Annotated in this window: 53 protein-coding genes (1 of these 53 running past the window's edge); 17 read left to right on the forward strand and 36 right to left on the reverse strand. The window is 39.1% G+C overall.

Annotated features, from left to right (window positions below; all coding sequences use genetic code 11):
- Positions 1 to 191 (forward strand): cold-shock protein (locus Q0V26_RS10095; RefSeq protein WP_297481455.1); only part of this gene is annotated, 191 nt, incomplete at its 5' end.
- 476 nt (positions 192 to 667) lie between these two features.
- Here the strand turns inward: Q0V26_RS10095 and Q0V26_RS10100 are convergent.
- Positions 668 to 841, reverse strand: a complete 174-nt coding sequence (locus tag Q0V26_RS10100; RefSeq protein ID WP_297481457.1) for a hypothetical protein — start codon at positions 839 to 841, stop codon at positions 668 to 670.
- A gap of 31 nt (positions 842 to 872) precedes the next feature.
- Here Q0V26_RS10100 and tal point away from each other — a divergent pair, with 31 nt between their 5' ends.
- The 3 genes from tal (at position 873) to Q0V26_RS10115 (ending at position 4,973) form a co-directional block, all read left to right on the forward strand.
- Entirely contained in the window at positions 873 to 1,823 is a 951-nt protein-coding gene (tal, locus tag Q0V26_RS10105) for a transaldolase (RefSeq protein WP_297481459.1), read from the forward strand.
- 81 nt (positions 1,824 to 1,904) lie between these two features.
- Positions 1,905 to 3,899, forward strand: coding sequence for a transketolase (gene tkt, locus Q0V26_RS10110; RefSeq protein ID WP_297481461.1), 1,995 nt, complete (start codon positions 1,905 to 1,907; stop codon positions 3,897 to 3,899).
- A gap of 762 nt (positions 3,900 to 4,661) precedes the next feature.
- On the forward strand, positions 4,662 to 4,973 hold the full coding sequence (locus Q0V26_RS10115; RefSeq protein ID WP_297481463.1) for a cation diffusion facilitator family transporter: 312 nt from the start codon (positions 4,662 to 4,664) through the stop codon (positions 4,971 to 4,973).
- Between the two features lie 119 nt (positions 4,974 to 5,092).
- On the opposite strand, the gene Q0V26_RS10120 is transcribed toward Q0V26_RS10115, so the two are convergent.
- Complete coding sequence (locus tag Q0V26_RS10120; protein ID WP_297481465.1) at positions 5,093 to 5,533, reverse strand: bifunctional diaminohydroxyphosphoribosylaminopyrimidine deaminase/5-amino-6-(5-phosphoribosylamino)uracil reductase RibD; 441 nt, start codon at positions 5,531 to 5,533, stop codon at positions 5,093 to 5,095.
- A gap of 155 nt (positions 5,534 to 5,688) precedes the next feature.
- On the opposite strand from Q0V26_RS10120, the gene Q0V26_RS10125 reads away from it, so the two are divergent.
- From Q0V26_RS10125 to Q0V26_RS10135, 3 genes are all read left to right on the forward strand, one after another.
- Entirely contained in the window at positions 5,689 to 5,985 is a 297-nt protein-coding gene (locus Q0V26_RS10125) for a hypothetical protein (RefSeq protein WP_297481466.1), read from the forward strand.
- Between the two features lie 301 nt (positions 5,986 to 6,286).
- A complete protein-coding gene (locus Q0V26_RS10130; protein ID WP_297481468.1) occupies positions 6,287 to 7,618 on the forward strand; it encodes a peptidoglycan DD-metalloendopeptidase family protein in 1,332 nt (443 codons plus the stop codon).
- A gap of 228 nt (positions 7,619 to 7,846) precedes the next feature.
- Positions 7,847 to 8,899, forward strand: coding sequence for a succinylglutamate desuccinylase/aspartoacylase family protein (locus tag Q0V26_RS10135; RefSeq protein ID WP_297481470.1), 1,053 nt, complete (start codon positions 7,847 to 7,849; stop codon positions 8,897 to 8,899).
- 100 nt (positions 8,900 to 8,999) lie between these two features.
- Here the strand turns inward: Q0V26_RS10135 and Q0V26_RS10140 are convergent, their stop codons facing one another.
- The 6 genes from Q0V26_RS10140 to Q0V26_RS10165 all read right to left on the reverse strand — a co-directional run bounded on the left by Q0V26_RS10140 (position 9,000) and on the right by Q0V26_RS10165 (position 16,281).
- Complete coding sequence (locus Q0V26_RS10140) at positions 9,000 to 9,590, reverse strand: NTP transferase domain-containing protein (protein ID WP_297481472.1); 591 nt, start codon at positions 9,588 to 9,590, stop codon at positions 9,000 to 9,002.
- Complete coding sequence (locus tag Q0V26_RS10145) at positions 9,562 to 10,542, reverse strand: XdhC family protein (RefSeq protein WP_297481474.1); 981 nt, start codon at positions 10,540 to 10,542, stop codon at positions 9,562 to 9,564. Before Q0V26_RS10145 ends, Q0V26_RS10140 begins: the two co-directional genes overlap by 29 nt.
- A 74-nt stretch (positions 10,543 to 10,616) precedes the next feature.
- Positions 10,617 to 11,888 (reverse strand): cytochrome c, encoded by a 1,272-nt coding sequence (locus tag Q0V26_RS10150; RefSeq protein WP_297481476.1) that lies wholly within the window; start codon positions 11,886 to 11,888, stop codon positions 10,617 to 10,619.
- The gene (locus Q0V26_RS10155; RefSeq protein WP_080156381.1) at positions 11,885 to 12,415 is read right to left on the reverse strand and encodes a 2Fe-2S iron-sulfur cluster-binding protein; all 531 of its coding nucleotides are present in this window, start codon (positions 12,413 to 12,415) and stop codon (positions 11,885 to 11,887) included. The genes Q0V26_RS10150 and Q0V26_RS10155 overlap by 4 nt, the downstream gene beginning before the upstream one ends.
- Positions 12,412 to 15,255, reverse strand: coding sequence for a molybdopterin cofactor-binding domain-containing protein (locus Q0V26_RS10160; RefSeq protein ID WP_297481478.1), 2,844 nt, complete (start codon positions 15,253 to 15,255; stop codon positions 12,412 to 12,414). Before Q0V26_RS10160 ends, Q0V26_RS10155 begins: the two co-directional genes overlap by 4 nt.
- 489 nt (positions 15,256 to 15,744) lie before the next feature.
- Positions 15,745 to 16,281 carry a DNA starvation/stationary phase protection protein gene (locus tag Q0V26_RS10165; RefSeq protein WP_297481480.1) on the reverse strand — a complete coding sequence of 179 codons (537 nt, stop codon included), beginning with the start codon at positions 16,279 to 16,281 and terminating at the stop codon, positions 15,745 to 15,747.
- Between the two features lie 253 nt (positions 16,282 to 16,534).
- On the opposite strand from Q0V26_RS10165, the gene Q0V26_RS10170 reads away from it, so the two are divergent.
- Together Q0V26_RS10170 and Q0V26_RS10175 are read left to right on the forward strand one after the other, a co-directional pair.
- Positions 16,535 to 17,458 carry a M14 family metallocarboxypeptidase gene (locus Q0V26_RS10170; protein WP_297481482.1) on the forward strand — a complete coding sequence of 308 codons (924 nt, stop codon included), beginning with the start codon at positions 16,535 to 16,537 and terminating at the stop codon, positions 17,456 to 17,458.
- A gap of 66 nt (positions 17,459 to 17,524) precedes the next feature.
- Positions 17,525 to 18,001, forward strand: coding sequence for a methylated-DNA--[protein]-cysteine S-methyltransferase (locus Q0V26_RS10175; protein ID WP_297481483.1), 477 nt, complete (start codon positions 17,525 to 17,527; stop codon positions 17,999 to 18,001).
- Here Q0V26_RS10175 and Q0V26_RS10180 read toward each other — a convergent pair.
- The 7 genes from Q0V26_RS10180 to Q0V26_RS10210 all read right to left on the reverse strand — a co-directional run bounded on the left by Q0V26_RS10180 (position 17,998) and on the right by Q0V26_RS10210 (position 23,846).
- On the reverse strand, positions 17,998 to 18,219 hold the full coding sequence (locus Q0V26_RS10180) for a TIGR02450 family Trp-rich protein (protein ID WP_235865806.1): 222 nt from the start codon (positions 18,217 to 18,219) through the stop codon (positions 17,998 to 18,000). The genes Q0V26_RS10175 and Q0V26_RS10180 overlap by 4 nt on opposite strands.
- Positions 18,219 to 18,878, reverse strand: a complete 660-nt coding sequence (locus Q0V26_RS10185) for an HAD family hydrolase (RefSeq protein ID WP_297481486.1) — start codon at positions 18,876 to 18,878, stop codon at positions 18,219 to 18,221. Before Q0V26_RS10185 ends, Q0V26_RS10180 begins: the two co-directional genes overlap by 1 nt.
- A gap of 174 nt (positions 18,879 to 19,052) precedes the next feature.
- Complete coding sequence (gene nanQ, locus Q0V26_RS10190) at positions 19,053 to 19,517, reverse strand: N-acetylneuraminate anomerase (RefSeq protein WP_297481488.1); 465 nt, start codon at positions 19,515 to 19,517, stop codon at positions 19,053 to 19,055.
- A 64-nt stretch (positions 19,518 to 19,581) separates the two neighbouring features.
- Positions 19,582 to 21,060: a sodium:solute symporter gene (locus Q0V26_RS10195; protein ID WP_297481490.1), complete on the reverse strand. Its 1,479-nt coding sequence runs from the start codon at positions 21,058 to 21,060 to the stop codon at positions 19,582 to 19,584.
- A 42-nt stretch (positions 21,061 to 21,102) separates the two neighbouring features.
- Positions 21,103 to 21,999: an N-acetylmannosamine kinase gene (locus Q0V26_RS10200; RefSeq protein WP_297481493.1), complete on the reverse strand. Its 897-nt coding sequence runs from the start codon at positions 21,997 to 21,999 to the stop codon at positions 21,103 to 21,105.
- Positions 21,996 to 22,712 carry a putative N-acetylmannosamine-6-phosphate 2-epimerase gene (locus Q0V26_RS10205; RefSeq protein ID WP_297481494.1) on the reverse strand — a complete coding sequence of 239 codons (717 nt, stop codon included), beginning with the start codon at positions 22,710 to 22,712 and terminating at the stop codon, positions 21,996 to 21,998. The genes Q0V26_RS10200 and Q0V26_RS10205 overlap by 4 nt, the downstream gene beginning before the upstream one ends.
- A gap of 264 nt (positions 22,713 to 22,976) precedes the next feature.
- Positions 22,977 to 23,846: a MurR/RpiR family transcriptional regulator gene (locus Q0V26_RS10210; protein ID WP_297481496.1), complete on the reverse strand. Its 870-nt coding sequence runs from the start codon at positions 23,844 to 23,846 to the stop codon at positions 22,977 to 22,979.
- A 284-nt stretch (positions 23,847 to 24,130) separates the two neighbouring features.
- Between Q0V26_RS10210 and Q0V26_RS10215 the strand changes: the two genes are divergently transcribed.
- Positions 24,131 to 25,024, forward strand: coding sequence for a dihydrodipicolinate synthase family protein (locus Q0V26_RS10215; protein WP_297481498.1), 894 nt, complete (start codon positions 24,131 to 24,133; stop codon positions 25,022 to 25,024).
- Between the two features lie 76 nt (positions 25,025 to 25,100).
- Here Q0V26_RS10215 and Q0V26_RS10220 read toward each other — a convergent pair whose 3' ends face one another.
- The 14 genes from Q0V26_RS10220 to agaR all read right to left on the reverse strand — a co-directional run bounded on the left by Q0V26_RS10220 (position 25,101) and on the right by agaR (position 38,268).
- Complete coding sequence (locus Q0V26_RS10220; RefSeq protein WP_297481500.1) at positions 25,101 to 25,778, reverse strand: YoaK family protein; 678 nt, start codon at positions 25,776 to 25,778, stop codon at positions 25,101 to 25,103.
- 444 nt (positions 25,779 to 26,222) lie between these two features.
- Positions 26,223 to 27,830, reverse strand: coding sequence for an NAD(P)/FAD-dependent oxidoreductase (locus Q0V26_RS10225; protein ID WP_297481504.1), 1,608 nt, complete (start codon positions 27,828 to 27,830; stop codon positions 26,223 to 26,225).
- Positions 27,831 to 28,092: 262 nt separating this feature from the next.
- Positions 28,093 to 28,272, reverse strand: a complete 180-nt coding sequence (locus Q0V26_RS10230) for a sugar-binding protein (RefSeq protein WP_297481506.1) — start codon at positions 28,270 to 28,272, stop codon at positions 28,093 to 28,095.
- Entirely contained in the window at positions 28,253 to 29,305 is a 1,053-nt protein-coding gene (locus Q0V26_RS10235) for a glycoside hydrolase family 88 protein (RefSeq protein WP_297481508.1), read from the reverse strand. The genes Q0V26_RS10230 and Q0V26_RS10235 overlap by 20 nt, the downstream gene beginning before the upstream one ends.
- A gap of 12 nt (positions 29,306 to 29,317) precedes the next feature.
- The gene (gene kduD, locus Q0V26_RS10240; protein ID WP_297481510.1) at positions 29,318 to 30,073 is read right to left on the reverse strand and encodes a 2-dehydro-3-deoxy-D-gluconate 5-dehydrogenase KduD; all 756 of its coding nucleotides are present in this window, start codon (positions 30,071 to 30,073) and stop codon (positions 29,318 to 29,320) included.
- An 85-nt stretch (positions 30,074 to 30,158) separates the two neighbouring features.
- Positions 30,159 to 30,989, reverse strand: a complete 831-nt coding sequence (gene kduI / locus Q0V26_RS10245; protein ID WP_107276654.1) for a 5-dehydro-4-deoxy-D-glucuronate isomerase — start codon at positions 30,987 to 30,989, stop codon at positions 30,159 to 30,161.
- Between the two features lie 75 nt (positions 30,990 to 31,064).
- Positions 31,065 to 32,219, reverse strand: a complete 1,155-nt coding sequence (gene nagA, locus Q0V26_RS10250; protein WP_297481513.1) for an N-acetylglucosamine-6-phosphate deacetylase — start codon at positions 32,217 to 32,219, stop codon at positions 31,065 to 31,067.
- A gap of 2 nt (positions 32,220 to 32,221) precedes the next feature.
- Positions 32,222 to 32,665: a PTS galactosamine/N-acetylgalactosamine transporter subunit IIA gene (agaF, locus tag Q0V26_RS10255; protein WP_080156402.1), complete on the reverse strand. Its 444-nt coding sequence runs from the start codon at positions 32,663 to 32,665 to the stop codon at positions 32,222 to 32,224.
- Between the two features lie 86 nt (positions 32,666 to 32,751).
- Entirely contained in the window at positions 32,752 to 33,645 is an 894-nt protein-coding gene (locus Q0V26_RS10260; protein WP_297481516.1) for a PTS system mannose/fructose/sorbose family transporter subunit IID, read from the reverse strand.
- Complete coding sequence (gene agaW / locus Q0V26_RS10265) at positions 33,635 to 34,405, reverse strand: PTS N-acetylgalactosamine transporter subunit IIC (protein WP_080156404.1); 771 nt, start codon at positions 34,403 to 34,405, stop codon at positions 33,635 to 33,637. The genes Q0V26_RS10260 and agaW overlap by 11 nt, the downstream gene beginning before the upstream one ends.
- 42 nt (positions 34,406 to 34,447) lie before the next feature.
- Complete coding sequence (gene agaV, locus Q0V26_RS10270) at positions 34,448 to 34,948, reverse strand: PTS N-acetylgalactosamine transporter subunit IIB (RefSeq protein ID WP_297481518.1); 501 nt, start codon at positions 34,946 to 34,948, stop codon at positions 34,448 to 34,450.
- 29 nt (positions 34,949 to 34,977) lie between these two features.
- Positions 34,978 to 36,141 carry an SIS domain-containing protein gene (locus tag Q0V26_RS10275; RefSeq protein ID WP_297481520.1) on the reverse strand — a complete coding sequence of 388 codons (1,164 nt, stop codon included), beginning with the start codon at positions 36,139 to 36,141 and terminating at the stop codon, positions 34,978 to 34,980.
- Between the two features lie 4 nt (positions 36,142 to 36,145).
- The gene (gene kbaZ, locus Q0V26_RS10280) at positions 36,146 to 37,441 is read right to left on the reverse strand and encodes a tagatose-bisphosphate aldolase subunit KbaZ (RefSeq protein ID WP_297481522.1); all 1,296 of its coding nucleotides are present in this window, start codon (positions 37,439 to 37,441) and stop codon (positions 36,146 to 36,148) included.
- Positions 37,442 to 37,491: 50 nt separating this feature from the next.
- Positions 37,492 to 38,268 carry a transcriptional repressor AgaR gene (gene agaR / locus Q0V26_RS10285; RefSeq protein WP_080156408.1) on the reverse strand — a complete coding sequence of 259 codons (777 nt, stop codon included), beginning with the start codon at positions 38,266 to 38,268 and terminating at the stop codon, positions 37,492 to 37,494.
- A 396-nt stretch (positions 38,269 to 38,664) separates the two neighbouring features.
- On the opposite strand from agaR, the gene Q0V26_RS10290 reads away from it, so the two are divergent.
- Complete coding sequence (locus tag Q0V26_RS10290) at positions 38,665 to 40,218, forward strand: sulfatase-like hydrolase/transferase (RefSeq protein WP_297481525.1); 1,554 nt, start codon at positions 38,665 to 38,667, stop codon at positions 40,216 to 40,218.
- Positions 40,219 to 40,320: 102 nt separating this feature from the next.
- Positions 40,321 to 41,049 (forward strand): oligogalacturonate-specific porin KdgM family protein, encoded by a 729-nt coding sequence (locus tag Q0V26_RS10295; protein ID WP_080156410.1) that lies wholly within the window; start codon positions 40,321 to 40,323, stop codon positions 41,047 to 41,049.
- A gap of 91 nt (positions 41,050 to 41,140) precedes the next feature.
- Here the strand turns inward: Q0V26_RS10295 and Q0V26_RS10300 are convergent, their stop codons facing one another.
- Complete coding sequence (locus Q0V26_RS10300) at positions 41,141 to 42,058, reverse strand: DUF808 domain-containing protein (protein WP_297481527.1); 918 nt, start codon at positions 42,056 to 42,058, stop codon at positions 41,141 to 41,143.
- Positions 42,059 to 42,829: 771 nt separating this feature from the next.
- Here Q0V26_RS10300 and speA point away from each other — a divergent pair.
- Both speA and speB read left to right on the forward strand, forming a co-directional pair.
- Positions 42,830 to 44,749: a biosynthetic arginine decarboxylase gene (gene speA / locus Q0V26_RS10305; RefSeq protein WP_297481530.1), complete on the forward strand. Its 1,920-nt coding sequence runs from the start codon at positions 42,830 to 42,832 to the stop codon at positions 44,747 to 44,749.
- 105 nt (positions 44,750 to 44,854) lie between these two features.
- Positions 44,855 to 45,772, forward strand: coding sequence for an agmatinase (gene speB / locus Q0V26_RS10310; RefSeq protein ID WP_297481532.1), 918 nt, complete (start codon positions 44,855 to 44,857; stop codon positions 45,770 to 45,772).
- 112 nt (positions 45,773 to 45,884) lie between these two features.
- Here speB and Q0V26_RS10315 read toward each other — a convergent pair whose 3' ends face one another.
- Together Q0V26_RS10315 and eptA are read right to left on the reverse strand one after the other, a co-directional pair.
- Positions 45,885 to 46,244 (reverse strand): diacylglycerol kinase, encoded by a 360-nt coding sequence (locus Q0V26_RS10315; RefSeq protein WP_080156414.1) that lies wholly within the window; start codon positions 46,242 to 46,244, stop codon positions 45,885 to 45,887.
- A 127-nt stretch (positions 46,245 to 46,371) separates the two neighbouring features.
- Positions 46,372 to 47,979 carry a phosphoethanolamine transferase EptA gene (gene eptA, locus Q0V26_RS10320; RefSeq protein ID WP_297481534.1) on the reverse strand — a complete coding sequence of 536 codons (1,608 nt, stop codon included), beginning with the start codon at positions 47,977 to 47,979 and terminating at the stop codon, positions 46,372 to 46,374.
- A 261-nt stretch (positions 47,980 to 48,240) separates the two neighbouring features.
- On the opposite strand from eptA, the gene Q0V26_RS10325 reads away from it, so the two are divergent.
- On the forward strand, positions 48,241 to 48,648 hold the full coding sequence (locus Q0V26_RS10325; RefSeq protein WP_235865809.1) for an NUDIX domain-containing protein: 408 nt from the start codon (positions 48,241 to 48,243) through the stop codon (positions 48,646 to 48,648).
- Positions 48,649 to 48,783: 135 nt separating this feature from the next.
- Here the strand turns inward: Q0V26_RS10325 and ygjK are convergent, their stop codons facing one another.
- The 3 genes from ygjK to dbpA all read right to left on the reverse strand — a co-directional run bounded on the left by ygjK (position 48,784) and on the right by dbpA (position 55,398).
- A complete protein-coding gene (gene ygjK, locus Q0V26_RS10330; protein ID WP_297481537.1) occupies positions 48,784 to 51,414 on the reverse strand; it encodes an alpha-glucosidase in 2,631 nt (876 codons plus the stop codon).
- A 558-nt stretch (positions 51,415 to 51,972) separates the two neighbouring features.
- On the reverse strand, positions 51,973 to 53,763 hold the full coding sequence (locus Q0V26_RS10335) for a sodium:proton antiporter (protein ID WP_297481539.1): 1,791 nt from the start codon (positions 53,761 to 53,763) through the stop codon (positions 51,973 to 51,975).
- Positions 53,764 to 54,012: 249 nt separating this feature from the next.
- On the reverse strand, positions 54,013 to 55,398 hold the full coding sequence (dbpA, locus tag Q0V26_RS10340) for an ATP-dependent RNA helicase DbpA (protein ID WP_297481541.1): 1,386 nt from the start codon (positions 55,396 to 55,398) through the stop codon (positions 54,013 to 54,015).
- Positions 55,399 to 55,681: 283 nt separating this feature from the next.
- On the opposite strand from dbpA, the gene Q0V26_RS10345 reads away from it, so the two are divergent.
- Both Q0V26_RS10345 and Q0V26_RS10350 read left to right on the forward strand, forming a co-directional pair.
- On the forward strand, positions 55,682 to 56,239 hold the full coding sequence (locus Q0V26_RS10345; RefSeq protein ID WP_297481543.1) for a type II secretion system protein: 558 nt from the start codon (positions 55,682 to 55,684) through the stop codon (positions 56,237 to 56,239).
- Positions 56,240 to 56,497: 258 nt separating this feature from the next.
- The gene (locus Q0V26_RS10350; protein WP_297481545.1) at positions 56,498 to 56,815 is read left to right on the forward strand and encodes a fumarate hydratase; all 318 of its coding nucleotides are present in this window, start codon (positions 56,498 to 56,500) and stop codon (positions 56,813 to 56,815) included.
- Between the two features lie 77 nt (positions 56,816 to 56,892).
- Here the strand turns inward: Q0V26_RS10350 and Q0V26_RS10355 are convergent, their stop codons facing one another.
- Positions 56,893 to 57,671: the 3' portion of a hypothetical protein gene (locus Q0V26_RS10355; RefSeq protein WP_297481547.1), read on the reverse strand. The gene runs 229 nt beyond the window's last position; the window shows 779 of its 1,008 coding nt (coding positions 230-1,008); its start codon lies beyond the right edge, outside the window; it ends in the stop codon at positions 56,893 to 56,895.

Raw genomic sequence — 57,671 nt, forward strand, 5'->3', positions numbered from 1 at the left:
TAGTAAAATGGTTTAACGAAGAGAAAGGTTTTGGTTTTATTACTCAAGACAACGGCGGTGCTGACGTATTCGTTCACTTCCGTGCTATCGCTTCTGAAGGCTTCAAGACATTGGCTGAAGGCCAAAAAGTGTCTTTCGAAGTAGAACAAGGCCAAAAAGGTCTTCAAGCTGCAAACGTTGTAGCTATCTAATTTATCCTCGTTGATAAATAATAAAAATGCTGGCTATGGCCGGCATTTTTTATATCCGTTATTTAATCCATTCCCCGTCTTCTCTATCATCACTCAACGACGCCTTAACTGAACTATCACCGCATTTACTGTTATTACGTTCCTTCTTACATCCATAAGTGAATATTTATACCAATCCAATTATTACGCTATCATCGCTTAAAGCATGAGATCCCTGATCATCCTCGTAAGCATTCGCTGTAGATAATGATATAAAAGGATAATAAATTAGATTATCAATTGGTATTGATGAATGTCATGTAACATTTACCCGCTGTTATTTAATAAAATAGTAACTTTTCACCATTAATAATCCAGCACAAATGATCAACCTTCAGATCAAATGATCATCCTGTAAAAAGTAAATAAACACATCACATCAATAACAAAACAATAAATAAAATCTAAAACCGCTTTTATTGCGATCTGAATATGATTTATTCCCATTTTAAATTGACAAAAAAGCCAAAAAAGACAATTATCAACTTATCAAATGCTCCAGTGCATTCCATATGCTCACGCTGTGGGTCAATGGTCACATTAATGTACTTAGAGTAAGTATTAATTCTTTTGAACATGGTGCCATTTAAGGCTATAACTAATGCCATCATGACATAAGCCCTATACATAAGGTCGATAGATATGAGCACAAAATTAGAACAACTACGCGCACTAACTACTGTTGTTGCTGACACTGGTGATATCAAAGATATCAGCAAATACCAGCCTGAAGATGCGACAACAAATCCATCATTGATCTTAAAAGCGGCACAAATTGCAGAGTACGCTCCTTTAATTGACCAATCTATTGCTTATGCAAAAGCACAAAGCAATGATAAAGCACAGCAAATCCAAGATACTTGCGACATGCTTGCAGTAAACATTGGTAAAGAAATCCTAAACGTTGTTCCTGGTCGTATCTCGACTGAAGTTGATGCACGCCTTTCTTTCGATACTGAAAGCAGCGTAATTAAAGCACGTCACCTAATCAAACTTTACAACGATGCAGGTATCAGCAACGATCGTATTTTGATCAAACTAGCATCTACTTGGGAAGGTATTCGTGCAGCTGAGATTCTTGAAAAAGAAGGCATCAACTGTAACCTAACACTTCTATTCTCTTTCGCTCAAGCACGTGCATGTGCTGAAGCTGGCGTATTCCTAATTTCACCATTCGTTGGTCGTATTATGGATTGGTACAAAGCGAAAGAAGGCCGTAGTTTTGAAGCGCAAGAAGATCCAGGCGTGATCTCTGTGACTAACATCTATAACTACTACAAACAACACGGTTACAATACCGTTGTTATGGGCGCAAGCTTCCGTAACATTGAAGAAATTCTTGAGCTAGCTGGTTGTGACCGTCTAACTATCAGCCCACAACTTCTTCAAGAACTTGAAGATGCTACAGGTGTTGTAGAGCCTAAGCTTGTTGCTGCAACTGAGCTAAAAGCACGCCCAGCTGCAATGACTCACGCTGAATTCCTATGGGATCACAACCAAGAAGCAATGGCTGTTGAGAAACTAGCTGAAGGTATTCGTAACTTCGCAGTAGACCAAGGCAAACTAGAGACTATGATCGCAGATCGTCTTTAATCGCTAAGCACTATTTCAGAAAGCGGCTTCTAGAGCCGCTTTCTTAATTTAAAATTTACTTAATATTTTGGTGGAAACACTATGGAACATAAAATGTTAGCTAACGCTATTCGTGCTCTAAGCATGGACGGTGTACAACAAGCAAATTCAGGTCACCCAGGCGCACCTATGGGTATGGCTGATATCGCAGAAGTTCTTTGGCGTGGTCATATGGACCATAACCCACAAGATCCTAAATGGGCAGATCGCGACCGTTTTGTACTATCAAACGGCCACGGCTCTATGCTTATTTACTCTTTACTTCACCTAACAGGTTATGACCTATCAATTGACGATCTTAAAAACTTCCGTCAACTGCATTCAAAAACACCGGGTCACCCAGAATACGGTTATGCGCCAGGCGTTGAAACAACAACAGGTCCTCTAGGCCAAGGTATTACTAACGCTGTTGGTATGGCGCTTGCTGAAAAAGCAATGGCTGCACAATTCAACCGTGAAGGCCATGATATCGTCAACCACAACACTTACGCTTTCATGGGCGACGGTTGTATGATGGAAGGTATCTCTCACGAAGCATGTTCTCTAGCTGGTACGCTAGGTCTTGGTAAGCTAGTTGCTTTCTGGGATGACAACGGCATCTCGATCGATGGTGAAGTTGAAGGTTGGTTCGCTGACGATACTGCTAAACGTTTTGAAGCTTACGGCTGGCACGTAATTCGTAGCGTTGATGGCCACGATGCAGCAGCAATCAATGCCGCTATTGAAGAAGCAAAAGCTGAAACAGCTAAGCCTACGTTGATCTGTTGTAAAACAATCATCGGTTTTGGTTCACCAAACAAGGCAGGTTCTCACGACTGTCACGGTGCTCCACTAGGCGCTGAAGAAATCAAAGCAGCACGTGAATTCCTTGGTTGGAACCACGGTCCTTTTGAAATTCCAGCAGACATCTATGCTGAGTGGGATGCAAAAGAAGCAGGTAAAGCGAAGCAAGCATCTTGGAACGAGAAGTTTGCAGCATACACAGCAGCATTCCCTGGGCTAGCGGCTGAGTTTACTCGTCGTATGAACGGTGGTCTACCTGCTAACTGGGAAGCTGAAACAAGCAAAGTTATTGCTGATCTACAAGCAAACCCAGCTAATATTGCATCACGTAAAGCCTCTCAAAACGCACTTGAAGCATTTGGTAAACTATTACCTGAATTCATGGGCGGTTCTGCTGACCTAGCGCCTTCAAACCTAACTATGTGGTCTGGTTCTAAGTCAATCACACCAACTGATGCTTCAGGCAACTACATTCACTACGGTGTTCGTGAATTTGGTATGACTGCAATCATCAACGGTATGGCACTACACGGTGGTTTCGTTCCTTACGGCGCAACATTCCTAATGTTCATGGAATACGCACGTAACGCACTACGCATGGCTGCTCTGATGAAAGTTCAGAACATTCAAGTGTACACACACGATTCAATCGGTCTAGGCGAAGATGGTCCAACTCACCAACCAGTTGAGCAAGTATCATCTCTACGTCTAACACCAAACATGAGCACATGGCGCCCATGTGACCAAGTTGAATCTGCTGTTTCTTGGAAATACGCGATTGAACGTAAAGATGGTCCAACATCTTTAATCTTCTCTCGTCAAAACCTAACTCAACAAGATCGTACTGCAGAGCAAGTAGCTAACATCGTTAAGGGTGGTTACATCCTTAAAGATTGTGCTGGTAAGCCAGAGCTAATCTTAATTGCAACAGGTTCTGAAGTGGGTATCGCAGCAGAAGCATACGCAGAACTAACAGCAGCTGGTCGTCAAGTACGTCTAGTTTCTATGCCTGCTACTGATTTGTTTGATAAGCAAGATGCCGCTTACCGTGAAAGTGTTCTACCAGCAGACGTTACAGCTCGTATTGCTATTGAAGCGGGTATTGCTGATTACTGGTACAAGTATGTAGGCCTTAACGGTCGTATTATCGGTATGACAACATTTGGTGAATCAGCGCCTGCTGAAGAGTTATTCAAAATGTTCGGCTTTACTGTTGAAAACATCGTTAACAATGCTAAAGAACTACTAGCATAAGTTAATAGTTAATAAGAACCGTATTTTTGTTCTTAAATAACGAATCTAAAAATGGTCTAACGAATGTTAGGCTATTTTTTTATCTGTTTTTTATGATCTAAGTGTTACTTCATAAGTATTGCTTCATAATCATCCGCAAGCAGTCATTATTTTCTCGTTAATTTAAACGGGAATCACTCCCAAAAAATAATTTTAACTGATATCCACAATAAATTTCACCTTGTTGAAAGACAAAATGCCGCTTGCTATATGATATAAAGCTATCAAAAATTAGCCCGACATCCATTTCTTAAGCGTGATGCTTTTAGAGTTGAGTTCTTTATCACGATGATTACGATTCTTTAGCAATCGCACTCGATGCTACTTTTTACGCTCATTTTATGGGCTATTATTTAACATTTAATTCATAGTGTAGATATATTATTCAATACTCAAGTCCATTAACCATAATAAATAACTATTAATTAATACTTATTCCGTCAAAAAACAAATAACCGTTTTATTCCCCTTTAAATACATTGTCATTATTAATAGCTATGTTTCCATTTTTATAGACTAATATAAAGATTAACAATTATATTTAATTAATTTCCCATATGATGATTTCTATTCTTTATACCTATTTTTATTATTCAGCAATTATCAAAAATAGAATATTTGATTATAAAAAAGTATATTGTCAAAATTTAAAATAAGCGTAAATTAAATTTCATAGACAGACACAAACTTATTATTAACGCTGTTTATTGAAGGATTAAGAATATGAGTCATAATAGCCAAGAGCATCAAGGTTCTCAAAAAGGTCATCAACATACAGCTGAAGCTGAACATGTGAAGATGGAACGTCGCTACAGTGAAGAAGTTGAACACAAACATGACCGTGACCACCATGAAGTACGTGACCATGAAAAAAGCCACCCACACACTCAGCATGGTGGCGATCCTAAAGGCCATAAACATCCAGAACAAACTCATGGCGACCGCCATGAACATGACGAACACCGTCATCACAAAGCTAAAGAGCATGATCATAAAGAATCATCTCGAGAGCATCACAAAACGTCAACTAAATAATTAGTTATTCAAGTTTACGTTTTTATTCGTGATATTTTAAAAGCCGATTTAATAGCAATAATAATTATATTATTCATTTAAATCGGCTTTTGTTTATTTATTTTTGTAATAATATATTTTTACTTATTTAATAAGTATGGCGATATAAACGTAAAAACCTCTTGCTCACACAAACCAACACTTACTTCAATACCAGCCTGTTTTAAAACATCAATACCCTTGCCACTATTTCGTGGGTCAGGATCAAGGGTAGCAACTACGACTCGCTTTATCCCTTTTTCAACCAAAGTATGTGCACAGGATGGTGTACGACCAACAAACGAACAAGGCTCTAAAGTCACATAAGCGGTTACATCGTTAAGTGACGATGCATAATTTGCTAATGCCATCGCTTCTGCATGATGACACCCCGGTAACTGCGTAAAACCTTCACTCACAATTTTTCCATCTCGCACTAGCACACACCCAACAGGTGGGTTAGGACGGCAAGCTGGCAATGCTTGATGTGATAATGCTAATGCACGCTGCATAAAGCTGATTTCTTGCGCTAAATCTGTCATAACAACTTCACTTTAATGATCACAGAGAATCTATTCTATACCGAAATCAGGCTAACCGTTATGTTGAAGCCATGAATGATATATGAATCAATGACTCACCCTCAATTCAGGTGCCGTAGGTTTAAATACCCGTTCTGAATAACATGAGGTTTTTCATGAAACGATTAATAATAACGTTAGCATTATCGCTAGCACTGCATTCATTCTCGGCTTTAGCATCGATGCCTACCACCGGCAAACAGCCCCCGTTAACGACTCAGCACCTGATTGAGTATATTGATCATACTCATCAATTAACAGCCGCAGAAAAAATTCAGACCAATGTAGTAAATTCGATAAATATCAATAACTATTTACAGATCAATTCTCATAAAGATCCGCATTTAGAACAACGAGAAGTCGTACTTCGTCCTAAGAAAAAATACACCAGTAGCTATCAAAGTCACAACTAATACAAATAACAATAAAGATAATCAACCATTATCTTTTATTCCCTTAATATAATATTCGTCCAGCTTAATATTGCATCAATTAGCTGGACGAAATTGCTTTTTCTACATCCTTGAGAGTAAAAATACCTTATAATCATTATTTATATACTTTATAGATGTAATCATTGAGAAATTAAGTAAAAAAACAGCCCCTACAGCATTAATTCATTTAAGGTTCAGAAAGGCTATGTTTTGATACCTATTCGCCAAATAAGCCAAGTGCCAACGCACTCATTTAAAAATAAAAGAACGAACGAGTATTATGTTTACGTTTAAAACGACAGCACTAACTAATTTTGTAAACTATCGCCTTATTAGCCTAGTTGGGCTCTCAATCATCACTACAGCTGCCGTATTATCAATTAACACCACATCATTAGCACACCATAAAGAAATACAACTGCCTTTAATTACTACGCCTCAAGTTGTATTAAATACTTTAAAACCAGCAGCAGTAACCAAAAATATTATATTGCCACCAACTTATGAATATAAAGTTAAGCAAGGCGATACACTGAGTGGAATCTTTTCTCGTTTAAATTTACCGCAATCTGATATAAAAGACATCATGGCGGCAGATTTAAATAGCTTACAAATTGATAACTTACGTCCAAAAGATATTTTACGATTTTGGGTAACAGACACTGATCATCGCTTAAATAAACTCCAATTACAATTTAACGTCGCACGTACTATTGACTATACGCGAGATAAAAATAACGACTTTGATGTTAAAGAAGTTATCTTACCTGGAGTATGGCGAGAAAAAGTCATCAACGGTAATATTCGTGGAAGTTTTAGTCTTTCCGCTCAAAAAGCAGGTTTAAAAGACAGTGAAATTAATGAAATCATTGCCATCTTTAAAGATAAACTGAATTTTCAGCAAGACGTAAAAACAGGCGATCGATTTGAAGTTGTTAGCAAAGCTAAGTATATCAATGACCAAGCGAGTGGTGATACTGAACTCCAAGCTATTCGCATTTTCACCAAAAAACACCAATATTCTGCTTATTTAAGCAGTGACGGTAACTTCTATGATCAAAATGGTGAAAGCTTACAGCGCGCGTTTTTACGTTATCCAACAACAAAACCGTTCCGTATTAGTTCACGCTTTGACCCTTATCGTCGCCATCCAGTAACAGGACGTATTCAGCCACATAACGGAGTCGATTTTGCCGTGCCAACAGGCACTCCAGTATTAGCAACCAGTGATGGTGTTGTCACTCGTGTCACAAACCACCCTTATGCAGGCCGTTATGTGGTAATCAAACACAGTGCTAATTACAGTACCCGTTACCTACATAATAGCCGCATCTTGGTCAAAGTTGGTCAACGTGTAAAACGCGGTCAAAAAATCGCATTATCTGGTAGAACTGGACGTGTTACTGGCCCTCATATTCACTATGAATTGTTGGTACGTGGCAAACCTGTTAACCCATTAACAGCGAAGATTCCATTAGCTGCATCGGTTTCACATAAACAAAAGAAAGCCTTTGAGCTTGATGTAGTGCAATACAACCGTTTAATGCAGCAGCCATTACCACCGAAAGAGACTGAGATTCAAGTCGCGATCAACGAACCGAAAGATTTGTGATAATCCCTATAAAGGCATTGCTGACCCACAGTAATGCCTTTATTAAACAGAGCACCTTACCTCAGATACACTCTGATACATTTATGTTACTTTAAATCTAATTAAACGTGATATCGTTCCTGTTTTAAAATGGACTTAATGATTATTCTCAAGGCGTTATAACGCAGTTCTATTGCAAAAATATGAATTAATTATTATCTCTCAATAGCCCATATACAGGACGTATCTATGGCCACAAAAAATATCCCGTTTGAATTTGCAGATCTCATGGTTGAACCGGGAAGCCATGCCAATTGCGAACTTGAAATTGCTCGCCTATATACTCACTCCCCATTATCAGTCTCTGTTGATATTCTGCATGGAAAACATCCAGGCCCAGTATTACTGATCAATGCTGCTATTCATGGTGATGAGCTCAACGGTATTGAAGTTGTACGTCAAGTTATTGAAAAAATAGATTTATCAAAACTACACGGCACTATTATTGCTGTGCCTGTCGTTAACGTGTTTGGCTTTATTCATAAATCACGTTATCTTCCAGATCGCCGAGATTTAAACCGTTGTTTTCCAGGCGCAGAACGCGGCTCCATCGCAGGCCGTATGGCATATCAATACTTTAACCAAGTTGTACGCCGAGCTACTCATGTGGTTGATTTGCATACTGCCGCTATTTATCGTACGAACTTACCACAAATTCGTGCAAATCTTGATAACCCACAGGCTCAAGCAATGGCAATGGCATTTGGCTCTCCGGTAGTTGTTGACGCTAGCCTTCGTGAAGGCTCATTACGTGCCGCAGCCGAAGAATTTAATATTCCCGTGATCACCTTTGAAGCAGGTGAAGCACTTCGCCTTGATGCCCATGCCGTTGGTTCAGGTGTACAAGGTGTATTAAAAGTAATGCAGTACTTAGAAATGTTACGTACGAGTCGCAGTAAAAAAATAGTAGAGCCAATGGTGCCAAAGGCGACACGTTGGGTACGTGCTGATTCTGATGGCTTACTACGCTCACACGTTGCATTAGGTGAAAAAGTAAATAAAAACCAAGTGATTGCGACGATCAGTGATCCTGCTGGTAGCAATCAAATAACAGTGATTGCACCACAAGGTGGCATTGTCATTGGTCAGCAAACACTACCACTCGTAAACGAAGGTGATGCTATTTTCCACATTGCGTTTTTTGAAGAACCTGATGGCTTAGTAGAAGAGCAAGTTGAGTCTTATCTTTACGATGCTATTGAAGAGCTTGATGATGATTTAAAATGGGGTATGACCAGTTAATTCATCATTATCATTAAAAAAAGTCTCTAAATAAAGTACAAACAAAAAGAGAAGCATCATTGGCTTCTCTTTTTATGGTATTTATTTTGTAGCTTACTGTTTATTTGCATGCCCGAAGTAATTGCTGATATTTTTCAGGTGTATCAATATCATGATAAATACCACTTGATGCATCTAACTGTAAATATTGCTCTTCACCTGTTTGCAATACTTGCTTCATTTTAGCCGTCGTTGGTAAGGCTAAAATGCATGGAATTAACGCAGCATCAATTAAAACGGGATGCCCTGTTTGTTGCTTATTACCAGGAAACACTACGGCAGCATGACGCATTTGCGATAACAGCGAAAATACCTGCGGATCGATACAAGGCATATCGGCATGAGTAATAAAAAACCATGAACTAGCTACCGCTGCAATTCCCTTTTGAATAGAGCTTAACATGCCTTGTTGATAATCAGGATTCACCACCACCAGAATATGTGGCTGATGTCGGTATCGCTGTACCAGTTCATCAGCGCGATAACCGGCAACGACTATTACTCTTGAACAAAAGACCAAGGCGTGTTCAATGGCAATATCGAGTAGTGTACTGTCACGATAAGGTAGTATAGGTTTCCATGCCCCCATTCGTGATGACAGCCCCGCAGCCGGTATCACACAATCAACCATGGTGATAATGCCATGAATCACAGTCAATGCCGTTTTTTACTGCGATAACTTCTGCGATCACGGCAATGGCAATTTCAAACGGGGTCTTACTACCAATAGCAATTCCAATTGGCGCATGTAATCGTGCTAATTGTGACTGTGTATATTCACCAATTCGCATTAATCGTTCACGACGACGAGCACTGTTCGCATGTGAACCTAATGCACCAATATAAAACGCATTGGACTCTAATGCTCCCATTAATCCCATGTCATCAACACGAGGATCATGGGCAAGTGCTAACACTGCGGTATAAACATTGGTATAACGCTCAACAAAAGCATCCGCAGAGCACCATTCAACATCAATGCCCCCTTCTGCCGCTGTCCAACGCCAACTTTGACTGTAATTTTCACGAATATCACACAATCTTACAGTAAATCCCGCTCTCACGGCTAACCGTGCAACCTCTTCACTGACTTGGCTTATGCCCAATAATAGTAATTGCCAATGTTGTTGGTAATGCACCATTAACCAGGGGGAAGGATATGGCGTAGTATCTGTACCACTGACAATATTACGTTGCTCAGTCTCAATATTGACAGCACGAATAAAAGTGGACGTTTGTTCCGCAGCCATTAACCAATCGTCAACCAAATAACAATTATCAGGGTATAAATGTTCAATTAATAAAGAGATGTGACCACCACACGGCAGTTCATATTGGCTACCATTTGCGGCTAAATGGGTACCATAATCAAACACTTGCAGTGGTTTATCTAGCTCATGTTGTTGAATTAACTTCATAAAAGCATCTTCAATACACCCACCAGATACCGATCCTGAGCGAATATCACCATCAGTAGCAAATAAAGCGCCAACAGGACGGGGAGCCGATCCATAAGTGGACAAAATAGTACATAACCACACTGATTTCCCTTGGTGTAGCCATGTCTGACAATCTAATAATACGTGTTTATCTAAGGCATTCATAAGTCGTCTATCACTTTGTTTACTATAACAACAATACCAAAGTTAGCCTGCAATAATGCAGGCTAATCTTAAGCTTAATCGTTAGCTAATTGCTTTTTAACTGCCGCGACTTGCTTTGCGGTGGTCGTTGTTACTTGTGAAGAAAAACGTTTATGCAAATACATTATCAAATCAGCCATTTGTTGGTTATTTAAGCTATTTTTATATCCAGGCATAGCATAATAAGTTTGATTCTGGCTGTAACTTTGTCGCTCAATACCATTATTTAAAACAGCTACCGTATTGAAAATATTACTGTTTTCAATAGTCGCATTATTTTCTAACGCAGGGGCTACATTTGGTGTCCCCTGGCCATTTTGACCATGGCAACCAGAACACTTATCCATATAGATACGGTATCCTGGTAGTTTAGTGTCAAATTGTGATGTAACAAGTGACGTTAACTTAGGTTGTGCCACAGCCGATTGTGGTGGTTGTGTTTGATTCAATAAATAACTGGTTATTGCAGTAATATCATGATCGTCCAGTTGAGTTAGACTATGTTTCTCAACGATGAACATATCATTAAACGCAGTGCCTTTCGGTGATTGTCCTGTTTTTAAGAACTGGGCTAAATTATTAAATGTCCAATGTTCTTGAGCAAGATTTTTTGAGGTAATATTAGGCGCATTAAGATTATTAACTACCGCACCTTCTAGTGCGTGTTGTTGCTCCGTTGCCATCATAAAATTACGCGGAGTATGACACTCACCACAGTGGCCTAATCCTTGCACTAGATATTTACCACGATTCCATAATGGCGTTTTATCCGCGGTAGGTGTAAAGGTCGGTTTATCAAACGCGATAAGATTCCAGACTTTTAATCCCATACGAATATTGAACGGGAACCCAATCCCATTTTCTCTATTCGGTTGAGTCGCAGGTTTGGTTTGCATGAAATACGCATATAACGCGTGCATATCGTGATCGTTAATGCGGTGATACGACGCATAAGGCATCGCAGGGTATAAATTACCTTTAGGCGCAACACCATTACGTACCGCATCAACAAATTGCTGATAACTGTAATTACCAATACCGTGCTGTTTATCACTACTAATATTAGTTGAATATAGAGTACCAAACGGCGTATCAAATGCACGCCCACCACCATAAACTTGACCACTATCAATAGTATGACAACCACTGCAATCACCCGCAGCCGCTAAGTATTTACCTTGCGCGATCAATTGTGCCATGTTTTCGGATAATGGCGCTTGTGTATCCGTTGATTCGGCTTGTGCATACACTGTGCTGCTACTTAATAATAAACCACAAACGGCACTGATTTTTAAACTCGGTTTCATTTGACTAACCCCGGCTGTGACAGTACTAAATCTCGCAAACCAACATAGTATTTACGGTAACCAGAACAACGGCAAATATGTTTTTTTAATGCGTTTTCAATCACATTCTCAACCTGTTCTTTATCGACAGGTTGCTTGGCTAATTGCTCAACTAATACGGTTGATTCATTAACAAAACCAGAAGTACACCAACCACATTGAAAAGAAAAATGATCCACAAATGTTTGCTGTACTGGGCTTAATGCTGTGATCTGCCCCATTAAATTACGTTTTGCGTGACCTTCGACGGTACGCAGTTTTTTGCCGTTAAAATTACCAACACCATTAATACAAGTACGTTCCGTATGCGATCCACCATCGGCATCATCCACAATGATAGAGCAGGCGTGACAAACACCAATACCACAACCAAATTTAGTACCAGTTAACCCTTGATATTCATGAAGAAAATCAATCATTTTCACTGATTCATCAACATCAACTGGACCGACAACATTACCGTTAATAGTCATTGTTACAGTGATCATGCGAGTGCTTCCTTAATATCATTAGCCGTTACAGGTAAGTGGTAAAAGCGTTTATTAGTAATTTGGTAAAGTGCTTCAGTAACAGCTGCGACAATTGGAATCATCACCACTTCAGCAATACCTTTGCGCTGATCAGAGTTATTAAATGGCGGCAAAATAGTATGATTCATTTGCCATACACCCACATCTGTCGCTAATGGCACCTGATAACGATTGAGGTTCCAAGTACCATTACCTGGACCTTCTTCACCTGGTGGTAAGTATTCGTGCAATACATGCCCAATCCCCATCACCAAACCGCCTTCAATTTGACCTTCAACCAACTCTTTAACAATCACTTTACCTGCATCAAGCCAAGTTTGAGTGGCAACAATTTCAACTTTACCTGAGCCTTCTTCAACCGCTAATTCGACCAAGACTGCACAAGGGGCGTAATACACCACCATTGCATTATTTAAAACAGTCGCTGGATAGTTAACATTGCTACGGTCTAATAAATGCCAGCCATCACTGGCCATTAATTTTTTCTTATTCGCATTAGCACCATGGCCATATTTCACTGCCATTGCATCTAATTGATACGTTTTTGTCTGTCCTTCAACAGTGAAATCTGCATCCACCCAGCCCCAACGGTTAAATGTATGCACCATTGCACCGGTCACTAAACCTTGCTGATGGACATGCTGTGCTAGCATATCAAGAGGTAATGGTTCCATGCCTTTAGCACTTAACTTACCCTCAACCCAAACAGCATCTTCCATTGCACCAAAATCTATCGCAGCCAGATCACCGCTGTAATACAACTTAGTCCAAATAGCTTTTGCCGCAGGCCATAATCCGTATTCAAAAATCACTTTCGCTGCATTTTCTGTTGCTTTAGATTGGAAATAAGCCGACGTTGATGCAGACGATGCGTAAGGAATCGTCGGTGTCCAACGCGGATTTTGTTGCATTTTATCTTGGTAGGCTTGGCTCATCGTAAATGGTGATTGAGTATTGATCATCTGTAATGGATCCCAACCATGCACTTCAGCAAGGTTGATAGTATCAGCAGGACGGCCAAAATAATCAGCTAAAACAGCGGCTTGTGATGTTTGTGCGCCAGTGCCGATTTCCACCGCAGAAATACCCATCACTAAACGACCGTTTTTATCCATTTCAATATAAGTTGAAGGTGCATCATCACCCGCACCATAATCTTTAGTACAAATGGCAAAACCCGTACCAAAGCGTTTATTTGGATATTTCGCTTCATAGGTTTTACGGCGTTGTTCACGCTGGGTCCACATTTCATGCTGCTGTGCTTGTTTTAATATTTCAGCATAATGTTCAGTGCTAGTTGGTACCGCACCTTGGGTATTCAATTGGCCCGTTTGGATCGTATTGCGAAGTCTTAAATCAATCGGATCAATATTGAGTAATTGTGCTGCTTCATTAACCATCATTTCCATGGCTGACATTGTCTGTAACGTACCAAAACCACGCATAGAACCTGATGCGGGATTTTCAGACACATTGGCAACAGCGGTAATATCATTTTTAGGGAAATAATAAATTGACTGCAATGCACTCGCGCCGACTTCAGCAACAACAGAGCTGAAGTTTTCACGGCCACCGCCATCAAGATCCATGTAACTCACAATCCCTTGGAATTTACCGGTTGTTTTATCAATCGCTAATTGGTTGTGCATCTTAAAAGGATGACGTTTTAAACCTGATTGAAACTGTTGGAAGCGATCGTTTGCCATACGTACAGGATGTTTACTGTACATCGCCGCTAATAGACCATAGAAAGGCAATATAGAGTGATCTTTACCACCAAAGCCACCACCAATAAAAGGCGAGTGCACCACCAAGTTCTTCACTTTACCTGCAAGAGGACCATTGTTAAGCATCTTGGTTGCAAAACCAAAGAAGTTAGCTGGAGATTGCGAAGAAGGAATGGTATGCATAGTCTGTGTTTTAGGATCAAACCAACCATTAAAACATTCGGGCTCTAAAAACATCGGATCAATAAATTGAGTTTGATAATTACGATCTAACACAAAATTATTATCATCTTTTAAGCTTGCTTTAATATCGTCAGCAACCGCCATTTGTTGCTCTAATGCTGTACCTAAATGATTGGGCTTTGGCCAAAATGGTTTATGGTCAACATAATTAGGGAAATTAACACCATTTTTTAATGGACTGTATTTATCAGGTAAGACGCCCTCAGCATTACCTTGTTCACGAGTAATTCGCCACACACCCCACGGATCTTTTTCTGCGGCAACTAATGGTTGTTGTTTACCATATTTAATAATTTCACTATTAAATTGCAATATACCTTTAGCGCGATGATAAGTGATAAAGTCATCAAAAATAAGTAGCATGACGACTTGACCAATATAGTCAGGCATTGCACCTTCAGTAACCAACATATTAGTGCCATAAAATTGTGGTAATTCAATCTTATCTTTGGTTAATGTTGATCCAGTAACAATATTACTTGGCTGAGCATTTGCAGGTAATAAACTTAAATCAACACCTTGATAGATACGATCAGCACGATCGGCACGAATATAAAAAGCCCATGACTGCTCACTTGGCCAACCATTAATATCAGTTGATCGCAAATCACGTCCATACACTTTTTCACCCGTTACTTTAGCAATAGCATCACTTCGAAAACGTACTTTAAAATCAGATTTCCAAGATGATGCTAATTCAGGAGCAACTAAACTATTACTGCCATCTAAATTAAGATTAAATCGGGCTAAAGCGGGGACTGTATAAACGCAGATACCAGCAATGATACCATGTTTAATAAAACTCCTTCGCGAAAGTTCCATTGACATGATTAACTCCTTCACATTCTCACTATAATTTTTATTATATTTCAAAATGAAAATTCTTTTTTATTAAATACCACACAATAGCCATGGTTATTAACAACAATAAGAAAATCAAATTAAAATTACTATTTATGCACAATAGATATGCTTAATATTACGCATTTTAAACCCCTGCATCATATACGAAACAATCAATTAAAAGCAAAAATATGAATAATTACCTAAACAATAAAAAGAAACATAAAAATAACAATTGGGTTTACATTCGATAGTTTTTTTTACTAAACAGACAATAAATAAACTATTTTCACAGCGGTAAAGAGATCTTTATTCAAAAAAAAACAAATTTCAAATTAATATTGATTTATAAGTTATCAAGTTAGTCTATTAAAACATCGTCATTTTTATGACGCTTAAACCATATATAATAAAAAAGGATAGGTTATTAAACCTATCCTTTTTTATCTAGTAACAAATTGATTAATTTTTATATCAATGACGGTATGATTCATAAAGGAACCAGACACGACGTTCTGTTTCATCAATCCAATTATCAATCATACTCACTGAAGAAAAATCATTACGTTCATCACATAAAATATGTGCGGCACGAAGTTCAGCGGCTAATTGTTTATTATCTTCACACAACTCAGCAAGCATATCTGCGGGCTCAACATAATCAGCGTCATTATCTAAAATACGCTGCATACGAGCAATTTCACCAATTGAACGAATAGTACGGCCACCAATTTTACGTGCACGTTCAGCAATATCATCAGTCATTGCAAATAACTGAGTACTTTGCTCATCTAACATTAAATGGTAATCGCGGAAATGCGCACCACTCATATGCCAATGAAAGTTTTTGGTTTTCATATAAATCGCAAACACATCAGCTAAAATTGCAGTTAATGCGCCACTGATCTCTTTAGTCGCGTCTACACATAGATCTGTAGGTGTGGCTAGAGGATGAGTGAGATGTTGTTTAGCATCTTCAATTTGAACTTCATTCAAGATTGTAGTACTCATCGTCTTATCCTTAGTAATAATTTTGTGAACATCATTACTATAGGCCGTTTTATTTGTATGACAATAGTGGGTAGCAGCAGATAAATGCAACCTGATTTTACTTTCTTCTCGATTAATAGTATTAGTTTTAATTCAGTATAATTATCAGTATTTCTATTTTTTTGAAATGATAATTAGATAAAATTTGCTTAAATATAGCCAGCTGTTTACCCTCTAAAACAGACACCTCAATAATAATGATATAGGTAACACAATGGACAATTCATTTGGATACGCAATTGGTACTCCGGGAATAAAATGGAGCGCCACAGAAAAAGCTGCATGGTTAGCACAAACCACCATTAAACGTAGTTACCTTGAGCAAGTTGTTTCCCAGATTCATACTTTAAGTGAAAAATTCGATGTTGAGCAATATGGTGAACTGTCTTACTCACCTGAAAAATATCCGCTATTTGCAATCAAAACTCGCCATTGGGATGACGCAAAACCAACGATCTTAATCACGGGTGGTATTCATGGTTATGAAACTAGCGGTGTCCATGGTGCATTAACGTTCTTGGCACAAAAAGCACAACAATACAGTACTGATTTTAATATTATGGTCGTGCCTTGTGTAAGCCCATGGGGATATGAAACGATCAATCGTTGGAATCCTAATGCAGTCGATCCAAACCGCTCATTTTATGCAAATAGCCCAGCAGAAGAATCTGCCGCATTGATGAAGCTCGTTCAAGCTCAGCATACACATTTTCTCGCTCACCTTGATTTGCATGAAACCACTGATAGTGATGAAAGTGAATTTAGACCAGCGCTTGCCGCACGTGATGGTAAAGAATATATCGCCGATATTGTACCTGACGGTTTTTATGGCGTCGGCGATACTGAAAACCCACAACATGACTTTCAAAAAGCCATTATTGATTCAGTGCGCCATGTTACCCACATTGCCCCCGCTGACAATGATGGTAATATTATTGGAGAGCCAATTACCCAAGAAGGTGTGATTAATTATCCACTAAAAGCATTAGGTTTATGTGCTAGCGTAACTGACGCTTTGTATACTTCAACAACTGAAGTTTATCCAGATAGCCCTCGTGTTACAGATCAAGAGTGTAATATGGCCCAAGTAGCGGCCATTATTGGTGCTCTTGAATATTTAAAACACCACCAGTCGTAAGCTCTTTTTTATCCACTCTTAAACGCGCTATACTGATTATCTAGTGTAGCGCGAAGGTTTTTTATTATGTGCACTTACTTCAATACGATGGACTCCCCCATTGGATGCTTAACACTGTACGCTACTGAGCATGCGTTAACAGCTATCCTCTATCAAGATCAAACACCGCAACCTGAAACAGCAACCTACATGCCACAACACCCATTATTAGTTGAATGTGAACAACAATTACAACAGTATTTCACAGGGACTCGCCAACACTTTGATTTACCATTGGCACCTAAAGGCACTGATTTTCAGCAACGTGTATGGCAATCTTTATGCACCATCCCATATGGTGTGTGTTGGAGTTATCAGCAACTCGCTATCTCAATTGGTAATATTAAAGCATGCCAAGCTGTTGGAATGGCAAACAGTAAAAACCCGTTATCCATTGTCATTCCATGCCACCGCGTTATTGGTAAAAACGGTACATTAACTGGCTATGCTGGCGGATTAGAGAAAAAACAAACACTGTTGGCTTTAGAGCAAGAGCACGCCTAATTCCAACCGATAATCCAAGTTTGGTCATTTTTTAAATCATGCCAATCAATGTCATACAGTTTATTTGTCATTACAGCTTGAATAACACATTTTTCTACTTGCTGATTTTCATTAAATAATACTGTAACTATCTCAAAATGTTTTTCTTTGTTATCCACAACCACTTTCGTCCATTTGCTATGAAGTAACGCTTTGGGATTCACGGGATTCGTCATCATTAATTTCCTGACTGAACATTCATTACTACCCTATCATGCTCACGCTGTAACATACATGCTTGCTCACGTAAAAAATCTGTCAATGAATTTAGCTGTTGAACCACAATCGATGCTTGGTCAGTAAAAGGCAAATCTTCACCATTAGTCACTAAACATGATGGCATATTCGCACGAAAAGCAGCTTGTAAATCATAAACATAATCACCAACATAGAGTATATTTTGTGGTGTAAGTTGCCACTGTTGGGTAATATCAAGTAAGGCATCAGGTGCCGGTTTAGGAGGAAAATCCTCACGAGAGACAATGCGATCAAATTGCAATTTATGGTGATCAATCTTCAGCTTTGCTGCTTGAATACAGTTACGTGTGACCACTGCGGTAGGTATATTTTGCTGACGAAGATAAGATAATAAAGCGTAACAACCAGGCATAATAGACGACTGACGTGCATCCATAATTTCATGTTCAATCACTTTCTCTTCAAGCTGCTTACGGAAAGTTGCATCGGGAATGTCAGCAATATATTGCAATAGATCGACATCAGCCGCACAGTTTAGTTGTTGGCGTAACCAATCAAAATCTAATGCTGAACTGACAAGTGTGTTATCTAAATCAAAAATAACACCACTGATCATATTGTAAGGGATTGGGGTATACATGCCATTCTCCATCATCAATAACGCAATAATGACAGTGTATGAATATATGCACTTAGTGGCAATTATTGACATTTAATTCAGCGAGTATGATCACGTCTTATGTTGTACCTCAAGCTACTTAATAAAACAGCAGCTTGACGTTATTACTTCATTACAATCACATGAAATAGAAGCTCACACCAAACATTGCTGATGAATTTTAATCACTACTTTTTTAATCATCATTGGGGTCGAAATAACACACCCTGGTTTATGTGGTTGCTGTGGGAAAATAGCTAAAAACATACCCGGCTTTAATAATAAAGAACTGGTATTCGGCATGGTTTCAACTAACGCAAAATCATTGTCATGATCATAATCAGTCGCAGGGATGCAGTCAGTTAAATTAAGTGACACATCTATACGTTCTTCACCACTGATTAAGTATTGAAAATCAATATATTGTTGATGAACCTCACCTTGTTTAGCTGCTGCCGCTTGGGTTTCAAAACTCATCACATTAGCAAAAATACGATCGCCATCTATCTCATAACGACCATTCTCTAACTGCGCTAGATCTTGTGTATTTATAAAATTTATCGCTTGTTGAAAAGCCGCAGGCAATGCATGTAACGGCTGTTTAATTTCACCAAAAATCATTTTCTTATCCTTTTATAAATAAAAAGCGGAAAAGCATCCGCTTCTCCGCTTTGTTTTAAGTTTATTATTCAGTCACTATATTGAGTTCTTCAGCTGACTTACTTTTAAATAATGGGGCCGTGATAAAGCCCACGATGACCACCATTAACGTACCAATCACGCCGTAGAAGAAGAAGTTCAGATCAGTAAAGCCACGTACAATTAACACAGCAACAACCGCGGCAATCACACCACATAATGCACTACCTGCATTAGCACGGCGAACAAAGATGCCCAACATAAACAGACCTGTCATAGGACCGCCCATTAAACCGATTAAGCTATTAAATGCATCCCATATTTGACTTTCATTACTTTTAATTAAATAAACAGAAGCAGCAACACCTAATAAACCAGCAATAATCGTTACAACTCTTGCCATATTAAAGCTCTGCTGCATATTTTTTTCTTCGCCAAAACGGTTATAGATATCCACGGTGTAACAAGCAGAAATACTATTTAAACTGCTTGAAATACTTGATTGAGAAGCTGCAAAAATAGCCGCAATAATTAACCCTGCAATACCCGCAGGCATTTGAGAAATCACGTAAAACGGTAGAATACCTCCTGTATTAAAATTCTCAGGTATCAATTGTGAATTTTGACTATAGAAAGCATATAGCGCAGAACCAATAGCAAAGAAGAAAATAGGTACACAAGCAACTAACTTAGCATTAGTGATCAAGGTCTTTTTCGTTTCTTCAATAGAATCAGTCACAATATAGCGTTGTACTACATCTTGGCTCGCAGTAAATTGCTGTAAACTAGCAAATAAGAAACCTATCATTAATACAGGTAAAGTACTGTCAGTCCAGCTCCATTCAAAACTTGAACTTGGGAAATATTTATCTTGTTCAGCACTTAAACGGAATACTTCAGTCACACCGCCATCAACATGAAAACAAATAGTAACAAAGATGACGACTGCAGCGACGGACAGCATAATACCTTGAATAACATCCGTCCAAATAACCCCTTCAATACCGCCAAGGAAGGTATAAACAATACATAACACACCGATTAAAAATACGATCGTCAGAGGATCAATATGTACAAATGGCATTAATGCAAGTGCGGTTAAATAGGTAATAATTGCAATACGCCCAATATGGAATAGCATGAATGACATACTAGCAAACAAGCGCATCTTAATATCAAAGCGACGTTCTAAATATTCATATACTGAGGTTAAATTGAGTTTTCTAAAAAAGGGAATATAGAAATAGAACACTAACGGTAGAATAAGAATAGCCACATATTGGCCGACAAGGAAAGTCCAATCAGAAGTATAAGCCTTGGCAGGAATAGACATAAAAGTAATCGAGCTTAATGTGGTTGCAAATACACTGATTCCCGCCGCCCAACCCGGTATTCGGCCTCCAGCTTTAAAATAATCATCTGCTGATTTCTGACGGCGGGCAAAATAAACACCAACCAACATGACACCAATTAAATACGCGAACAATACGATATAATTGATCGTACCAAATGCTTGAATTTCCATATAAGCCTCACCATTTAGGGGTTGAGAGAAGATAATTAATTTCTATGTATGATTTTCTTGTCGTGCAAACCAATGAGCGGCACCTAACAAACCTGCATCACCACCAGATTGAGCGGGAATAATATGCGGTCGATAAAGTTCTGGTTTTTCATTTAGATATTGTTGAATATATTCACAATAATGAGGTGCAAGACCCACACTGCCACCGATAACCACCGCATCGAGATCTAAGCTAATTGTGAGGTTGGCAATTAATTCCGCGACCGCAGCAGCTGAAGAATGAATAATACTTATTGCATCTTCATTACCGTCAAGTGCCAGTTGATAGACCTGTTGCCCATTACATGGACGCTTAAATAAGGCACTACCAAGTTCACCTATCGCGGTACCTGAGGCCACTTTTTCTATACATCCTTGACGACCACAGCCACACAGAGGGCCATTAACATCAACAACCGTATGTCCAATATGACCACTAATACCCCGAGCCCCCGTTTGTAATTGTTGATTCAACACTAATCCACCGCCGATACCAGTAGAAATAGTAATAAACAACATGTTGTGAGTATTGTTATTAGGCGTTAGCGAAATAAATTCATACCATGCCGCAGCTTGGGCATCGTTCATTGCATATGTCGGTAATTTTGAAATACGCTGAATATTATCAACTAATTCAAATCGATTTAATCCACCTAAATTAGCGGGATTTAACGCCGTTAAAATCCCGTTATTAATGATTCCTGTTGAGGCAATAGCAACAAAATCAGCCTGAGTGATAAACGGGGTTAATAAAGAGGTTAATGCTGCGGAAAACACCGCGGGCTGTTGTGACTGAGGCGTAGCTATTTGATGACGATCTATAATCTGGTTAGTTGCACAATCCACTAGTGCCGCAGCTATTTTTGTGCCACCAATATCAACCGCTAAACAAACACTCATGCAATATCCTTAACACGTAATTGATCTGCGGTTGCAGCAGTATTTACCGCTTGTTTAAACCATTCGCAGATATGTTCAATACGCGTGATTGCAGAGCCAACCGTGACGCAGTTCGCTCCCGCAGTCATTGCTTTAGCTGCTAATACTGGTGAGTTATAACGCCCTTCAGCCATCACAAAATAACCACGTTGATGCAAAGCCATCACCAATTCTAAGTCAGGTTCAGTCGGTACTTCACCTTCGGTATAACCTGATAATGTTGAACCAATAATGTCAGCGCCTAATTGGTGGCACATATCACCATCAGCCAAAGTCGCACAGTCAGCCATTGCTAAACATCCATGTTGATGAATCGCATTAATTAAATTTTCAACTGTTTCTGGACGTTGGCGTTGCGTACCATCAATCGCAATAATGTCAGCACCAGCGGCTGCAAGATCAGCAACATCTTCTACAAATGGCGTAATTCTTACTGCTGAGTTATTCAGATCTCGTTTAATAATACCAATAATAGGTACAGCCACATGTGGACGTGTTGCTTGTAAATTTGCAATACCTTCAATACGTAAACCCGCAGCACCACCTAAAACCGATGATTGCGCCATTGCCGATACAATCTGAGGCTGATCCATAGGGCTATCATCAACAGGCTGGCAAGAAGAGATAAAACCATTATTTATATGTGCAAGAAGTGTTTGTGAATGCTTAACCATGATCGTTAGCTCCAAAAATATCAACGTTATGAAGTTTGACTCCATCATGTCGATATCATTGGAGTGACGCAATAATGAACTTTTTAAATAGAGAGATATTGCACACTCTTTGCCTAAAATAACCTCAAAATCACGATGTAAATCACAGTTAAAAAATAATCAATTCGTTGTGATTAATGTTTAATGAATAACCAGTAAGGCTACTTTACCCCCATAAAAAAGGCCACATTTGAATGTGGCCTTAATGGTATTTCTGGTAAAGTTTTAATCTAGCGCTTGGGTTGTTTTATACTTCTGCTGACGTGTATGTTGAGGATTGTCACGAACCAGCAATGTATAAAGCATATCTAATACAAACAGTTGCGTTATTTTAGTACCAATAGAATCCCCTTGCAGTTGCCCCTGACGATTACCATTAATTAATACATAATCAGACAATTCAGCCAACGGAGATAATGGATTATGCGTCAGCGCCACAGTAATTGCGCCACACTCTTTGGCCAATGCTAACGCTTTAATAGTTTCTTTTGACGTTCCGGAATGACTAATACCAATCGCAACATCGTCATTGTTTAATAATGCAGCTTTCATATACATAAAATGATTATTGGTTAACGCATCGACATCAAATCCAATCCGCATGAGTTTATTTTTCGCATCTTCTGCGGTAATGCCGGAGGACCCCACGCCAAAAAAATAAATCCGTTTTTGTTGCTGTAAAGCACGAGCCACCGCTTCTAATTTAGAAAAATCTAATAAATTTAATGTTTCACCTAAGACATTATTGATCGTCTGTTGTAACTTTCGACCGATATGTTCAGCATCATCATCTGCGGTTAATTCGGTATCAAGCATGTGCTTCTCAGTATCATGAGGTGTTGCAACCTCAATCGCTAACTTCATCTTAAGATCTTGAAAACCTTTAAAATGGAGTGCCCGACAAAAACGAATAATACTGGCTTCGCCAACGTTAGCTTGCTGAGCGAGTTCTGCAATTGAAAGTTCAGTCACAGGTTGAGGTTGTGCTAAAACATAATCAGCGATTCGACGTGCCGATGGTGTCAAGCTATCACGTAGACTACCTAACGTATCTAAAATTTTACCCACTTGAATTGCATCTGTTACCGCATTCATACGTTATCCTTGCCATTCTTCAGCTTAGGTGGCGATCTTTATCGTATTATCATTATGAAGTTTTACTCCAAAATCAAATCCAATCATCATTTCAATCCAAAATAACGATAAAAAATATTTTATAAATTTCAAAAATCAATTAATAGCAATAGATCACAGTTTCTATTAAAACCCCTAAAAGTCGTTTCTTTTTTATTGCCAACCAAAATCCCACTTCGTATGATAATATAACTCCAAAAGAATTACGCTTTAGAAGTAAAACTTCACAAATAAGGATCTGAGACATGGAAAAGCTAACAGGTTTAATTGCAGCCCCTCATACGCCATTTCTAGCTAACGGTGATATTGACTATGTCGCTATTGATGCTATTGCTAAACATCTTATTAATACCAATATCGTGGGTGCTTATGTTTTAGGTACGACAGGCGAAGGCATTCATTGTTCAGTAGCAGAACGTAAAGCGGTTGCAGAGCGATGGGTACAAGCAAGTGCAGGCCAACTGAAACTTATTATTCATACTGGTGCGTTAAGCATTACAGATACACTTGAATTAACCCGTCATGCTGATCAGTTAGATATTTATGCGACCTCGGCCATTGGTCCTTGTTTCTTTAAACCCAATAACGTTACCGATTTAGTTAATTACTGTAAAGCAGTTGCTGACGCTGCTCCTTCTAAAGGATTCTATTATTATCACTCAGAAATGAGTGGCGTGACGGTTGATATGGAACAATTCTTAATTGCTGCTGATAAAGTGATTCCAAATCTATATGGGGTTAAATTTAACAGCACTAATTTATATGAATACCAACGTTGTTTACGTGTTTGTGATAGTAAGTTTGATGTACCGTGGGGTGTTGATGAGCATTTCCCTGGCGCATTAGCGGTGGGAGCAATTAGTGCTGTCGGCAGTACCTACAATTACGCTGCGCCTCTTTATCACGACATGATTGATGCTTTTGCTCAAGGTGATCATCAAACGGTGATCAATAAAATGGACAATGTAATTGCACTTATTCGTGTCTTAGTTGAATACGGCGGTGTCGCGGCAGGTAAAACCGCAATGATGCTACATGATATTGATGCAGGTAACCCACGCCTACCATTACGCACATTAACAACCGAACAAAAACAGGATGTTATATGTAAAATGCGTGATGCCATTTTAGTGGCTTAGTTATTTTTTCTCCGATAAAGAAGCCAGCAAATAATTGCTGGCTTTTCATCATTTACAGTGTGAATTAAGGCCAATATTACAGTTCAGTATCAATTGGGGTTGAGCGATGGGTATATTCTATATAAAACAAAGTGACAGCAATAAAGGAGGTTAATGCCAATGCTGGAAATAATGAATATTGGGGAATTGTTTGCATTATAAACCCGCCATTCATTGCACCTGAAATCAAAGAACCCCATAAACACAGATATTGCATCAACCGTTTACGATCACCTTGCCCAACAATTGCCAATGCCAATAGACGACCAATATTAACTAAATATCCAGTGGCATACGTAAGAGGAATTGATTTTTCTATCGTTAATCGTAATGCTATATTTTGCATTCCCATGCCATAACACAGAATAAAATTAATCGCTAAAAAAGGCAGATAAGACTCCATGATAATGGCAAATATCAGCACAACCGAAACGGAAGCCATCACCACACCTCGGTAGAATCGACGCCCAGATAAGGCAATTAATTCGCCAGACATGGAGCCGATAATAAAAATACTTAATAATGCAATATAAATGGCTGCACGAGGATAATCATGATAACTCAACATCATTCCCATATGAGTCGAATTGCCACTCATAAAAGATGCAAATACTCCGTTTTTAAGATGTAAAAAGCCAACCGCATCAACAGTGCCTGCAACAAACAATAACAAATAGGGCATTAATGATAAAAAGAACCGTCTTTCATTTAACATTTATTATTTATATCCAACTATATTTCCATATTATGACTATCAGTAAACCCTCAGCACTTTATCTATTTTAAAAGGCTTTTTACTCGTATTTTGGCTATTGTAATTAAATATTCAGCATGGCTAATAACTTTAGTTTAGTAAAAATACACCATAAAAATAATAATATAGCGTAATAAAAACTCTTTTAAAAAATATGAAAACTATATCCATCTTAGCAAAGAGTTATTTTTTACTTTTAAAACAATGCATTATACTTAACAAATATTACAACTATAGATTTAACAGTCAATTCCAATAGTGGATTATTTTTATAAATAAGAATATTAATATAGGGAAAAAGCAGAAAAAATGAAGATAATAACAGCAGAGGTAGCTGTAAATAAAAACAATAAAAGGTGCAATAATATATAGACTCGCTATTATTACACCTTTTAATTTAACTAATTATACATTTAACATATCAAGCGCAATCGCTTCGGCAACTTTAATACCGTCGATGCCTGCAGATAAAATACCCCCCGCATAACCTGCACCTTCACCACCAGGATATAAACCTTTAGTATTAATGCTTTGGAAATCTTTTCCACGTTTAATTTGTACAGGAGAAGATGTGCGCGTTTCAACACCCGTTAGCATGCTATCGGCATGTGAGAAACCTTTAATCTTTTTATTAAACGCAGGCAATGCTTCACGAATCGCTTCAATAGCATAATCTGGCAAACTGCTGCTTAGGTCAGTAAACTTAACATTTGGTTTGTAAGACGGTTCAACATCACCCATTTGACTGATGGTTTTACCTGCTAAGAAATCCCCCACACATTGTGCTGGCGCATCATAGCTACTGCCACCAAGAACATATGCGTTACGCTCTAGCTTACGTTGTAAAGCGATCCCTTGCATTGGATCGTTAGCAAAATCTTCAGGTGAAATACCCACTACAATCGCACTGTTAGCATTACGCTCACTACGTGAGTATTGGCTCATACCGTTGGTTACTACTGACTCAAGCTCAGAGGTTGCTGCAACCACAACGCCACCAGGACACATACAGAAACTATAAACTGAACGGCCATTTTTACAGTGGTGAACCAATTTATAATCCGCAGCACCTAATAAAGGATGACCTGCATTTTTACCAAAACGGGCTGAGTCGATAGTTTCTTGTTTATGCTCAATACGGAAACCAACTGAAAATGATTGCGCTTCAAGGTGGACACCTTTGTCATGCAACATCTTAAAGGTATCACGCGCACTGTGGCCAATCGCTAATGCAACGTGCTTTGACGGAATCACTTCACCAGTTGACAAAGTAACGCCAGTAACTTGATTATCTTCAATATTGATTTCTTCAACGCGAGTTTCAAAACGAATCTCACCGCCAAGTTCAATAATTTTACGGCGCATTTTCTCAACCATTGTTACCAATTTGTAGGTACCAATATGTGGTTTACTTAGATAAATAATTTCAGCTGGTGCGCCCGCTGCAACAAATTCTTGTTTTACTTTAAGACCCAGAAAACGAGGATCTTTGACTTGGCTGTATAATTTACCGTCAGAGAATGTACCTGCGCCACCTTCACCAAACTGTACATTTGATTCGGTGTTTAGCTCACGTGTACGCCAAAAACGGAAAGTATCTTTTGCACGTTCGTGTACTGATTTTCCGCGCTCGAGAATAATAGGCTTAAATCCCATCTGCGCCAAAATAAGCCCTGTAAACAAACCACATGGACCCATACCAATAACGATAGGACGTTCAGTGATATTTTCAGGTGCTTGAGTCACATATTTATAGCTTGTATCTGGTGATGCTTTCACCTGGTGATCGTTAGCAAACGTCGTTAGTAATTGCTCTTCATCAACATCTTTTAAAGTGATATCTACAGTGTAAATCAGATAAATATCATTTTTTTTACGGGCATCATAACCACGTTTAAAGACATGAATATCAACTAGTTGGTCTTTATTTATCGATAACTTGTTGATGACAAAATCATGTAAAGCTACTTCACTATGATCTAACGGTAATTTAACTTCATTAATACGTATCATTAAGTCCACTAACTCGATTGGGAATGCAATAAAAATATCTCGGAGAGAATAAACCTAGCCGCAGATGATGGCAGATTTATACCTTAGCCAAGTATTATCTCACAGACTTTAGTGTTTATCCCAATATTTGCATTATATTGGCTTCGAAAACATCACGATAAAAAAACAAAAATATCTCTAAAATCAAAAAAGGCTTATGCCATATGATATAAATATCGGCATAAACCTTATTTTTTAATAACCTATAATAAATTAATAGCTATTATTTCACTAACTGACACTGACCAAATGTTTGCGGGTTGTGAAAGTTAGGTTTAGGTGTTTTGGGATTTATCCATGTCATCCACCCCATATCCAACTTGCCATCGGCTTGTTGCGTGAACTCTGCCCGCATTAAAGCACACAATAATTGCGTTTGTTGTTTATTCTGCCAAATCAGCAACGGCGGTGGCAGCTAATAAAAATGCGCCAGCACCGTAATCAATATTATGTTCAAAGGCGACATCACGTGGGTTAAACGCTGGTAATTGTACCCAGCCCATCATGCCATTATCGTGAATACAGGTTTGTAATGCCGCCCATGAAATCTCAACCACAGGCAGATATGTTTCAGCATCAAGATGACCGTGTTTTATGCCCCACGCTAAACCGTAACAGAACAGCGCTGTAGCACTGCTTTCTGGTGCAGGGAAATTGTCAGGGTCGAGCAAACTTGTACGCCAAAAACCATCGGTTTGTTGATACTTAATGACTTCGGCGGCCAGTGAGGTAAATAGCGCCAAATACTTTTCACGCTGTGGGTAATCGTCAGGCATACGGGCTAATAAGCGTGGCACTGCGGCTAATACCCAGCCAATACCACGGCTCCAGAAAACTTTATTACCGCTAGCTTCTCGTAATTCACCACCATTACCATCAGGAATATAACGATAATCACGGTAGAATAAACCCGTTTCAGGATCGAGCAAATGCTCAACTGAATCCCAAAATGCAGTGTTCATGTAATCGAGGTACTTAGGATCACCTGTGCGTTGGGTTAATGCAGCAAATGCGGGCGGTGCCATAAATAATGAATCACACCACCACCAATCTTTACGACCCGGCTGTGGGCTCTCAACCATAATATCTAACGCTTTAATCGTTGGCTCTAACGCTTCAACTTGGTCAATTAATGGATACACATCAAGGTAAGCTTGGCAGCAAATATGATCATCAGCAAAACGATCATTAGGTCCAGTTCTAAAACCAGTATGAAGGGTATAATTCATTACCCCATCAAGGTATTCATTATCATCTGTTGCAAGCCATGCTGCGGAGACACATGACCAAAATACGCCCCGCTCCCAGTCAGTATCTTTAATAAACCGGGTTTTACCACTACGACGAACCACACTGCGAGTCTGGTTTTGTGCTTGGTAACGATAAACTCGCTTCATTGCGGTTAAAATCGTTTCTTTTGAACCTAATGCTGCCATGAACTGCTCTCCTTAGCGTGCTAACCAACCACCATCAACCGCGATGGTGTAACCATTAATGTAATCACTTGCACTTGATGCTAAAAAGACCGCAGGCCCTTCTAAATCAGACGGTAATCCCCAACGATTAGCAGGAATACGCTCTAAAATTGCCGCGTTACGATCAGCATCGGCACGCAACGCTTCAGTATTGTCAGTCGCCATATAACCAGGGGCAATCGCATTGACATTAATCTTATGCTCAGCGAGTTCAGTGGCTAATGCTCGGGTTAGACCCATAACGGCTGATTTACTTGCGGTGTATGAAGGGACGCGAATGCCACCTTGGAAAGATAACATTGAAGCGATATTAATGATTTTGCCGCCATTGCCTTGTTCAACAAAACGTTTAGCGACCGCTTGTGATAAGAAAAATAGTGTTTTTTGGTTAATGTTAATCACATCATCCCAATCACTTTCAGAAAATTGCAGCAGATCTTGACGACGAATAATACCAGCATTATTAATTAAAATATCAACATGCCCCATCACTTCTACTGCTTCTGCAACAATGCTTTCAAGCTTATCTTGCTGCATAAGGTTAGCGGTGATGTAATGAAATTTACGTCCTAATGCTTCAATTTGTGCTTGGGTTTCAGGTGCTGGTTGATGACCAATACCCACAATATCAGCCCCTGCTTTTGCAAGTCCTAATGCCATACCTTGACCGAGACCTGTATTACAACCAGTCACAATCGCAACTTTACCGCTTAAATCAAACATATTCATCGAGTTCTATCCTTGTAAAGTAGCGCCAACGCTAGCCAGCACTACTTGCTAAATAAATTAACGCGTTACGGTGAAAAACTAAGGCTTATTTAAGATCGCTCATCGCGACATGATCCATATCGTGGAAGGTTTGGTTCTCACCTACCATGCCCCAAATAAAGGTATAAGACGCCGTACCCACACCAGAGTGAATTGACCAACTTGGACTGATCACTGCTTGCTCATTACGCACCACGATATGGCGCGTTTCTTGGGGCTCACCCATGTAATGGAACACGATGTTGTCTTGGCTCATATCAAAGTACAAATACACTTCCATACGACGCTCATGGGTATGACATGGCATGGTATTCCACAAGCTGCCAGCAGCCAGCTCAGTCATGCCCATTAATAGTTGGCAGGTTGGTAACACAGAAGGATGTAAATACTTATAAATCGTGCGAACATTACAGTTTTCTTGGCTACCAATTTGCTCTGGAGATGCATCTTCACGGGTAATTTTACGGGTTGGATAGCTGTGATGAGCAGGCGCACAATTTAAATAGAAACGTGCAGGTTTATCGGCAACGACACTTTCAAAACGAATATCTTGTGCGCCCATGCCAACATAAATAGCTTCGCGTGAGCCAATTTCAAAAGTCTCACCATCAACAATCACTAATCCTGGCGCACCGATATTAATCACACCTAATTCACGACGTTGTAAAAAGTAATCAACACCAATCTCTTTACCACCTTCAAACACAATAGCCGCAGTCGTCGGCACGGCCGCACCCACAATAATGCGATCGATATGGCTATAAGTAAGATTAATTTCACCGGCTTGAAACATATTTTCAATTAAGAATTGCTCACGAATACCCGCAGTATCTAATTGCTTGGCATGCTGACTATGAATTGGTTGACGAATTTCCATGAAAAACCTCTTAAATCATTACATTATTCAGTATCCATACCATCAAAATACGGCATAAATACTGACGAATTATTGCTATTGATGCGATGTTGGGTAATACCACTCACCGTCAATTAACGTTGCTTGAATTTCAAATTGCGTATTAAGCACGGCAAAGCTGGCGTTGTAGCCTGTTGCTATCGCACCTAATTGATGATCAATGCCTAAATATTTTGCAGGCACAGCGGTTGCCATCTGAATCGCTTCCCACTCAGGAACATTGGCTAACATAACCATATTGCGAATGGCTTGATCTAAACTACACGTGCTTCCTGCCAAAGAGCCATCATCAGTACGCGCTTCACCATTGGTCACGTTAACCATCTGCGCGCCAAGTTGGTACTTGCCATCATCAAGGCCACCAGCACGCATACAGTCAGTAATTAATGCCATGCCTTGATAGCCTTTGATACGATAAGCAAGTTGCATCATCACCGGGTGAACATGAATACCATCAGCAATCAGTTCAACTAACATATCGTGATAAAGCACCGCCCCTGCACAACCGGGTTCTCGATGATGTAAGCCACTCATACCGTTAAATAAATGCACACCACAATCCGCTCCATGTTGGTGCGCTTGGGTTACTTGTTCAAAATTGGCATTGGTATGTGCTATCGAAGTTTTAATGCCGTTATCGGTTAACCATTGAATCGCTTCATTAGCGCCGTCATACTCTGGTGCTAACGCAACGCGTAATAATGAATCTGCAGCCACTTCTTTTAATTCTGCTAACGCCACAATGGTTGGCGCGGTTAAGTATTGAGTTGGGTGTGAACCACGGTGAGTTGCAGTAAAATAAGGTCCTTCAAGAAAGCTACCTAATAACGTGGCACCTTGTTGTGGCTGCTCACAGTAATTACGCACCACCTGTAAAGCCGAAACAATATTCTGCCACGGTGCGGTAACGGTTGTTCCAACCCATGCCACTACGCCTGTAGCAGGTAATGCTTGAGCTATGGTTTGTAAAGCTTGTGGTGTTGCATCCATAACATCAGCGCCTGCACGGCCATGAATATGAATATCGATAAAACCAGGGACTAATGTTTGATCTTCTAATTCAATCACTTCACAATCAAAAGGTCGGCTATCAGTAACGCATTCAACCTTACCGCTATTCACTACAACATAGTGGTTATAACGGATCCCTGTGGGGGTGAATATACGCTGTGGATGAAGTGCAAAACGCATAATTACAGTCCGTCTTCACATTCAAGTTCAGCTGATTGCGTCATCATATTATTAAGCTCACGACGCATGTCTTTCATGCATGACATACCAATATCAAGTAAGGTATCAACAAGATCGGTTAGATCAGCATCATCACGCTCAAAGGCAGCATTGGCGATCATCGGTAAATTCGCACCACCAATAAGTTCAACATTAGGGGTGTCCATCACAATAGCTAAGGCGCGATTGGCAGGAGAACCACCAGGAATATCAGTTAAAAACAACACTCCATCACCGCTATCCACATCCGCAGCCGCTTGGCGTAAAGCCTGTTCTAGCTCATCGGTAGACATGGTTTCAACAAAATCTACATATGTCATTTGTTCTTGCTCACCCGCGATAGCACGAACAGCCGACTCCATACCTGATGCAAAGTTAATATGCCCTGAAACAACGATACCAATCATGATTCTTTCCTTGAATATAAAGGGGGAACGATGCCCCCCTTGAGACTATTGATAATGACAAATATCAATACAAAACAATTTATTAACTACAAAATACCGATTAGATGGCCTATTACACCTGCCGCTAGTGTGCTGAAAATCAACACTGGAGGCTTAGCCCAGAATCCTGTACCTTTCACCATTTTAAGCATGAAGAACACCAGCATCAGTGGCAGAATATTCGGCATCACTTTGTCAAATAATGCGGTCTGTAAATCCACCACCTTCCCTCCCAGTTCGAGGCTGAGGGTGGTCTGCACCTTGATAAAGGTCGCGGAAAGCGCACCAATAACAAAGATACCCATAATATTGGCGGCTTTTGCCAATTTCTCGGTTGAATCGCTCATGTTAACCATCGCGGCAGTACCCGCTTTGTAACCCATGAACATCAAGCCAAAGTAAACCGCAAAGTGAACAATTTGGTATAAGAAGAAGAACACAAATGGACCAGCAATAGACCCTTCCATTGCAATTGACGCACCTAATGCAAGCGTTAATGGCATCAATGTCATGTGGTCGATAGCATCACCAATACCACCTGTTGGTCCCATTCCCGCCACTTTCATTACGTTAACGGTTGATGGTTTTTCTTTGTTCTCTTCCATCGCAATTGCTGTACCTAATAAGAAGGTAAACAGCTTAGGTGAAGCATTGAAAAACTGCAGATGGTTCTTTAATGCTTTCGCCAAATCCGCTTTATTATCACCATGGATTTTCTTCAGTGCAGGAATAATTGAGTAAGCAAAACCACCCGCTTGCATACGTTCAAAGTTGAAGTTACCTTCCATGAATAAACCACGGATTGCACATATCCACAGGTCTTTCTTGGTGATCACTTTTTGTGGCGTGGTATCTTCATATGCATCGATATCATCAACCAAATTGATATGTTCTTGCGTGTTTTTATCGCGAAGTGTTCCCGCTGTGATATCAGATGCCATCTTCAAATTCCTCTGCTTGGTTGTTAGAGCCGCCGTTGTTTGAACCGCTAAAGAAGTAGTACAGTGCTGCAATTGAAGCACCGATTATTGCAACCGCCATAATGGGTAGTTTTAAGTAAGTTGTCATAACGAAGCCAATAAAGAACACCCCTGCCACTTCTTTTGACCACATGATTTTCAACAACATCGCAAAACCAATCGCAGGAACCATCTTGGCACCAATACCTAAGCCTTCTAATAATGCTTTTGGTGCATTTTCATCAATCCAAGTTGCTGCATGTTCACCAAAGTAAACTGTGATAAAAGCGACGAAGGCATACAACAATGCACGTAATGAGATCGTTGTAATCAGAAGCTTATCAATACCAGCAGAATCACCACGCTCTGCAAAGCTATCAGCTTTACCCATTGTGAATGATGTCATTGCAAAGAAACCGATAACCAACATCTGCATCATTACTGCAATCGGCATACCTACGCCCATTGCCACTTCTGCTGATTGACCCGTCATCACTGCAAACGCAACCGCAGCAATCGTACCCATTGTTACATCGGGTGGCTGAGCACCCGCATTAGGCACTAGACCTAACCAAGCAAGTTCTAACGTCGCACCTGCAATCAAACCAATTTGCATGTCACCCATGATCAAGCCCACAACTGGACCTGTAATAAGCGGACGGTGAATATTCAATGCAACATCGTATTTATCGATACCGCAGAAAAATGCCCACACCGCTACTAACGCAGCTTCTAAAAACATGATTTATTCCTTTTTACACGTTTGGCGTTTGACTATCGCGATTTAAGCAGCGCTGGTAGCCAGTTCAAGTACATTGATTGGTTTCTGATCAGGCGTATTTTGAATGGTACAAGTTACCCCTTTTGCAACCATGCGTTCAAAAGCATTAATATCTTTATCATCAACGGAAACTGTCTTATGAATCTGACGCTTACCTTCGTGGTAGTGCATATTACCGACATTACAATGGGCAATGGGCACACCACCTTCAACTAACCGAGCAACGTCAGTTGGGTTATTACATAAAATAAAAATCTTTTGTTGAGGAGAAGCCTTACCGATGACATCAATTGTTTTTTGGATTGAGAAGAAACGCACTGCGTATTCCCCTCCCGCTGATGCTTTCATTCCAGCTTGCATAAAAGCCGCGTTAGGACCATCTGCTGCATCGTCATTAGCCACTAAAATAAGATTAGCGCCTGAATGTTTACCCCAAGTAATACAAATTTGACCATGTAACAAACGTTCATCAATTCGTGTCCATACAATATTTGGCGTTGTCATGACTGTTCTACCTTTCGTAATTATTTAAATTAATTAGATAAATCGTGAATAGTAACTCCTTGTACTACACGGTTTACTTCACCAGTAGGACATGGGTTATCAGGTGTATTTCCTAACGCTAGCGCACGATGAAAAGCATACATTTGCGCATATAGCATATAAGGGAAAAGTAATTCGATGTCCGTTGCGGCTTCCATGCTAGAAACGCGAATAACATCAGCACGTGTTTCAATCTCATCCGCTTGTGCTGTAATCGCTACCACTTGTGCTGCAATATTATCGCGGCAAATTTCAGCTAACAGATCAAGGTCATATTTACGGGTATATGAATCGTTACTAATGAACACCACAATCATCGTGTTCTGATTAACAATCGATTTTGGTCCGTGGCGGAACCCTAATGGCGAATCGTATGTAGCAACAACTTTGCCAGCGGTTAACTCAAGAAGTTTCAATGCCGACTCTTGAGCTAAACCTTGTAAACCACCACTGCCTAAATAAATAACCCGCTCTAGTTTCTGATCAGCAGTATCCTTTATTTGGCTATTCAAATCTTTGATCAAACCCACAGAACACTTACAAATGCTTTCGATTTCTTTCGTGTAATCGTTGCCATACATTAAAATCGAAAAAGCAGCCAGCATCATTGATGAAAAACTTGATGTCATGGCAAAAGATTGATCATTGGTCTCGGCTGGCATCAGAAGTGCAAGTGATCGCTTATCATTGTCGCAACACTTGTATAACTTTCCATCAGCATTACAGGTCAGTACTAAATGAAAACATTCGGTTAATGTTTGATTGGCAAGTTCAACCGCAGCCACACTTTCAGGGCTATTGCCAGAGCGGGCAAACGACACCAATAACGTAGGAATATTTTCGGCAAAACACTGCTTAGGATTAGAAACAATATCAGTGGTTGACATCGCTTCAACGCGACGTTGTAAACGCTGAGTCAACCCTAACGCTAATGAACGTCCGGCAAAGGCAGACGTACCTGCTCCCGTTAAAACGATGCGCAGATTTGGGTAACTATAGACATGGTCCATAAAGTGCTTAATTTGTGGTTCACACTCACGCGTAATTGCAGCTGTTTGCGCCCAACAAGCGGGTTGTTGATTGATTTCTTTCGCTGTCCAATAACCAGATAAACGTTCTAATTCAGCGACTGAATAACCTAAATATTGTTCCATGTGTTTAAACCTCTGCGATTAATTTTTCAGTACATGCTTGAGAGTAAGCACGTAAAACTTGACGAATAGTGTCTAATACCAACGCTTTAGGGTCTGATGAGATTAAGCCTTCACGCAGATGTTGAAATTGCTGTGGCATATATTGACTAAGAAGGGGTAACGGAATATCAACTCGAGATAAATTTCTAAATAAGGTTGCTTGGGCTTGATTAATCACACTATCAGGCCAGTAATAACGCATGCGATCACTAAAGCTAAAGCAACGTGAGAAGCGCTGCTCTGATTCGTTACCATGATAGTATTTTTGCCAATGCTGTGGCGCTTCACACATTTGTGCTTCAATGCATTCTCTTAAATTTGAGCAATGCGCTTTAGGAATAATTTCAGCTTCTATTTCACATAAATTAAATAACGCTTCACGCATAGCAAAAGTTAAAGCTGGGCCCACTTTTAAAATCGCAAAGTGGTCTTGTACTAATTGACGATAAGCGGCATGAGTTTGATAGTCTGTCGAGTGTGCTTCAAATACCATGTGAGGAAAATTATCAACCACACCACTGAGCGCATTCGCTTTCTCTGGGCAATAATCAATAACACCGGTATGATCAAATTCAACCCCAGGTTGAACCACCAATCCAATCACACGTGTCCAACAATCAGCTATATTTGCAGCAGCAAACGCACGTTGATGAGTTTCGATTGTTTTCATTGCAGCTTGTGGTGACGTTACTTCCACCGTATTTAAGGTTTCTGCTGCACCACCAGGTACAGGAACTTCAGTACCAATGACATACACTAAATCACTATAGCCAAAAGATGCTATCGCTGTTTTTTCAGCTATAGCCCCCAAACGAGCGGCACGTTCAGCAACGATATCATCAGAAAGAGGCATCGGATCATCAGCACAAGACATGCTGCAATCGAGGTGGATTTTCTTAAAACCAGCAGCAACATAAGCAGCAATTAAATCATCGGCATTCACCATCGCATCAGTTGCAGTAAGGTGTTGCCAGCGATTAGGGCCTAAATGATCGCCACCTAAGATAAGATTTTCGGTAGGAAAATTGAATTGTTCAGCCATGGCTAATACAAAGTGACGAAAATCAATGGGTGTCATTCCGGTGTAACCACCAAATTGATCAACTTGATTTGACGTTGCTTCGATTAATAAAACTGAATTGTCGTCCAACGCTTGAGAAAATGCCGCTTCAATAACCAGCGGGTGTGCAGAGCAAACAGCATAAATACCATTGTTGCCGCCTGCTTTATGACGTTGAACGAGAGTTTGTAGCGTGTTCATTCATTAACTCCACAATCATCATCTGTGATGTGATCATGGAGTTAAGTCAGTCAGTGCTCTTTTTCGACAATAATAACTTCTACTTTCATTTCACGAAGACCAGCTAAATAATCTTCAGGAATATCTGCATCTGTTACTAAGATATCAATATTTCCAAATTCACGAATCATGTGACAGCTACGTTTACCAAATTTGGTTGAATCAGCTACCGCAATCACTTGTTCAGAAATTTCACACATTAAACGATTGAGGCTTGCCTCTTGTTCACTGTGCGTAGTGATACCAGCTCGCAAGTCAAAGCCATCGACCCCTAGAAAAACTTTATCAAAACGAAAGTTCTTAAGGCCGGCTTCTGCTAGTGAGCCCGAAAAAGATAACGCTTCTTTACGAAGTACGCCACCTGACATTAACACTTCAACACCGGGTGCTGAAGCCAACTCCATAGCCACATCCAGACCATTAGTCATGACAACAACATTTTCCATGCTTTTTAAGCTGGCTGCGATTTCACGCGTTGTTGTCCCTGAATCTAAAATCACAGTGTCACCATGATGAATAAGCTTGGCAGCAGCTTGGCCAAGGAGAGATTTAACTCCCGCATTATGCCGACGCTTTTCATGAATAGTTAATTCAGCAATCACACCTGAGTTAGGAATTGCTGCACCATGAGAGCGCACAACATAACCATTCTTTTCCAAGAAGCTCAGATCACTGCGAATAGTGACACTGGATACATTAAATTTTTCAGCGAGATCCTCGACACGGGCTTTTCCTTCTAGATTCACCACGTTGACGATTTCCATTCGCCTTTCAATTGCACTTTTCACTTTTGTCTCCTTGTGAAATCAACCAAAATTACTTTCACTTGATTTCGAAATAAGCTTACACCTAAAAAATAAAGCCACAATGCACTAAGACAAAACTTTTGATCTCTTTCACATTCTTTCGTTATCTTTCATTGGAACTTATGCATACTTGCGTAAGTGTTTCTATCATATAGAACGAAAGTCAATAAACCAACCATTCATCCTTTCAATTTATAAAATAGAGCTGAAACTCCATAATATTTACTGCAATAAAACAAGTAATTACATTATTTTACTTTCACCTGCTTTTTATGTGATCGATTACACAGTCACTAAGCTTTCGTTAGCTTACGATGCGAAGCAAATCAAAAACACATAATCCAATCGTTTATATTTACTATTAATAAGGATTCGTTGATGTCTATCTCACGTAGAGGATTACTGAAAGGTATGGCAGCCAGTGGCGCTGTTGCTGCAACCTTATCAGCCGGCTATACCCAAGCTGCAACTGCACCAACGTTAAGCTCGAAGAAGTCATTAAAAAAGCCCAATTTAGTCATTATTTTTCCTGATGAGTTTCGAGCTCAAGCATTAGGTTTTATGCAGCAAGATCCATCAATGACCCCCAACATTGATAAATTTGCGCGTCAAAGTGCAGTATTACGTCAAGCAGTCTCTAATTTTCCACTCTGTACGCCATTTCGTGGCATGTTAATGACCGGACAATACCCTTATCGCAATGGTATTCAAGGTAATAGCCACACCGGTGTTGAAGGTCAATTTGGCGGTAAAGATTTTGGTATCGAACTGAAGAAAAATACCCTTACATGGTCTGATGTGCTTAAAAGACAAGGCTATAGCATGGGTTATATTGGTAAATGGCACTTAGATGCGCCACAAGCTCCGTTTATCCCTAGCTACAATAACCCTGCTGAAGGACGTTATTGGAATGATTGGACAGCTCCAGATCGTCGCCATGGTTTTGATTTCTGGTATGCCTATAGCACCTATGATAAACACATGACACCAATGTATTGGACCAATGATACAACCCGCGACAAACCTCTACGAATCAATCAGTGGAGTCCAGAGCACGAAGCTGATATCGCGATTAAATATCTACGTAATGAAAATGATCAATACCGTAAGCAAGACCAACCATTTACGCTTGTGGTTTCCATGAATCCACCTCACTCACCTTACGATCAAGTTCCACAAAAATATTTAGATCGCTTTAGTGAAAAAACATCGCAACAATTAAATACTCGTCCTAATGTGCAATGGGATAAAGCCTACCAAGAAGGTTATGGCCCACAATTTTTCAAAGAATATATGGCGATGGTCAATGGGGTTGATGAGCAGTTTGGACGTATTGTTGATGAGTTAGATCGCCTCAATCTTACTGAAGATACCTTAGTGGTGTTCTTCTCTGATCACGGCTGTTGCATGGGTTCAAATGGTAACCCAACCAAAAATGTTCATTATGACGAAGCAATGCGTATTCCAATGATTTTCCGTTGGCCGGGTAAGCTTAATCCACAGCAAAATGATCTGTTATTTTCAGCCCCAGATATTTACCCAACCATGCTTGGTTTAATGGGAATGGAAGATTTGATCCCTGATACCGTTGAAGGCACTAACTTCGCCAATACATTGCGTGGCGTTGAGGGTGATAGTAAACCGACCTCTCAATTTTATACATTCATGCCTTATGGCGGTCAATCATACGGACGCCGTGGTATTCGCTCGCAACGTTATACCTTAATGATTGATAGAAAAATTGGTAAGCCACTGACTTATGTGCTGCACGACAACCAAGTAGATCCATACCAAATGGAGAATATTGCAGCCACCAACCCAATGCTTATCGACAAGTTAATTACTGAAGAATTAATGCCATGGCTTGAGCACACTGGCGATCCATGGCGACCAACAACGGTACCTGCACACAGTGCGAATGCTTATTTATAACCGTAGTCATAACAACGCGTAATACCACTTTTTATTATTTTTTACGCTTTCTCTATTGAACAGAGAAAGCGCAACAAAACTCATACTAATTAAGGACAATCTATGAATACCATCACTAAAGTAATCCTTGCGACTACCCTTTTTTCCGCAACCAGTTTTAGTTATGCCAATGATTACAAAACAACGATTGAGTATCGTCATGAGTACCGTGATGGTACCAACCGTCATGGCGATCGTATTAAAGCATTTTTAGATACGGGTAAGAATATTGGTTTTGAATTAGACGCGCGTTATAACAATGACCAGCAAAATACCATGTTTGACGGCATGACAATGAATGGCTCTGAGTTTTCAGCGTTTTACTACAAAAAACTCAGTGATAATATCGTTGGTATTGGTGGTCTTTCACTTGATTTCACACCTGATGGTCTGGTCTATGTTCCTTACGCACGTTTAAACTACCGCTTTGATAACGGTATTCGTGTTCAGGGTCGTTATAAGTGGAAATTGTGGGACTACAGCATGAATAATGCGGCGGGTGAGTCTTACGTATCAAAAATTCAAGAAGTTGATCTATGGTTAGGCTACAACACCAATAATTGGGATTTCCAATATGAATTTCAAATTTGGAAAGAAATGGAAAGCGCAGCTCAACCACAATTTGATAATAAAGACACCAACTACCTACATAATTTCCGTTTAATGTACACCTACAAAACAGTAGAAGGCACAATGTGGCGTCCATTCGTAGAAGTGGGCAATGTTAGCCAAAGTCGAGTAACAGACAATCGTCAAACTCGTTACCGTATGGGTATTAAATACACATGGTAATAATCTAAACTAATAACAAACAAAAAATGCCAGTGACTTATCATCACTGGCATTTTTATTTTATAGGGTTTAGGTTTTTAACTGCTATAAATTAATGAGTTGATTTTCCACGGATCTTATTCACGATAGTGACAACAATCACCACTATAGTACCCGCAACCACACCTACAACACCATTCAATAACGGGGTCATAATGCTATGGGAACCAGGGAAAACAGCCAACGGTGCTACATGTTCTACCACTGTGTGTATTTGTGGAATGCTATGAACCACAATACCGCCACCCACTAAAAACATTGCTATGGTACCCACTACCGCTAATGTTTTCATAAGGTAAGGTGCAACATTAACTAATAGCGAACCAAAGCTACGCTGTAAGCCTACGCCTTTGCTGTGATTAACCAGATACAGTCCTGCGTCATCCAGCTTTACAATGCCAGCAACTACACCATAAACACCCGCAGTCATTACAAACGCAATTAAACTCACCACTATAGCTTGGGTTAAAAACGGGTGATCTTGTACAGTTCCTAGTGCAATCACAATAATTTCAGCCGATAAAACAAAATCAGTTCTTACGGCACCTTTTATCTTTTCGCGTTCATAAGCAACCAAATCAATCTCTTCAGTTGCTATTTGTTCCTGCGCTTGTTGTGTCTCTTCATCACCATGAGAAAATAATTTCTCTGCAATTTTTTCTACACCTTCAAAACAGAGAAATAAACCGCCAAGTAATAACATTGGCATAATTAACCATGGTGCAATAACGCTAATTAATAATGCCGCAGGGACTAAGATTAATTTGTTTTTAAATGAGCCTTTAGCAACCCCCCAAACGACAGGTAATTCTCGTTCAGCACGCACACCAGAGACTTGTTGGGCATTAAGCGCCAAATCATCACCTAATACGCCAGCGGTTTTACGTGCAGCCACTTTAGTCATTAATGCAACGTCATCAAGAACGGTTGCGATATCATCAAGTAATGTTAATAAACTTGCGCCAGCCACTGCATACTCCTTTCTAAGAATCCACTCGATTCTGTTATTAATAATTTCATATGTATAAATATAACAAACATGTTAAATGTATTATTTATAACTAATGCTTACAATTATATATTAGTTATTTCATTTTCTTTTAATAAGAACAGCTTGTCCTTACATCAATAATTTACATTGATGTACGTTAATTAATTAACCATAACCGTTACTTAATACACTATTCCTATGTCGACTAGCCTTGCTCAATGTTGGTATTTAATCACAATAATCACCTTTCATGATAACGATAAATCTTTTTTGTTTGCGCTAAAAACAATTCAATTGTCTAATCGCAGCGCACCCATCATTGGTTTGAGGTGTAGACTGAGATTGCATCGGGCATTCTTATTCCCTGTCATACTGTGCTTGTTGTAACAGCACTACCTTTAAGGGTAATGACAATGAAAACTCTCGCAGCATTATACTCGAGGGCTTTTTTTAGCCTAAATAAAGTATGCGATAACGCAATAACTAACGCCAAATCTAATCAATCAAGAAGAACATCCCGCTTGTTCATGACTTGCAATGATGATTCCAGCTCAGGTAGTCCCAGAAGCTTGTAATTGAAAATGCTATACGCTCTTTGTGGCGTCATTAGATTTCAATAACAACATACTTTTATTCTGACCATTATCGCGTCAGGCATCACACTATTTCGATATTTACTGCAGCCACGCAGGGATATTTATCATCTGTACTTTATGGCTGCCGTATTTTCGCTCAGGAAGAGATTAAACAATGAGTGATTGGACAATTAATAATGCCCGTAATGTTTACAATACACCTTACTGGGGTCAAGGTTACTTTGATATAGCGCAAGACGGTTCTGTTATCGCCCGTCCCGATGTTAATAATCCAACCAATACTATTGGGCTATCACAACTTGCTGATGAATTAATCACGGCTGGAGCGTCATTACCCGTTTTAGTTCGCTTTCCCGATATTCTCCATCATCGCGTTGACAGCCTCTGTGGTGTTTTTAATCAAGCCATTGAAAATTATGGCTATCAAGGTAATTACCTTGCTGTTTATCCAATCAAAGTTAACCAACAGCAAGAAGTGGTTAGCGAGATTTTAAAAAGCCAATATGCCAAACAACAACGTCAATTAGGCTTAGAAGCAGGCAGTAAGCCAGAGCTGATGGCTGTGCTTGCGATGGCACAAGAAGCAAGCTCGGTAATTGTATGTAATGGCTATAAAGATAGAGAATACATTCGATTAGCATTAATCGGTGAAAAGCTCGGTCACGAAGTTTATATCGTGCTAGAAAAACTGTCTGAACTAAACATTATCTTACAAGAAGCCGCTGAACTTGGCGTAACACCTCGCTTAGGTATTCGTGCTCGTCTTGCCTCTCAAGGTAAAGGCAAATGGCAAGCTAGCGGCGGTGAAAAATCTAAATTTGGTTTATCTGCATCACAAGTATTGACTGTTGTTGACGCTCTACGTCAACGTAACATGCTTAATTGCTTGCAGCTATTGCACTTTCATTTAGGTTCACAAATTGCCAATATCCGTGATGTACGCAATGGTGTTGGCGAAGCTGGTCGTGTTTATGCTGAACTTAAAAAATTAGGTGCTGGCATTTCTACCGTTGATGTGGGTGGCGGTTTAGCCGTTGATTATGAAGGAACACGTAGTCAAAGTAGCTGTTCAATGAACTACAGCATCAATGAATATGCAAACAATGTAGTCTATGTTTTAGGTGATATTTGTAAAGAATATAACATGCCTATGCCACGTATTATTTCCGAATCAGGCCGTAATCTAACCGCGCATCATGCAGTTTTAATTACCGATGTAGTGGGTATTGAAAGTTACAAAGTAGAATCGATCAATCCCCCCGCTGAGAATGCGCCGCATATTTTGCATAATATGTGGCGTTCTTGGAAAGAGCTAACCGAACATACCGATCACCGTTCATTAGTTGAGCTTTATCATGATAACCAAAGTGACTTAGCGGAAGTTCACTCTCTCTTTGCCGTTGGCATGATCAGTTTTATTGATAGAGCATGGGCTGAACAAGTCAGTTTACGTTTATGTCATGAATTAGCTCAAACACTGTCAACCCAAAACCGGGCTCATCGTCCACTATTAGATGAATTACATGAACGTTTAGCGGATAAGTTTTTTGTAAACTTTTCTCTGTTTCAATCATTACCTGATGCATGGGGCATTGAGCAAGTATTCCCTATTTTGCCATTAAGTAATTTGAATAAAGCCCCTGAACGCCGTGCCATTATTCTTGATATCACCTGTGATTCCGATGGCACAATTGATCAATATGTTGAAAACCAAGGCATAGAAAGCACCCTCCCCGTACCAACATGGAGTGATGAACAGCCTTACCGTATCGGTTTCTTTATGGTTGGCGCATATCAGGAAATTTTAGGCGATATGCATAATTTATTTGGGGACACCGATACTGCGGTTGTGCGTTGTACTGCAGATGGTAACTATAATATTGAGAAAATAGATCGTGGCGATAATGTCGGTGATGTATTACGTTATGTACACTTAGATGCTAATGAATTTTTACATCAGTATCAGCTAATGGCAGCACAACATCTTGCTGAAAATGAACGTGAAGCAATTCTTAAAGAACTGGCCGATGGGCTTGAAGGGTATACCTATCTAGAAGATGTTCGCGCTATTTAAGACTAAAGACTTAGTCGCCCTATTTTAGAACACCCTATTACTATATAAAGGTAGTAATAGGGCTTTTAGTGGGCCTTCCGCCCTATATTGTTGTTGGAGAAAACCATGGCAACACTCGCTAATTACCCAGATTATTCTTTATACGCCAACGCTTTTGGCTTTTTACGTCAACCATTAGATTTTTCGCCAATGTCCTCTGATGCTGACGTTATTATTACTGGTGTACCGTTTGATATGGCAACCACGGGTCGTTCTGGTAGTCGTATGGGACCGGGTGCAATACGCCAAATTTCAACCAACCTCGCATGGGAAGGTAAACGTTGGCCGTGGAATTTTAGCCTTTTAAAATCCATTAAAATTGCCGATTGTGGTGATTTAGTATTTGATTGTGGTGATGCTGGTCAAATGTGTGAGCGCTTAGAGGCTCACGCAAGCGGCTTATTAGAACAAGGGAAAACACTGCTTACTTTTGGTGGTGATCATTTCGTTACTCTGCCGTTATTGCGTGCTCATGCTAAACACTTTGGCAAAATGGCATTAATTCACTTTGATGCCCATACCGATACTTACGATCAAGGCAGTAAATTTGATCATGGCACGATGTTCTATCATGCACCTAACGAAGGATTAATTGATCCGGCACATTCGGTGCAAATTGGTATTCGTACCGAACACAGTGACAAACTAGGTTTTAATGTTATCTCAGCCGACACCGCCAACGATTGGAGTGTAGCGCAGATTGTTGAAGAGATAAAAGTGACCGTTGGTAATATGCCAGTTTACTTAACATTTGATATTGATTGCTTAGATCCGGCTTACGCACCAGGTACAGGTACGCCTGTTTGCGGTGGAATAACATCAGATAAAGCGCTAAAAATCATTCGTGGTTTACAAGGTATTAATTTGATTGGTATGGATGTGGTTGAAGTCTCACCTGCATACGATCATGCCGATATTACAGCATTAGCAGCCGCAACTATTGCCACGGACTTATTGCATCTTTGGGCGACACAGAAACAATAAATCATGCAATATGATAGTCATATAATATGGTAGCTACGTAATAGCATAAAAAAACGCCAGTATTTTGATGATTAAAAATACTGGCGTTAATTTATAACTCGATTAAGAGTGGCTATAAAAACAAAATACTGCCCCAAATAATAGCCACCAGCACTAACGCAACAAAGACCGCAGCCGAGCCAATATCTTTTGCTCGACCACTTAATTCATGACGTTCAGGCCCAATACGATCCACTACGGCTTCAATCGCTGAGTTAATCAATTCAGCAATAACAACAATAAATAACGAGCTAATCATCATTAATCGTTCAATTTTTGTTACTGGCATAAAAAATGAAATAACAGTCATCACAACTAATAAAATACTTTCTTGTCGAAAAGCCGCTTCATTAATCCATGCCGCCTTTAAACCTTGTATCGAATATCCCGTCGCATCAATGATACGTTTTAAGCCCGTAGCACCAGGTTTCATCGTTAACTCTCTTTATTTTTTATTATAAGTAAATAACTCACTTGCGGTAAATAATACCCTTTGAGCAATGAAATAAAAGCAAAAATAGTCTTACTGCACTTTTTACTTATTATTTCGTCAAAAAGCCCTATTGCCGACACTGAGCAAATATATCTAATTTAGCATCGTAAACTTTTGTTTTAACATCCATCATCCCCAATAATGAATGGAACAAGTTATCCTGTGAAAAACCACCAGCCGTTGCTTCACGTTGTAAACATTGACGATTTATATGCTGACTGTGTTGATAAGCAGGTGACAACCATAAAATTAATGGCACCGTCGTTTGTTCTTTTGGCGCAATGGAATACGGCAACCCATGTAAATAGACCCCATCTTCACCTAATGATTCACCATGATCTGCCATATAAATCATGGCAGTATTGGCTTTACTGTCATCTTGTTTAAGTATATCAATCACACTGCTTAAAATATGATCGGTATATAAAATCGTATTATCGTAGGTATTTGTCACTTGCTTACGACTACACTCTTGCAAATTACTGGTATTACACGTTGGTTTAAATATTTTAAATTCAGGTGGATAACGGTCATCATATGTTGGACCATGACTACCAATAATATGCAAAACAATAAATGTATCTTGTTTGGCATCATCAATTTGTGCCTGCAAATTTTTAAGTAAAACCGCATCATAACAAGTACCATCATGGCAAAGCTTAGGATCAACATCTGCATTAATAACAACATGCTTCACCCTATCGCACACCCCTTTACAACCACTATCATTGTCTTTCCAAGACACATCAATACCTGCACGTTGTAAAATATCCATGGCGGTATCTTGATGACGTGCAGTGATAGCATCGTAATTGGCTTTATTCATCACAGAAAACATACAAGGTAATGATACTGCAGTTGCCGTACCACACGATTTTACATTTAAAAAACTAATAACATTACGTTGAGATAAACCTGGGTTAGTCTCTCTAGCATACCCATTTAATGAATAATTCATTGAACGAGAAGCCTCACCAACGACCATTACAACAACATTATGTTTATCACCTTGATGGGTATTTTGAGCATCTAATCCAATCTGAGTAAATGGCATTTTAGCTTCAATGAGCTGGTATTTAGTGTAACGGAAAGTGGCTGAAATATAATTGGTCGGATTAATCAGTGCTTTAATTTCAGAGTGGTTGCGTACTAATGACGCATAATCTTTATAATAACCCGCGGCAATAACAACAATAACTAATAACGAAATAATAATACTTAAACTACGAGCAATTAATTCTTTTACTACAGAACGATAAATAACCTTAATTCGACATAATATAATTATAGGAAAAAGAGCAATAACAACAATCCATGCAAAACCAGCCACAGAAAAATAACTGCTCACTTCGGCTGAGTTTGTTTCAAATACATTAACAATCATGCCATAGTCAAAATACGCCCCATAGTTGTACATGGCATATGTCGCTAAGCTTGAAAAGAAAATCATTATTACGAGTAATGGTCGTTGTATCCATGGCCATAATAATAGATTAAAAATAATGTTTAATGCTGCAATAATAAACAGTGGAATGGTCGCAATAAAAACCACATCATTAGTGCTGCTTTTTAGAAATAATTCACTTAAATATTTCCATAAAGCAATGTTTTGTATCGCAGCAAAAAAGACAGCAACGAGTAATATATATTTGATGCTGGTTAAACGAAATTTCATTATGGAGTATTCCTAATATTTCATAACGATCACATAAACTACCAGCACATTTGTGGTGAAAAACCGCTGGTAAGCATAAAGCCAACCGTGGCTATCATTGTTCCATTTAAGAGCGATGATTATGCCTATAAAGATAACTAATAGACATGCATCTAAACAATATGGTTTGAAGCATTAATGAAAACATAGATTGATATAATAGTAGCTCATTTTTTTATATTTATGAAAACTGTTACACTAAAAGCAGTAAAGGAGAATACTGTGAATACACCTCAACCTATTGATAAACTTGCTTGGCTTCATATTGACCAACGAAAATTACTGGCTGTACGTTCATATGGAAAAGCACTCTATTATATTCCTGGCGGAAAACGTGATCCTGGTGAAACGGATGCTCAAGCATTAATACGAGAGATACAAGAAGAGCTATCGGTTGATCTCGTGCCAGAATCGCTATGTTATGCCAATAGCTTCCAAGCGCAAGCCCACGGTAAAGCACAAGGTATAATGGTTAACATGACTTGCTACTATGCTGAATATAACGGCGATCTATTACCAGCCTCTGAAATTGAAGAAATTCGATGGATCAATACTAATAATACCGACATTAGTTCAAGTGCAACATTAATGATCCTCGCATATTTGAAAGCACAAGATTTAATCGATTAATATCCGCCAAATTCCGCTATTGGTCATGATGAAATCATCTATATAAAAAACGCCAATACACAAATATGTATTGGCGTGATTTAAAGGATACAAGGGGAAAAGTACCCTGCTTCTACTCAATAAAGCTTGATTGCCTTATTTTAGAAAATCATTGTAAAGCATGTATAAATGCGCTGAACTCCAAGAGAAATTATTTGCACCTTGTACGGCTCCCGTTTCTGGGTTGTAGTTCTCTTGAATTGGTCGATCTAGAGTAAGCCCTTCTGCATTTTTAAATAGCTTATTAACCATTTCATTCGCTTGATCAGTATAACCATAGTTCGTCATACCTTTTACACCAAAGTAGAATTGATCAACCCATACACGACCACGCCAATAAATATCTGCCCCATAAGCCGGGTTATCTTTTGCTGCTGTACCTAATGGCACTTTAGTATTAAATTTCGTGGTATCCATCATATTGTTCACAACAGCAGCGGCAGTCATATCATCAGCCGCACCATTAAACAATGGTGACCAACCTTCAGCCCCCATGCCACGCGCAACAATCGGGTTACCCGCACAACCATTATTTAATTGCGCCGCTTCAGTAGGATTTATATTAATGTCATAGTAAAAACCAGTGCGACTATCAAACATACACTGATTAATGTAGTTTTTCGTTTCCACTGCTTTTGCAGTAAAATCAGCCGCAGCCTCATTACGGCCTAATGCAGTCGCAATTTGTGCTAAGAATTTATTATCACTGTACCAATATGACGCTTGGTCAACAGATTCTTGCATCAGTGAATAACCCACTAACTGACCACTATCATCACGGTTTTCACTAAACTTAACCTGCCAATCTTTCTTCGCTTGGTTTAATTTAGCCGTATTATCGTCCGTCGTATTGGCGTACGTTACTTTTTCACCATTCACAGCATAAGTATTATCAAACCCATGCTGTTTATGAGCATAGCGACCGAGTTGATCAACAAGTGCAATTTCATTAAGGTCAGTGAGACCTTGAGCATCAGCAATCGTGTCAATAAAACCAAATACTGCAGCATCATCTCGCCCAGACTCCCATGATGCCGCTGTTTGTGCAGGACTATGGATATCAATATAATTAAATGATTCTAATAATTTATTATATTCAGTAATGCCTTTAGCTTGAATCCAGTTATCAGGATCAGCCGCCGTTTTATATTCATAGATTAACTGACCATCTTCGGTTGTATGTGCAGGATCAACCGCAGCACCATACTCAGGAATACCGTTATTATTGGTGTCACGTGCTGTTAACCACCAATTATGGTAATCAACCAATTTCGGATACATTTCTTCTAACCATGCTTGAGCATCATCAGCACGGTTATATTTATCTTTTAAGGTTGTATAAACTTCCCACACCGCCCATGACGCTAATGATGGTTTAGTATTACGTTCATTCCATGACTGCGAATCATTCATTTCAGTTAAACCAAGCGCATCACCACGCTCTTTAGACATATTCATACCAACCACATCGAGCAAATAACCTTTATCATAAGGACGCAATATATCGTCGGCTTTTACTTGATGCTCAAACACAGTACGAATGTTATTCATCGCTAAATCAGGATTAAAATGTGCCATAGCATAAGCTTGTTTCCACGTATCCCACGGCCATGTTAAGTTACCAGAGAACCAACGCGCAGTAACCGATGGGGTCACCGTATCATAACTAACAAAGCCAGCAGGACTGCGCCAGTTAGCGGTCAATGTCTCCATTGCTTTCACTGCTACACGTTCTTGATCTGCGGTGGCATTTTTATTCACTAAGCCATGTTGAAGATATTGCTCCCAACGCTCAGTCGTTGCATTCATATAACGAATAGGGTGTTGTAGAATATCGCTCACTACTGTTTTTTCTTGTTGCCACTCAGCAGCCGTTAGAGTGTGACTAAAGACGGTATATAACGTATGAGTTGGCTCCGCGCTAATTTCAGCAACAGACTGATATTCAAGGCCATTAACATGGGTTGTAGTCGCTATATTACGATGAATATTAAATGCAGAACTACCGCTAGTACGAACCATCCATGATTCACGCTCTTTACCAAAGGCAATATCAATATCACCGCTATCATTCGATGTCATTACACGGGTCAAATTAGGTAATTGTTCAGCAACCGTAGACTTGTATTGAGGATCAGGTTTACCCTCTTTGGCATAATAACCGTCAACCAGTTTACCGTCCCACACGAGTTCTAAATTTTCCCCCGTCGTATTAGTAATAATCGTTTCAACAATCGATGAGCGTGAAGATACAAACTGTAACTTCATTTCAACTTTAATACCGTCGGCTGTCATTGTTTGAATTAATGCGCCCGGAATACTATGAGCCTCCGCACTAAAATCTACTGGCTGACCTGCTTTTAATATTGATAACTTATCAAAGTATTCGGCGACAGAGGTATTATATTCTTCAGTAATAGCTGTCGCACCAAAGCCACCTTTATTTTCAGGATGTGCTTTTAAATCCGGTAATAAATGCCCATGCCATGCACCGTCATCATGCAGTGGTGTATACGCCATATGACCACCGACACCCACTTCAGCTAAATGTTGAGGAGTCCCAGTTCGATCAAGAATATTCTTAAATTTCAATGCTATCTGTGGTTTTTCTTTCTCTTCACTGATTGAATTTACATTATCATCAGTATTACACCCAGCAGTAAACATTAACGAACTCACAGCCACTGCTAATAAGGTTTTTTTTGCTACCGTCGATTGTTTAATCATTTAAAATCCCCCGAGATTTAATGATGAGCTGCATCTTATAATTATTCGTACAGCTATTTTTTGTGGGCAGAATACAACCCGTACTCTGCAATTGCGGTGGATAATAAAGGTAAAAAAAACAACTAAAATTGAGGTAAATCACGTTTATTATTTTACTAAAATAGAGCACAAAAAATGGCAGAAACATTTTGAAACACTTATTATAAAAAAAAGAATTTATATAGGAAGGAATATCACACTATAAAAATAAGACCTAAAAGGAATAAAAAATTCAATTATTAATAAGCTTATAAAATAAGCGTGAGACTATTATTTGTCCTGAAAATCATGTGATGTTGATACAAAAAATCGGTTTAATAAAGAAGAGAAATGCGATCTTCCATCCAAAAAATAATTCCCCGCCCAAAAGCACTTTATGTAACTTTTGTAACCATTTTAAATAAGTAATGTAACACTCAATAAAACACTTTTTTAATCAATTTGTGAACTTTGTCACTATCAATTATTAAGAAATAAAAAAAGCACCATCAAGGTGCTTTAGTCTATTAGATATTATTTTTAATCTGTTTCTTTTACTAGAGCAATAATCGTCCATCCTGCTTTTGCTTCTAATGTTGAAGTAACAGTAAATGGAACAATATTTTGCTTTAAATCAATCGCAAACAACGGAATAAGTGATGAACCTTTATACTGCTGAAAATAATCTTCCAGTGTAAAGTTATCACTTAATTTAGTGTGTTTAATTTCTCCACCTTGGTTAATTAAACTCGCCAACTTTTTATAACTGATATCATCGCCAAATAGCACCGCTCCGCTGTGAGCTTGAGTCGCAGAGTGCTTCTCTAGGCCACTATTATGCCGACGACCATTTAAGCGAAAGATATTACGTTGCCCAAAATCTGTTTCATAATGGCTGGCTGCAACCGCATTAAAGTGTTTATCTGGAGTAAGTGCTAACAAATGTCCCACTCCAATTAAATCTAAATATTCATCGGCATGACTAGAGACCGCATTACCATAATAGGTTCCTAAACCGGCCATTCGAGCTGCGCGAATATAATCCCAGTTAGAATCAGTCATCACTACTCGACAATCATATTTTTTAAGCGCTAATCCAATTTCTCGCGCAACATCATTAGCGCCAACAATTAAAAAGCCCTTTGGTGATGGTTCAGCAACCCCTAATAAACGAGCAATAGGACGAGCAGTTAAACTTTGTAGTACCACAGTGCCGATAATCACCATGAAAGTCAGTGGTACTAACAGTTGAGCTCCAGCAACACCATCATCGATTAATTTCAATGCAAATAAAGCTGAAATTGCTGCGGCAACAATACCTCTAGGTGCAACCCAAGCTAAAAATAATTTTTCTTTAAATGCTAACTGACTAAACATTGTCGAAATAAAAATAGACGCAGGTCTTGCAACTAATTGAATTACCACAAATAACGTAATCGCCCCCCAACCTAATGCATGGAAATCAGCCAATTGAATACGGGATGCTAGAATTAAAAATAACCCTGAGATTAATAAAATAGTCAGGTTTTCTTTAAAGTGAAGAATATGACGAATATCAACATCTTTTGCATTAGCAAGCCACATGCCCATAACCGTAACGGCTAATAATCCGGCCTCTGATTCAAGCGCATTTGCGCCTGCAAATACACCGAGCACAACAGCTAACACTGCAAACGGCTGTAAGTATTCAGGTAACAGGTGATTACGTAGCACATAAGCGATAAGCCAACCAGCCACGACACCAATCACTAAACCAACCAGCAACATAAGACCAAAGACTTCGAGGCTATGCAGCTGGCTACTAGACACAATAAACTCATACACAATTACCACAAAGATCGCCCCAATAGGGTCAATCAATATACCTTCCCAACGCAAAATATTAGCCAATTTTGCTTGTGGTCTCACGGTACGTAGTAAAGGCACAATTACTGTCGGCCCAGTTACGACCGTCATTGAGCCAAATAAAAACGCCAATGACCAACTGAAATCTAATAAATAGTGCGTCGCGATACTGGTAATAAACCACGTAATAATCGCACCAATAGTGACAATACTTTTTACGTTTTTTCTCACCGTTTTTATTTCAGCAAAATTCAGAGTTAAGCTACCCTCAAACAAAATTACTGCCACTGCTAATGAAATTAGCGGAAACAGTAAATCACCAAAAAGAATATTAGGGTTAAATATACCTGCTATAGGGCCAATAAATAAACCAGCAATAAGCAATAATAAGATCGCCGGTAACTTCATACGCCATGCAAGCCATTGACATCCAAGCCCTAGTACCCCAAGGCCAGCAATCGTCAATCCAATCATTTCGTGATGCATAAATGGATACTCTATTAAAAAATACAAGACAAATAGCAATACGATGTCATCCCTTAAATCATTAACTTGAGAATGTTAACTTAGGGAATAAGTACACGCATGCACTACAATTAAATCACAATACAGATACAATAAACTAGCAACCATTATGATTATTCTGCTTTACAAGAATAAAAAAGCCGATGCTGGCTTTATTTAAAAAGCACAACACCGGCATCATTATAATTGTAATAAAAAGCTGTATGTCAGTTAACGTAGTTGACGTGAACGGAAGTTACGTCCTTTAATACGCCCTTTTTCTAATTTTTGTAAAGCCTCACGAGCGACCTCACGCTTAACTGCAACATAAGCACAGTGATCAAAGACATTGATCTTACCCACTGCTGCACCCGCAATACCTTTATCACCCGTTAATGCGCCTAAAATATCACCCGGACGTACTTTTTGCTTCTTACCGCCATCGATCATTAACGTGATCATTTCAGGACGGAAAGTCGGTTGATCTAATAAATTACCGGCAGGTAAAGCTTCGCCTTCAATATCACGATCAAGGTAATCTTCAAGTAATTTAACTTTGTAATGCTCTTTATCGCTAAATAATGAACATGCAATACCTTTACTTCCCGCACGACCAGTACGGCCAATACGGTGAACGTGCACTTCTGTATCACGTGCTAAATGGTAGTTAATTACCATATCAAGATTATCAATATCTAAGCCACGAGCTGCAACGTCAGTCGCCACTAGGATTGATTTACTTTTATTAGAGAATAGAACTAAAGTACGATCACGCTCACGTTGTTCTAAGTCACCATGCAATGCAATAGAACTAAACCCAAAGTCTTCTAAATCATCAGACATCTCTTGTGCTTCACGTTTGGTGTTACAGAAGATCACACATGATTCAGGACGGTGTTGATTCAATAATAAACGCACCGCATCTAAACGCGCTTCATTACCACTTACTTTGTAAAAGTGCTGTGAAATACTGCTATCATCATGGCTAGATTCTACTTTTACTTGCACCGGGTTTTTCATAATGCGCTTTGCAATAGAGGCAATTTGATCTGGGTAAGTTGCACTGAATAACAATGTTTGACGCTCACTTGGCGCAGCATCAATAATCACATCTAATGAATCTTGAAAACCCATTTCTAGCATGCGGTCAGCTTCATCAAGCACTAACGTATTTAGCTCATCAAGACACAAGAAACCTTTGTGAACATGTTCTTCAATACGACCAGGCGTACCCACAATAATATGTGCTCCGTGCTCTAATGAACCAATTTGAGGTCCAAATGGCATACCACCGCATAAAGTCAGCACTTTAATATTATGAATAGCACGTGCTAAACGACGGATCTCTTTAGCAACTTGATCGGCAAGTTCACGTGTTGGACATAATACTAATGTTTGTACACGGAAACGTTTTACATTAAGGTTATTTAATAATCCTAAGCCAAACGCAGCGGTTTTACCTGATCCTGTTTTACCTTGAGCAATGACATCCTTGCCATCAATAATAAGTGGAAGACTCTGAGCTTGAATAGGTGTCATTGCTTCATAACCTAAAGAGTCTAAATTACTCAATAGATCAGAATGAAGATTTAAGGTAGAAAATGCCGTCTGACTCAAAATGATGTCCTGTAAACGTCAACATATATCAGTATTTTCAACAAGAAACATAACTGTAATATGTACTAAAAATAAAATCAGTATGTCGAAACACATACGTTGGGTGCCGACACTAACAGCTAACGCCTTTGCTGACAATGTATACGGCTATTTTGCCATAAAATATTCAACTAAAAACATACCCCAATGATGGCACACAATATTAAACACGGTCAGCAGATTGACTTACCGGGCCAGAATTATACAATTTAGGCATATATTATGTCTTTATCTGATGACCCATATGAAAAAAAATGGATTTACCTTAATAGAACTTGTCGTTGTAATTGTTATTTTAGGTATTCTTGCCGTGGTCGCTGCGCCTAAATTTATGAACTTACAAGTTGACGCTAGAAATGCAGCATTAAAAGGGTTAGAGGGTGCTCTAAAATCAGCATTAGGTGTTGGCTATTCAAAATTAGCAATTGCTGGATTAGAAAATAATCGATATGTAACAAATAGAGAAAAGAATCCTGATGAAGACGATCATTTCACTTTTTTAGCTAAATTTCCTATTCCTGGGTGTAAAAAAGATAATCCTTGTACATTTTATTATGGATACCCAGAAGCGACAGAAACAACATTTCAACAGCTTATGACAAATTTAGGCTCAGAATGGATTATGATCAGAGATAACGGGAAACTAGATTTTACTTTTAGCAAGTTTTCAAAAAAATCAACTACGCCAGATAGTAATGGTGATTTCCCTATAATTAGAGATCGTGATAATTGTTATATTGAATATACACCACCTACATCAGTCACATCAGGTTATACGCTAAAGCTGATAAAATGCAGTTAATTAATATTTACCTAGCCTCTTAAAAAACAACGTCTATTTACTCAAAAAATATTATAACCAATTAGTAATAGGCGTATTTTTTCTAAAATAATTGACCTCATTTAATGAAAATTAAGTTCACGAAGTGAAAAATTGCACAACCTACGTCGCTGTGCGATTATAATATTAATAATTTGAGATATCGCTACTCTACTCAACGTCTTTTGTTATTAATAGGTAGAGCAGCCATGATCCCCTTTACAGCAGGAATTAACCTTTATGAGTCAGCCAGAAAATGACCTCATCAAAGCCAGTGAAAATAAATTACACAATGAATTTAATACCACTCAATTTCAGATAGCTCGTGTACTAAGTATTACATTTAATGTCATATTAATTCTTGCTCAAATAAAATTAATCAAAGATCACGAAATTGATATAAAAACCTATGGTGTTTTTATTTTTTGTAATATCAGTATATTAGTCAACATCCTAGCACCAAGGCTAACAAAATTAACACTAAAACAAGTAGGTAAGTACACAGCAATACCAACTATCATTAGTGTGTTTTTATTTCTTAGCCAAACCTTCGCTTAAATAGACAGTAAATATCTGATTAATCACCTTATAATACTGAGTGATTAATCAGCTTTTTTATTTAATCCATCAATGGCTTATTTATCAATAGTAAAAGTAAAGAATTGACTGGTGCCATTATCATTGTCACTCACGATGTAACCACTCGCTTTTTTATTTGTTTGGGTTTCAATCGCAATAGATTCCGCTTTTGTAATAATCGCTTTACCGTTATTTTTCAGCTCTTTAGTATTATAGCCAGTTAAATCAATTGATGATTTATTTGCTAAGGCTTTCAATGGTAATACACCAACAAAACTCCCCTGAATCGCGCCATCGCTGATGCTGCTATTATTATTACCTTCAACGGATGCAGTAAACAGCATGCTATCAGCATCTTTCCAATAATCGGCACCAGAGAAGCAAGCCTGTACACCATTAATTTTAGGCAATTGAACTTGATATACTTTTAAAGAAGGCAATGCTTGCGTTTTACCTTCTAAATAAGACATTAATTCATTTTTATCCATTGTGAAAATGGCATTTTTACCCTCATTACCTCTATTAAAGATAAAGATTTCATTACCAGTGCTCGCAATACCTTCAATATTGATTTTTTCTTGTTGAGTAAAATTTGCTACTTTATGCAGTTGAGCATATAAGTTAGACAGTGACAATTTTTGATTTTCACCGCCATTGACAGGCATCAAATAAGCTTGCTCACGTAAGACTGCTTTACTACCAGAGCCCATCACTAAGTAATAAGGCTTATTAAGGTAATTAACCATTGTCATTGATTCAAAATCAGGCTTTATTTTGTAATTAATACGATTTTGTTCATTAACAGAAAAATGCTCAATCAATGTTTTTTTATTAA

The sequence above is a fragment of the uncultured Photobacterium sp. genome (assembly GCF_947039875.1).
GTDB lineage: Bacteria > Pseudomonadota > Gammaproteobacteria > Enterobacterales > Vibrionaceae > Photobacterium.

Excerpts from the sequence above, each read along its gene's own strand:
- Q0V26_RS10100 (WP_297481457.1), bottom strand. The coding sequence starts at position 841 with ATGATGGCATTAGTTATAGCCTTAAATGGCACCATGTTCAAAAGAATT.
- tal (WP_297481459.1), top strand. The coding sequence starts at position 873 with ATGAGCACAAAATTAGAACAACTACGCGCACTAACTACTGTTGTTGCT.
- tkt (WP_297481461.1), top strand. The coding sequence starts at position 1,905 with ATGGAACATAAAATGTTAGCTAACGCTATTCGTGCTCTAAGCATGGAC.
- Q0V26_RS10115 (WP_297481463.1), top strand. The coding sequence starts at position 4,662 with ATGAGTCATAATAGCCAAGAGCATCAAGGTTCTCAAAAAGGTCATCAA.
- Q0V26_RS10120 (WP_297481465.1), bottom strand. The coding sequence starts at position 5,533 with ATGACAGATTTAGCGCAAGAAATCAGCTTTATGCAGCGTGCATTAGCA.
- Q0V26_RS10125 (WP_297481466.1), top strand. The coding sequence starts at position 5,689 with ATGAAACGATTAATAATAACGTTAGCATTATCGCTAGCACTGCATTCA.
- Q0V26_RS10130 (WP_297481468.1), top strand. The coding sequence starts at position 6,287 with ATGTTTACGTTTAAAACGACAGCACTAACTAATTTTGTAAACTATCGC.
- Q0V26_RS10135 (WP_297481470.1), top strand. The coding sequence starts at position 7,847 with ATGGCCACAAAAAATATCCCGTTTGAATTTGCAGATCTCATGGTTGAA.
- Q0V26_RS10145 (WP_297481474.1), bottom strand. The coding sequence starts at position 10,542 with ATGAATGCCTTAGATAAACACGTATTATTAGATTGTCAGACATGGCTA.
- Q0V26_RS10150 (WP_297481476.1), bottom strand. The coding sequence starts at position 11,888 with ATGAAACCGAGTTTAAAAATCAGTGCCGTTTGTGGTTTATTATTAAGT.
- Q0V26_RS10155 (WP_080156381.1), bottom strand. The coding sequence starts at position 12,415 with ATGATCACTGTAACAATGACTATTAACGGTAATGTTGTCGGTCCAGTT.
- Q0V26_RS10160 (WP_297481478.1), bottom strand. The coding sequence starts at position 15,255 with ATGTCAATGGAACTTTCGCGAAGGAGTTTTATTAAACATGGTATCATT.
- Q0V26_RS10165 (WP_297481480.1), bottom strand. The coding sequence starts at position 16,281 with ATGAGTACTACAATCTTGAATGAAGTTCAAATTGAAGATGCTAAACAA.
- Q0V26_RS10170 (WP_297481482.1), top strand. The coding sequence starts at position 16,535 with ATGGACAATTCATTTGGATACGCAATTGGTACTCCGGGAATAAAATGG.
- Q0V26_RS10175 (WP_297481483.1), top strand. The coding sequence starts at position 17,525 with ATGTGCACTTACTTCAATACGATGGACTCCCCCATTGGATGCTTAACA.
- Q0V26_RS10180 (WP_235865806.1), bottom strand. The coding sequence starts at position 18,219 with ATGATGACGAATCCCGTGAATCCCAAAGCGTTACTTCATAGCAAATGG.
- Q0V26_RS10185 (WP_297481486.1), bottom strand. The coding sequence starts at position 18,878 with ATGTATACCCCAATCCCTTACAATATGATCAGTGGTGTTATTTTTGAT.
- nanQ (WP_297481488.1), bottom strand. The coding sequence starts at position 19,517 with ATGATTTTTGGTGAAATTAAACAGCCGTTACATGCATTGCCTGCGGCT.
- Q0V26_RS10195 (WP_297481490.1), bottom strand. The coding sequence starts at position 21,060 with ATGGAAATTCAAGCATTTGGTACGATCAATTATATCGTATTGTTCGCG.
- Q0V26_RS10200 (WP_297481493.1), bottom strand. The coding sequence starts at position 21,999 with ATGAGTGTTTGTTTAGCGGTTGATATTGGTGGCACAAAAATAGCTGCG.
- Q0V26_RS10205 (WP_297481494.1), bottom strand. The coding sequence starts at position 22,712 with ATGGTTAAGCATTCACAAACACTTCTTGCACATATAAATAATGGTTTT.
- Q0V26_RS10210 (WP_297481496.1), bottom strand. The coding sequence starts at position 23,846 with ATGAATGCGGTAACAGATGCAATTCAAGTGGGTAAAATTTTAGATACG.
- Q0V26_RS10215 (WP_297481498.1), top strand. The coding sequence starts at position 24,131 with ATGGAAAAGCTAACAGGTTTAATTGCAGCCCCTCATACGCCATTTCTA.
- Q0V26_RS10220 (WP_297481500.1), bottom strand. The coding sequence starts at position 25,778 with ATGTTAAATGAAAGACGGTTCTTTTTATCATTAATGCCCTATTTGTTA.
- Q0V26_RS10225 (WP_297481504.1), bottom strand. The coding sequence starts at position 27,830 with ATGATACGTATTAATGAAGTTAAATTACCGTTAGATCATAGTGAAGTA.
- Q0V26_RS10235 (WP_297481508.1), bottom strand. The coding sequence starts at position 29,305 with ATGGCAGCATTAGGTTCAAAAGAAACGATTTTAACCGCAATGAAGCGA.
- kduD (WP_297481510.1), bottom strand. The coding sequence starts at position 30,073 with ATGAATATGTTTGATTTAAGCGGTAAAGTTGCGATTGTGACTGGTTGT.
- kduI (WP_107276654.1), bottom strand. The coding sequence starts at position 30,989 with ATGGAAATTCGTCAACCAATTCATAGTCAGCATGCCAAGCAATTAGAT.
- nagA (WP_297481513.1), bottom strand. The coding sequence starts at position 32,219 with ATGCGTTTTGCACTTCATCCACAGCGTATATTCACCCCCACAGGGATC.
- agaF (WP_080156402.1), bottom strand. The coding sequence starts at position 32,665 with ATGATTGGTATCGTTGTTTCAGGGCATATTAACTTTGCATCAGGTATG.
- Q0V26_RS10260 (WP_297481516.1), bottom strand. The coding sequence starts at position 33,645 with ATGGCATCTGATATCACAGCGGGAACACTTCGCGATAAAAACACGCAA.
- agaW (WP_080156404.1), bottom strand. The coding sequence starts at position 34,405 with ATGTTTTTAGAAGCTGCGTTAGTAGCGGTGTGGGCATTTTTCTGCGGT.
- agaV (WP_297481518.1), bottom strand. The coding sequence starts at position 34,948 with ATGACAACGCCAAATATTGTATGGACACGAATTGATGAACGTTTGTTA.
- Q0V26_RS10275 (WP_297481520.1), bottom strand. The coding sequence starts at position 36,141 with ATGGAACAATATTTAGGTTATTCAGTCGCTGAATTAGAACGTTTATCT.
- kbaZ (WP_297481522.1), bottom strand. The coding sequence starts at position 37,441 with ATGAACACGCTACAAACTCTCGTTCAACGTCATAAAGCAGGCGGCAAC.
- Q0V26_RS10290 (WP_297481525.1), top strand. The coding sequence starts at position 38,665 with ATGTCTATCTCACGTAGAGGATTACTGAAAGGTATGGCAGCCAGTGGC.
- Q0V26_RS10295 (WP_080156410.1), top strand. The coding sequence starts at position 40,321 with ATGAATACCATCACTAAAGTAATCCTTGCGACTACCCTTTTTTCCGCA.
- speA (WP_297481530.1), top strand. The coding sequence starts at position 42,830 with ATGAGTGATTGGACAATTAATAATGCCCGTAATGTTTACAATACACCT.
- speB (WP_297481532.1), top strand. The coding sequence starts at position 44,855 with ATGGCAACACTCGCTAATTACCCAGATTATTCTTTATACGCCAACGCT.
- Q0V26_RS10315 (WP_080156414.1), bottom strand. The coding sequence starts at position 46,244 with ATGAAACCTGGTGCTACGGGCTTAAAACGTATCATTGATGCGACGGGA.
- eptA (WP_297481534.1), bottom strand. The coding sequence starts at position 47,979 with ATGAAATTTCGTTTAACCAGCATCAAATATATATTACTCGTTGCTGTC.
- ygjK (WP_297481537.1), bottom strand. The coding sequence starts at position 51,414 with ATGATTAAACAATCGACGGTAGCAAAAAAAACCTTATTAGCAGTGGCT.
- Q0V26_RS10335 (WP_297481539.1), bottom strand. The coding sequence starts at position 53,763 with ATGCATCACGAAATGATTGGATTGACGATTGCTGGCCTTGGGGTACTA.
- Q0V26_RS10345 (WP_297481543.1), top strand. The coding sequence starts at position 55,682 with ATGAAAAAAAATGGATTTACCTTAATAGAACTTGTCGTTGTAATTGTT.
- Q0V26_RS10350 (WP_297481545.1), top strand. The coding sequence starts at position 56,498 with ATGAGTCAGCCAGAAAATGACCTCATCAAAGCCAGTGAAAATAAATTA.